56 protein-coding genes (1 of these 56 running past the window's edge) are annotated in these 57671 nt (G+C 47.1%); 31 read left to right on the forward strand and 25 right to left on the reverse strand.

Annotation, left to right across the window (positions count from 1 at the left end; genetic code table 11):
- Window positions 1-352: 352 nt before the first annotated feature.
- From dnaK to HAL07_RS04705, 3 genes are read right to left on the reverse strand one after another with little or no spacing between them, the layout of a single operon-like run.
- Window positions 353-2215, reverse strand: a complete 1863-nt coding sequence (gene dnaK, locus HAL07_RS04700; protein WP_053942003.1) for a molecular chaperone DnaK — start codon at window positions 2213-2215, stop codon at window positions 353-355.
- A 21-nt stretch (window positions 2216-2236) separates the two neighbouring features.
- Window positions 2237-2806 carry a nucleotide exchange factor GrpE gene (gene grpE, locus HAL07_RS07935; protein WP_104741350.1) on the reverse strand — a complete coding sequence of 190 codons (570 nt, stop codon included), beginning with the start codon at window positions 2804-2806 and terminating at the stop codon, window positions 2237-2239.
- 17 nt (window positions 2807-2823) lie between these two features.
- Complete coding sequence (locus HAL07_RS04705) at window positions 2824-3624, reverse strand: HrcA family transcriptional regulator (RefSeq protein ID WP_053942002.1); 801 nt, start codon at window positions 3622-3624, stop codon at window positions 2824-2826.
- 268 nt (window positions 3625-3892) lie between these two features.
- On the opposite strand from HAL07_RS04705, the gene HAL07_RS04710 reads away from it, so the two are divergent.
- Both HAL07_RS04710 and HAL07_RS04715 read left to right on the forward strand, forming a co-directional pair.
- Window positions 3893-4156: a TrbC/VirB2 family protein gene (locus tag HAL07_RS04710; protein WP_053942001.1), complete on the forward strand. Its 264-nt coding sequence runs from the start codon at window positions 3893-3895 to the stop codon at window positions 4154-4156.
- Window positions 4156-4425 carry a hypothetical protein gene (locus HAL07_RS04715; RefSeq protein WP_053942000.1) on the forward strand — a complete coding sequence of 90 codons (270 nt, stop codon included), beginning with the start codon at window positions 4156-4158 and terminating at the stop codon, window positions 4423-4425. The genes HAL07_RS04710 and HAL07_RS04715 overlap by 1 nt, the downstream gene beginning before the upstream one ends.
- On the opposite strand, the gene murG is transcribed toward HAL07_RS04715, so the two are convergent.
- From murG to HAL07_RS04730, 3 genes are read right to left on the reverse strand one after another with little or no spacing between them, the layout of a single operon-like run.
- Entirely contained in the window at window positions 4422-5489 is a 1068-nt protein-coding gene (gene murG, locus HAL07_RS04720; RefSeq protein ID WP_053941999.1) for an undecaprenyldiphospho-muramoylpentapeptide beta-N-acetylglucosaminyltransferase, read from the reverse strand. The two genes, HAL07_RS04715 and murG, sit on opposite strands and share 4 nt — an antisense overlap.
- Before the next feature lie 5 nt (window positions 5490-5494).
- Entirely contained in the window at window positions 5495-5899 is a 405-nt protein-coding gene (gene fliW / locus HAL07_RS04725; protein WP_053941998.1) for a flagellar assembly protein FliW, read from the reverse strand.
- Between the two features lie 48 nt (window positions 5900-5947).
- Window positions 5948-6649 (reverse strand): outer membrane beta-barrel protein, encoded by a 702-nt coding sequence (locus HAL07_RS04730; protein ID WP_104707605.1) that lies wholly within the window; start codon window positions 6647-6649, stop codon window positions 5948-5950.
- Between the two features lie 172 nt (window positions 6650-6821).
- Between HAL07_RS04730 and HAL07_RS04735 the strand changes: the two genes are divergently transcribed.
- The 5 genes from HAL07_RS04735 (at window position 6822) to coaBC (ending at window position 16120) form a co-directional block, all read left to right on the forward strand.
- Window positions 6822-9152, forward strand: coding sequence for a TonB-dependent receptor family protein (locus HAL07_RS04735; protein WP_053945305.1), 2331 nt, complete (start codon window positions 6822-6824; stop codon window positions 9150-9152).
- Between the two features lie 301 nt (window positions 9153-9453).
- A complete protein-coding gene (locus HAL07_RS04745; protein ID WP_053945306.1) occupies window positions 9454-11520 on the forward strand; it encodes a polysaccharide lyase family 8 super-sandwich domain-containing protein in 2067 nt (688 codons plus the stop codon).
- Window positions 11521-11564: 44 nt separating this feature from the next.
- Window positions 11565-13874, forward strand: coding sequence for a VirB4 family type IV secretion/conjugal transfer ATPase (locus tag HAL07_RS04750; RefSeq protein WP_053945353.1), 2310 nt, complete (start codon window positions 11565-11567; stop codon window positions 13872-13874).
- 37 nt (window positions 13875-13911) lie between these two features.
- Window positions 13912-14901 (forward strand): UDP-N-acetylglucosamine 4,6-dehydratase (inverting), encoded by a 990-nt coding sequence (gene pseB, locus HAL07_RS04755; protein ID WP_053945307.1) that lies wholly within the window; start codon window positions 13912-13914, stop codon window positions 14899-14901.
- Window positions 14891-16120, forward strand: a complete 1230-nt coding sequence (gene coaBC / locus HAL07_RS04760; RefSeq protein WP_053945308.1) for a bifunctional phosphopantothenoylcysteine decarboxylase/phosphopantothenate--cysteine ligase CoaBC — start codon at window positions 14891-14893, stop codon at window positions 16118-16120. The genes pseB and coaBC overlap by 11 nt, the downstream gene beginning before the upstream one ends.
- Before the next feature lie 112 nt (window positions 16121-16232).
- Here coaBC and HAL07_RS04765 read toward each other — a convergent pair whose 3' ends face one another.
- Together HAL07_RS04765 and HAL07_RS04770 are read right to left on the reverse strand one after the other, a co-directional pair.
- Window positions 16233-16574 (reverse strand): branched-chain amino acid transporter permease, encoded by a 342-nt coding sequence (locus HAL07_RS04765; protein WP_053945309.1) that lies wholly within the window; start codon window positions 16572-16574, stop codon window positions 16233-16235.
- A complete protein-coding gene (locus HAL07_RS04770; protein ID WP_053945310.1) occupies window positions 16571-17242 on the reverse strand; it encodes an AzlC family ABC transporter permease in 672 nt (223 codons plus the stop codon). The genes HAL07_RS04765 and HAL07_RS04770 overlap by 4 nt, the downstream gene beginning before the upstream one ends.
- Before the next feature lie 286 nt (window positions 17243-17528).
- Here HAL07_RS04770 and HAL07_RS04775 point away from each other — a divergent pair, with 286 nt between their 5' ends.
- On the forward strand, window positions 17529-18134 hold the full coding sequence (locus HAL07_RS04775; RefSeq protein ID WP_053942010.1) for an outer membrane beta-barrel protein: 606 nt from the start codon (window positions 17529-17531) through the stop codon (window positions 18132-18134).
- A 419-nt stretch (window positions 18135-18553) separates the two neighbouring features.
- Here the strand turns inward: HAL07_RS04775 and HAL07_RS04780 are convergent, their stop codons facing one another.
- A complete protein-coding gene (locus tag HAL07_RS04780; protein ID WP_053941989.1) occupies window positions 18554-19384 on the reverse strand; it encodes a hypothetical protein in 831 nt (276 codons plus the stop codon).
- Window positions 19385-19468: 84 nt separating this feature from the next.
- Between HAL07_RS04780 and HAL07_RS04785 the strand changes: the two genes are divergently transcribed.
- From HAL07_RS04785 to mnmE, 12 genes are all read left to right on the forward strand, one after another.
- On the forward strand, window positions 19469-19957 hold the full coding sequence (locus tag HAL07_RS04785) for a peptidylprolyl isomerase (RefSeq protein ID WP_053941988.1): 489 nt from the start codon (window positions 19469-19471) through the stop codon (window positions 19955-19957).
- Window positions 19958-19963: 6 nt separating this feature from the next.
- A complete protein-coding gene (locus HAL07_RS04790; protein ID WP_053941987.1) occupies window positions 19964-20200 on the forward strand; it encodes a carbon storage regulator in 237 nt (78 codons plus the stop codon).
- Window positions 20197-20967: a 4-(cytidine 5'-diphospho)-2-C-methyl-D-erythritol kinase gene (locus tag HAL07_RS04795; protein ID WP_238374490.1), complete on the forward strand. Its 771-nt coding sequence runs from the start codon at window positions 20197-20199 to the stop codon at window positions 20965-20967. The genes HAL07_RS04790 and HAL07_RS04795 overlap by 4 nt, the downstream gene beginning before the upstream one ends.
- Window positions 20964-21416: an SsrA-binding protein gene (gene smpB, locus HAL07_RS04800; RefSeq protein ID WP_053945311.1), complete on the forward strand. Its 453-nt coding sequence runs from the start codon at window positions 20964-20966 to the stop codon at window positions 21414-21416. The genes HAL07_RS04795 and smpB overlap by 4 nt, the downstream gene beginning before the upstream one ends.
- Window position 21417: 1 nt before the next feature.
- A complete protein-coding gene (exbB, locus tag HAL07_RS04805) occupies window positions 21418-21891 on the forward strand; it encodes a TonB-system energizer ExbB (protein WP_053941985.1) in 474 nt (157 codons plus the stop codon).
- A 1-nt stretch (window position 21892) separates the two neighbouring features.
- Window positions 21893-22291 carry an ExbD/TolR family protein gene (locus HAL07_RS04810; protein WP_053945312.1) on the forward strand — a complete coding sequence of 133 codons (399 nt, stop codon included), beginning with the start codon at window positions 21893-21895 and terminating at the stop codon, window positions 22289-22291.
- A 63-nt stretch (window positions 22292-22354) separates the two neighbouring features.
- A complete protein-coding gene (rpmH, locus tag HAL07_RS04815) occupies window positions 22355-22489 on the forward strand; it encodes a 50S ribosomal protein L34 (protein ID WP_053941983.1) in 135 nt (44 codons plus the stop codon).
- Between the two features lie 10 nt (window positions 22490-22499).
- Window positions 22500-22862, forward strand: coding sequence for a ribonuclease P protein component (gene rnpA / locus HAL07_RS04820; RefSeq protein ID WP_053945313.1), 363 nt, complete (start codon window positions 22500-22502; stop codon window positions 22860-22862).
- Window positions 22859-23179 carry a membrane protein insertion efficiency factor YidD gene (gene yidD / locus HAL07_RS04825; protein ID WP_053945314.1) on the forward strand — a complete coding sequence of 107 codons (321 nt, stop codon included), beginning with the start codon at window positions 22859-22861 and terminating at the stop codon, window positions 23177-23179. The genes rnpA and yidD overlap by 4 nt, the downstream gene beginning before the upstream one ends.
- Window positions 23176-24822: a membrane protein insertase YidC gene (gene yidC, locus HAL07_RS04830; RefSeq protein WP_053945315.1), complete on the forward strand. Its 1647-nt coding sequence runs from the start codon at window positions 23176-23178 to the stop codon at window positions 24820-24822. The genes yidD and yidC overlap by 4 nt, the downstream gene beginning before the upstream one ends.
- Before the next feature lies 1 nt (window position 24823).
- Entirely contained in the window at window positions 24824-25537 is a 714-nt protein-coding gene (locus tag HAL07_RS04835; protein ID WP_053945316.1) for a Jag N-terminal domain-containing protein, read from the forward strand.
- Entirely contained in the window at window positions 25530-26888 is a 1359-nt protein-coding gene (gene mnmE, locus HAL07_RS04840) for a tRNA uridine-5-carboxymethylaminomethyl(34) synthesis GTPase MnmE (protein WP_053945317.1), read from the forward strand. Before HAL07_RS04835 ends, mnmE begins: the two co-directional genes overlap by 8 nt.
- Here the strand turns inward: mnmE and HAL07_RS04845 are convergent, their stop codons facing one another.
- A complete protein-coding gene (locus HAL07_RS04845) occupies window positions 26889-28601 on the reverse strand; it encodes a porin family protein (protein WP_156295942.1) in 1713 nt (570 codons plus the stop codon).
- Between the two features lie 165 nt (window positions 28602-28766).
- On the opposite strand from HAL07_RS04845, the gene HAL07_RS04850 reads away from it, so the two are divergent.
- On the forward strand, window positions 28767-29606 hold the full coding sequence (locus HAL07_RS04850; RefSeq protein ID WP_053941976.1) for an ATP-binding cassette domain-containing protein: 840 nt from the start codon (window positions 28767-28769) through the stop codon (window positions 29604-29606).
- The gene (locus HAL07_RS04855; protein WP_202903480.1) at window positions 29603-30241 is read left to right on the forward strand and encodes a class II aldolase and adducin N-terminal domain-containing protein; all 639 of its coding nucleotides are present in this window, start codon (window positions 29603-29605) and stop codon (window positions 30239-30241) included. The genes HAL07_RS04850 and HAL07_RS04855 overlap by 4 nt, the downstream gene beginning before the upstream one ends.
- A gap of 10 nt (window positions 30242-30251) precedes the next feature.
- Here HAL07_RS04855 and HAL07_RS04860 read toward each other — a convergent pair whose 3' ends face one another.
- On the reverse strand, window positions 30252-30848 hold the full coding sequence (locus tag HAL07_RS04860) for a peroxiredoxin (protein WP_053941975.1): 597 nt from the start codon (window positions 30846-30848) through the stop codon (window positions 30252-30254).
- 134 nt (window positions 30849-30982) lie between these two features.
- On the opposite strand from HAL07_RS04860, the gene HAL07_RS04865 reads away from it, so the two are divergent.
- Complete coding sequence (locus HAL07_RS04865) at window positions 30983-32707, forward strand: ABC transporter ATP-binding protein/permease (protein WP_053945319.1); 1725 nt, start codon at window positions 30983-30985, stop codon at window positions 32705-32707.
- On the opposite strand, the gene HAL07_RS04870 is transcribed toward HAL07_RS04865, so the two are convergent.
- The 3 genes from HAL07_RS04870 to HAL07_RS04880 are packed head-to-tail and all read right to left on the reverse strand — an operon-like array spanning window position 32676 to window position 36850.
- Window positions 32676-33347, reverse strand: a complete 672-nt coding sequence (locus HAL07_RS04870; RefSeq protein WP_053945320.1) for an HAD family hydrolase — start codon at window positions 33345-33347, stop codon at window positions 32676-32678. The two genes, HAL07_RS04865 and HAL07_RS04870, sit on opposite strands and share 32 nt — an antisense overlap.
- Before the next feature lie 13 nt (window positions 33348-33360).
- Entirely contained in the window at window positions 33361-34044 is a 684-nt protein-coding gene (locus HAL07_RS04875) for a di-trans,poly-cis-decaprenylcistransferase (protein ID WP_053941972.1), read from the reverse strand.
- The gene (locus tag HAL07_RS04880) at window positions 34034-36850 is read right to left on the reverse strand and encodes an FAD-binding and (Fe-S)-binding domain-containing protein (RefSeq protein WP_053945321.1); all 2817 of its coding nucleotides are present in this window, start codon (window positions 36848-36850) and stop codon (window positions 34034-34036) included. The genes HAL07_RS04875 and HAL07_RS04880 overlap by 11 nt, the downstream gene beginning before the upstream one ends.
- A 511-nt stretch (window positions 36851-37361) precedes the next feature.
- Between HAL07_RS04880 and HAL07_RS07940 the strand changes: the two genes are divergently transcribed.
- The 7 genes from HAL07_RS07940 to HAL07_RS04905 all read left to right on the forward strand — a co-directional run bounded on the left by HAL07_RS07940 (window position 37362) and on the right by HAL07_RS04905 (window position 45233).
- A complete protein-coding gene (locus HAL07_RS07940) occupies window positions 37362-37508 on the forward strand; it encodes a hypothetical protein (protein ID WP_156295943.1) in 147 nt (48 codons plus the stop codon).
- A gap of 6 nt (window positions 37509-37514) precedes the next feature.
- Window positions 37515-38294, forward strand: coding sequence for a hypothetical protein (locus HAL07_RS04885; protein ID WP_053945322.1), 780 nt, complete (start codon window positions 37515-37517; stop codon window positions 38292-38294).
- A gap of 149 nt (window positions 38295-38443) precedes the next feature.
- On the forward strand, window positions 38444-40927 hold the full coding sequence (locus HAL07_RS04890; protein WP_082355867.1) for an SIR2 family protein: 2484 nt from the start codon (window positions 38444-38446) through the stop codon (window positions 40925-40927).
- Window positions 40928-41173: 246 nt separating this feature from the next.
- Window positions 41174-41923 carry a hypothetical protein gene (locus tag HAL07_RS04895; RefSeq protein ID WP_053945323.1) on the forward strand — a complete coding sequence of 250 codons (750 nt, stop codon included), beginning with the start codon at window positions 41174-41176 and terminating at the stop codon, window positions 41921-41923.
- Between the two features lie 10 nt (window positions 41924-41933).
- On the forward strand, window positions 41934-42083 hold the full coding sequence (locus tag HAL07_RS07945) for a hypothetical protein (RefSeq protein WP_156295944.1): 150 nt from the start codon (window positions 41934-41936) through the stop codon (window positions 42081-42083).
- Window positions 42084-42193: 110 nt separating this feature from the next.
- Window positions 42194-43717 carry an AAA family ATPase gene (locus HAL07_RS04900; RefSeq protein ID WP_156295945.1) on the forward strand — a complete coding sequence of 508 codons (1524 nt, stop codon included), beginning with the start codon at window positions 42194-42196 and terminating at the stop codon, window positions 43715-43717.
- A 1-nt stretch (window position 43718) separates the two neighbouring features.
- Complete coding sequence (locus tag HAL07_RS04905; RefSeq protein WP_053945325.1) at window positions 43719-45233, forward strand: TrbL/VirB6 family protein; 1515 nt, start codon at window positions 43719-43721, stop codon at window positions 45231-45233.
- 1022 nt (window positions 45234-46255) lie between these two features.
- On the opposite strand, the gene dcd is transcribed toward HAL07_RS04905, so the two are convergent.
- Complete coding sequence (gene dcd / locus HAL07_RS04915) at window positions 46256-46819, reverse strand: dCTP deaminase (protein WP_053942007.1); 564 nt, start codon at window positions 46817-46819, stop codon at window positions 46256-46258.
- Window positions 46820-46905: 86 nt separating this feature from the next.
- Here dcd and rlmN point away from each other — a divergent pair, with 86 nt between their 5' ends.
- The gene (rlmN, locus tag HAL07_RS04920) at window positions 46906-47994 is read left to right on the forward strand and encodes a dual-specificity RNA methyltransferase RlmN (protein ID WP_202903481.1); all 1089 of its coding nucleotides are present in this window, start codon (window positions 46906-46908) and stop codon (window positions 47992-47994) included.
- Here rlmN and HAL07_RS04925 read toward each other — a convergent pair.
- From HAL07_RS04925 to alaS, 10 genes are all read right to left on the reverse strand, one after another.
- On the reverse strand, window positions 47978-48817 hold the full coding sequence (locus tag HAL07_RS04925) for a hypothetical protein (protein ID WP_156295946.1): 840 nt from the start codon (window positions 48815-48817) through the stop codon (window positions 47978-47980). The genes rlmN and HAL07_RS04925 overlap by 17 nt on opposite strands.
- Window positions 48817-49677: a rod shape-determining protein MreC gene (locus tag HAL07_RS04930; RefSeq protein ID WP_053945329.1), complete on the reverse strand. Its 861-nt coding sequence runs from the start codon at window positions 49675-49677 to the stop codon at window positions 48817-48819. The genes HAL07_RS04925 and HAL07_RS04930 overlap by 1 nt, the downstream gene beginning before the upstream one ends.
- Before the next feature lie 3 nt (window positions 49678-49680).
- Window positions 49681-50718 carry a rod shape-determining protein gene (locus tag HAL07_RS04935; RefSeq protein WP_053829503.1) on the reverse strand — a complete coding sequence of 346 codons (1038 nt, stop codon included), beginning with the start codon at window positions 50716-50718 and terminating at the stop codon, window positions 49681-49683.
- A 19-nt stretch (window positions 50719-50737) separates the two neighbouring features.
- Window positions 50738-52036 carry an ATP-dependent protease ATP-binding subunit ClpX gene (clpX, locus tag HAL07_RS04940; protein ID WP_053945330.1) on the reverse strand — a complete coding sequence of 433 codons (1299 nt, stop codon included), beginning with the start codon at window positions 52034-52036 and terminating at the stop codon, window positions 50738-50740.
- Complete coding sequence (lpxA, locus tag HAL07_RS04945) at window positions 52033-52836, reverse strand: acyl-ACP--UDP-N-acetylglucosamine O-acyltransferase (RefSeq protein WP_053945331.1); 804 nt, start codon at window positions 52834-52836, stop codon at window positions 52033-52035. Before lpxA ends, clpX begins: the two co-directional genes overlap by 4 nt.
- Entirely contained in the window at window positions 52833-53318 is a 486-nt protein-coding gene (fabZ, locus tag HAL07_RS04950; RefSeq protein WP_053941959.1) for a 3-hydroxyacyl-ACP dehydratase FabZ, read from the reverse strand. Before fabZ ends, lpxA begins: the two co-directional genes overlap by 4 nt.
- Before the next feature lie 78 nt (window positions 53319-53396).
- Window positions 53397-53939: a YbhB/YbcL family Raf kinase inhibitor-like protein gene (locus HAL07_RS04955; protein ID WP_053945332.1), complete on the reverse strand. Its 543-nt coding sequence runs from the start codon at window positions 53937-53939 to the stop codon at window positions 53397-53399.
- Between the two features lie 34 nt (window positions 53940-53973).
- A complete protein-coding gene (locus HAL07_RS04960; protein ID WP_053945333.1) occupies window positions 53974-54927 on the reverse strand; it encodes an NAD(P)-binding domain-containing protein in 954 nt (317 codons plus the stop codon).
- Window positions 54920-55132 carry a cbb3-type cytochrome oxidase assembly protein CcoS gene (ccoS, locus tag HAL07_RS04965; protein ID WP_053945334.1) on the reverse strand — a complete coding sequence of 71 codons (213 nt, stop codon included), beginning with the start codon at window positions 55130-55132 and terminating at the stop codon, window positions 54920-54922. The genes HAL07_RS04960 and ccoS overlap by 8 nt, the downstream gene beginning before the upstream one ends.
- Window positions 55132-57671, reverse strand: the 3' portion of a protein-coding gene (gene alaS / locus HAL07_RS04970) for an alanine--tRNA ligase (RefSeq protein ID WP_053945335.1). 52 nt of this gene lie beyond the right edge of the window; only the last 2540 of its 2592 coding nucleotides appear in the window; its start codon lies beyond the right edge, outside the window; the stop codon is at window positions 55132-55134. Before alaS ends, ccoS begins: the two co-directional genes overlap by 1 nt.

The following is a 57671-nucleotide window of genomic DNA, read 5'->3' on the forward strand; positions in this document are numbered from 1 at the left end:
AAATCGCTAAAGGATTGCCTAGGGGGAGTTAGGTACACGATACCCATAAAGTTGCTAGCTTGGCCTACCAAATCCTCAGCATTGTGGGCAACTTCTGCACCATTAGGAAACAATTTTCGCGCCAGCTACCCCAGCCCCTTTGCGCTTTTGTCAAAAACTCTTGGTTGGATTAGAGCACGCCTTTTTGTGTTTCTCTAGCCAAAGGGCTTTGTGGCATTGCATGCCTTCTAAAAATAAAATTAGACTTAGATGAATGTAACGATGGATAAGGATTTTAGCGTGCCCCTCCAAGCACACCAATTCTTTAGAATGCCTCGTAAGTTACGAGGGCAAAAGCCCCCTCTTGTGAGGCCTATTCCACCTCAGCGTCTATCACATCCTCATCCTTTTTAGATGCTTGGGGGTTTTGTCCCTTTTGCATCACCGCCTCTGTGAGCTTTTGAGAAGATTCGGCCAAGGCTTTCATTTTTGCCTCCACTTCCTCTTTGTTCGCGTTCTCGTTTTTGAGCGTGGCTTCCAAGTCGCTCAAAGCCTTTTGGATTTTCTCCACTTCGCTAGGCTCTAAGTTCGCCTTGTGTTCCTCAAGGTTTTTCTTGGTTTGGTGCGCGAGGCTTTCGGCTTGGTTTTTGGCCTCCACAACTGCCTTGCGGCGCGCGTCTTCCTCTTTGTGCAACTCTGCGTCTTTGACCATTTTATCGATCTCGCTATCGCTAAGCCCGCTGGAGCCGGTGATTTTGATCTCTTGGGATTTGCCGGTGTTTTTGTCCTTGGCCGACACGGTCAAAATCCCGTTGGCATCAATGTCAAAGGTCACCTCAATTTGAGGCACGCCTCTGGGGGCTGGGGCAATGCCGGTTAAGTCAAACTTGCCTAGAGATTTGTTGTCCTTGGCAAATTCTCTTTCCCCTTGCAAGACAAGGATAGATACGGCGGGTTGGTTGTCCTCAGCGGTGGAGAACACCTGCGCTTTTTTGGCAGGGATGGTGGTGCCTTTTTCAATGACTTTAGTCATCACCCCGCCTAAAGTTTCAATGCCAAGGCTTAAAGGGATCACATCCAAGAGCAAGACATCTTTGACATCGCCTTTTAACACGCCTGCTTGGATGCTCGCCCCCACAGCCACGACCTCATCGGGATTGACCGACTTATTCAAGTCTTTATTGATAAAGCCCTTGACCCGCTCTTGCACTTTGGGGATACGAGTCGATCCGCCCACCATCACCACTTCGGCAATGTCGTTTCGGCTTAAGCCCGCATCTTGGATCACGCTGTCGATTTTACTGATCGTGTCCTCGATCAAGTCGTCGATCAAGCTTTCAAACTTCGCGCGGGTGAGCTTTTTGACCAAGTGCTTAGGCCCGCTGGCATCGGCGGTGATGAAAGGCAAATTGATTTCGGTTTCCTGCGCCGAACTTAATTCCTTTTTAGCGTTTTCGCTGGCTTCCTTCAAGCGTTGCAACGCCATGATGTCCTTTTTAATGTCAATGCCATTTTCATTTTCAAACTCTTTGGCGATGAAGTCAATGATGCGGTTGTCAAAGTCATCGCCCCCTAGGAAAGCATCCCCCCCTGTGGCTAAAACCTCTACAACATTGTCGCCCGTTTCAAGCACTGTCACATCAAAGGTCCCCCCGCCAAGGTCATAGACCATGATTTTTTCAGACTCTTTTTTATCCAGCCCATAAGCCAAAGCCGCAGAAGTGGGCTCGTTGATGATCCGCAAGACATTTAGCCCAGCGATGGTGCCGGCTTCTTTAGTCGCCTTTCTTTGGCTGTCGTTGAAGTAAGCGGGGACTGTGATCACCGCTTCATTCACGGGTTCGCCCAAATAGCTCTCGGCGTCCTCTTTGAGTTTCATTAAGATTTTGGCGGAGATTTCCTGCGGAGTGTAGATTTTGCCCGCGATTTCTACGGCACAAGCCCCATTGCGATCCACGATTTTATAAGGCAAGCGTTTTTTTGCCTCTTGTGCCTTGTCCTCATTACTCATAAGCCCCATGATGCGTTTAATGGAGTATATGGTTTTTTCGGGGTTGGTCACCGCTTGGCGTTTGGCGCTCTCGCCCACTAAAATTTCGCCCTTGTCGGTGAAAGCCACGATGGAAGGCGTGGTGTTTTTGCCCTCTTTGTTGGCGATGATTTTTGCCTCATTGCCCTCATAAACCGCCATTGCAGAGTTGGTGGTGCCTAAGTCGATTCCGATCACTTTTGCCATTTTGTATCCTTTGTATTGAGATTAATTGTTTTTTGCAATGCTCACCATTGCGGGGCGCAACAAGCGCTCTTTATACTTGTAGCCCTTTTGAAAGACCTCTACGATCTGCCCCTCCTCTTGCCCCTCTGCCTGCACTTGCATGATCGCATTGTGTAGGTTGGGGTCAAAATCTGTATCACACTCCACGCACTCAATGCCGTGTTTGGCGAGCACTTCGTGCATTTTTTGCAGAGTGAGTTCCAAGCCCTGACACACCGCTTCGCTGCCCTCTTGTTTTGCGCTTAAAAGGGCGGCGTGCAAGGTGTCGATCACGGGCAGTAAATCCTGCGCGATTTTCTCATAGGCATACTCTAGCGCCATCGCCTTGTCCTTTTCTAGCCTTTTTTTGACATTTTCAAAATCGGCATGGGTGCGCAGGTATAAGTCCTGCGCCTCCTTAAACTTCGCCTGATAGTCGATCTGTGGTTCTTTAGGCTCGGCTACTTGGCTCGCCTCGCTAGTTGCGCCTACCTCGTTTTGCGGACGCACTGCGTCCTCCCCGACCGCTTCTTGCTCTCTTAGTTTCTCTACTTCTAGTGCTGTGTCTGTCATTTTCACCTCTTTATTCGTCATATGGATAACCCCCCAATCGCGCCATAAAAGCCCTCGAAATCCTGCTCTAATCCTCCCACACAAAGCATGCGAGTTTGCTCGCCCTTCAGCTTAATGGGGCAAAGCACGCCCAAAAATCCCAAGGGCAAGACCTTTTCAAAGTGCAATCCCTGCTCCAAGCCCCTTAGCAAACTCCCCTCCAAGATTTGCCTAAAGAGTTTTTGCGCCCCTCTGCTTTGGACAAGCTGGCCCAGCGCGCACAGCCCAAAATAAAGCTTTTCTAAACAAAGATGGTCGATTTGTTTAGCTAAACTTGTGGCGCACACAGACAAGGCAAGCTGTTGGATCGCCTTGCACTCCAGTCCAATCAAGTCTCTAACAAAACCCTCTAGCTTTTTATTGTAAGGCAACAGGGCTTGAGTGTTGCCAAAGTCTAAGATCAAAAATTGCCGCTCGTGGTTATGCACCGCCTGCAAAACCGCCTTTTGGTAGCGCTCCACCATGCTAAAAATCCCATAGTGCTCGCTTGCCCTTTGCAATTTGTCTAAATCCACTTCTAGGGGGGTACCTAAAGTGAGTTTCGCCCTCCAATAATCTTTGAGGGCTCGGGTCGTGGGGATGCGTCCGCTGCTGCTATGGCTTTGGCAAATCGCCCCCTCGCTGGTGAGCCGCTTAAAATAATTGCGGATGGTGGCTGATGAGATATGCACCGCCTGCCCTTGCAAAGCTAGGCGCAAACTTTCAGAGCCCACGGGCGCATGGCTGTAAAGATAGGTTTTAATAAAGGCATCTAAGAGCCACTCTTTCTTTGAGCCCATGGGTCTCCTTTCTCAAATTTCCCCGAAGTATAGCATAAATTTTGAAAAAATTAGCAATATTTTTACGATAATGCTAAAAATTCCCGCATTTTGGGCGTTTAAAAGGCAAACTTTATATTAGTCATATAAAGTTACATAAGTTATTTTATTAAAAATATTTGCTATGAGTGGCAAGTATTAGAGAGCAAAAAGGGGATGATTAAAGCATTTGGGACGTGTTAAACGAAATGTGCTAAAATACGGCTCATTTTATCTGTAAGGGGGTTTCTTGCGGTGGTTGTGGGTGTTTTTAGCCCTAGATTTCTTGGGTGCGGATGGGGGAGATAATTTTTTTAAAGCCATTGAGGCGCAACTACAAAGCAACACAGCTAGGGGCATTTTAATGTTGATTTTTATCGGCATCGCCTTTTATGTGTGGCGCAACTTAGACCGCTGGCGGGACATTTTATTCACCATTCTAGGCGTAGTGTTGGGGATCATCCTCTTTTTTAAAGCCCCCGCTTTGGCTTCTTGGTTCATGGGGTTGTTTTAATGGATCATCCTTTGTTGGTCGTGTCTGTGCCAAACTTGCAAGAAATCTCCACCAAGGACAAGTTTTTGTGGCTCAACGCCAAGTCGTGGATTGTGTCCATCTTTGTGCCCTTTGTGCTGTGGCCATGGCTTGGCACGCTGTGGGCTTTGGCGCTGTATGGCGGGTTTTTAGCCCTCTTTAGCGTGTTGGAGTTTTTTGATGAGGACATCGCCGACATCATCATCGCCCGCTCTAAGCTAAAAACCTCCGCCACAAGTTTTTACGCTTAAGACTCGATTTGCTCTAAAATCCGATCCACAATTTGGCCAGCCCCGCCACTAGAAACCTTTTGGCGCAGGCCTTGGCTCACGCTTGCAATCTCTAGGCCCTCTTGTTTGGGGGTTTCTAACCACTCGATGAAGTTGAAGAGGTGGTCTGGATGCAGGTGGGTTTGCTCCACGATTTTAGCCAGCCCCTCCTTAGCAAACTCCAAAGCGTTGTAGTACTGGTGGTTCTTAGCAGCAAAGGGGTAGGGCACAAAGAGGGTGGGTAGGTTGTTGGCGCACAGCTCCCACACACTGCTTGCTCCTGCGCGACTCACGCAAATGTCGGCTTGGCGCATTTTTTCCACGAGCTGTAAATCAAAGGCAAAGAGATCGACCTGATCTAAAAGCCCCAAACCCTTATAAACATTGGCGACCCGCTCGTAATTGAGATTGCCACACTGGTGGATCACCTTTAGCCCCTTTTTAAGCAATTTTCTAGCGCACAAAAGCGCAAATTCATTGATCGCCCTAGCTCCCTGCGACCCGCCCAAAAATAAAATTGTCCGCACTTCTGTGCGGATTCTAGCATTCTCAAAAAAGCTGTGGTGGATAGGATAGGGGGTATAAACCCTTTTGGGATCTGGCTCTGTGCTTTTGAAACTGCTAAAAATGCACTTGGCATAAGGGGTGATGAGTCTATTTAAAGCCCCTTGCACGGCGTTTTGCTCGTGGATGTAGAGCGGGATTTTAGAAAGAATGCCCGCAAAAGAGCCCGGCCCTGCGCTAAACCCCCCCACACTGATCAAGGCCTGTATGTGGTGTTTTTTTAGCAAGTTGCGGGCTGTTTGGGTGCAAAGGACTTGTTTGTATAGGGCTTGGATTTTCCTCAAAAAGCTTTTATCCACAACGCCTATGGTGTCCAAGAAAAAGCATTGTTTAAATAGGGGGCTGTTTTCAAACCATGCCTTGTCTTGTCCTGAAGTGCTGCCAATGTAGAGCAAGTCATGCCCTCTGGCTTGCAACTCTTGGGCTAGGGAGCGCACAATGCACAAATGCCCTCCCGTGCCACCCCCAGTGATCGCTAACATGGACTTTAAGAGTTCAGACGAGCACTTTTGGCTTGCACGAAAGATTTAAGTGTGTCCCTAAAGCCAAAGTCGGGATAATCCATGATGGATAGGGCGATTTGGGCGGCGTAGCCATTGTCGGGGTTAAAAACAAGGGGAGCTAAGAAATTCACCATGGAATCTTCTAAGTTTTTCTGCACCACCACCACACAATAAACCTCAACATGGGATTTGGCATTGAGCTCTAAAAGCAATTCAATGTATTTGGGGATGCTAAAGCTGTATTCGCGCAGTTTATAGGGGTTGGCTAAGACCATGCTGATGGTCCCATCGACACTGCTCACACGGCTAAAGAGATCATCAATTTTAGTGAGCTCCACCTCCATGATTTTTTCAAACCCGAGGATGGGGGCTTTTAACGTGTAACGCATGGGCTTCCTTTGGCAAAATATGCCCTGAAACCAGCAAAACTCGTTCCATTAAAACGCATAGGTGTAGTTAAGATACACAGAAAAATCCCTATGCAAGGTTAAAGTGGCGTTGTCTTGGGTGTGGGTTAAGTCTTTATTGTAGTGGGCGTAGGGAGGGTATAAAAGGGGCAACATGAATCCAAAATCCAACCCTTGGTGTTTGGAGAAATTTAAGCGCAGACCCACATTGAGGGGCAACTGGAATTGCACGGAGTGTGTTTGGCGCGCAAAAGTGCCCCCCAAATCCGCCACAAGCTCCCCTTCAAAGACAAGAGCCGCCGCTGTGTGCCAAGTTTCCACTCCAAACATCAATCCCACAAACCCTCCAAAGGTAAAATCCTGCCCTCTCCATTTGACCTCTATAAAATTGAGCAAAGCATCCGCCCCCAAACCATAAACAAACTGCGCCACGCCCGCCCCCCCATTGCCCGCAAAGTTAAAATAATAACGCACCCCAACTTGTTTGCTCTGCCCAAGGAAATGTTTAAACCCCAAGCGCACATTGCCCCCGCCCATTGGGGCTACGCTATCTTCTAATCCCCGCTGGTCTTTAGGCACAATAAAGTTCCCATTCTGCGACACGAGGGCTTCGCTTCTGACCAAGCCAAATTGTGGGCCAAAACTCAAATACCAAGCCTTATTCTCCGCGCACAAGGGCAAGAGCGCAAGCCCTAATAGGCAGACTGGGCACGACACTTTAAACCATTGCATAAAACTCCCCAATGCCAAATGCCCTAGTTTAGCTAAATCCCCTGATTTATCCCTAATTTTTAGCACACCTTAAGGCGTGTTTAAAACCAAAAATGGCACAAACTCATTTTTTATATTTGATGTAATTCTTATAATTACTTTTATAGAATTGCGCTTTTTAAAAAGGATAATGATGAGCAAATGCAGTTTTGTGTTGTGTGCTGGCATATGCGCTTGTGTGCCCTTGTGGGGCATAAAAACCCACCGCTTGCAAAGAGTGGAAACCACCGGCAGAACTTTTAACGAAGAGGCCCCCAAGAGTTGGCGCAGCCCTGAAGTGAAAAATTATTTGGGTAGCCAAACCGTCATTTCACATAAACAGCTCACTCAGCAGGCCAACCAAAGCATTGAAGAAGCCTTGCAAAATGTCCCCGGGGTGCATATTAGAAACGCTACGGGTGTGGGTGCTGTGCCTAGTTTTTCGGTGCGCGGCTTTGGGGGCGGGGGCTCGGGGCACAGCAACACGGGGATGATCTTGGTCAATGGAATCCCCGTGTACGTCGCCCCCTATGTGGATATTGGCATGCCCATTTTCCCCGTAACTTTCCAATCAGTCGATCGCATCAGCGTGATTAAGGGCGGGGAGAGCGTGCAGTATGGGCCTAATGCCTTTGGGGGTGTGATCAACATCATCACCAAGCCCATCCCCTACAAGTGGCAAAATCAAGTGGCAGAGCGCATGACGGCGTGGGGGCGGGCGAGCAATGGCGGCTTTGTGGGGCCTGAGAGTAAGGGACAACCTTTCATCAAAACCCTAGCCAACAACTTTTTATACAACACCTACCTCAAAAGCGGGGGTATGATCAACGAGCATTTTGGCGTGCAGGCACAGGCTAACTACATCACAGGGCAAGGCTTTAGGGCCAATAGCCCCACTAATATCCAAAACTATCTCTTAGATGCGCTTTATCAAATCAACGAAAACCATAAAATCACGGCTTACTACCAGTATTATAAATTTTTCCTCACCGACCCGGGGTCTTTGGGGGTGCAAGCTTACGACACCAACCGCTTCCAAAATAACCGCCCTAACAACGACAAAAGCGGGAAGGCCATGCGTTGGGGGGCAGTTTATCAAACCTTTTTTGGAGACACCTCTAAAGTGGGCGGAGATTTCACCCTCACCTACTATGGGCATGACATGAGTCGGGATTTCCAATTCGACTCGAATTTCTTAAATGTCAACACAAACCCCAACCTAGGCCCCGTTTACACTAACCAAAACTACAAGGGCTTTAACATTGGCGATCACCCCCGCCGCTATCTCATCAACGCTCTAGAACCCAACACCAATATTGTCTTCAACACCAAGTACATGAAACACACTTTAAAAGTGGGCATGCGCTACATGGCAAGCGACATGTGGTTTCGGTTTTTGCAAAACAAATGCCTTTCTGTCAATAATGGTACTTGCCAAATGTCGGGATTTTTATACGATAAGAAGGCCAGCCAAAATTTGGAAATGTTTAACAACTACATTGTGGGTTATGCCAGTTATAAAATGGAATTTTTTAAAGGCAAACTCACTTTAATCCCGGGGTTTCGCTACACTTTCTTGGACTACAAAAAAGTCTTGCCTGAAAATGTTAATCCCAAAACTGGGGATTTTAGCCTCTCTAAGAGCATTAAAAAGACAGACAACCAATACAGCCCTGCTTTCAATTTGGGCTATAAACCCCTAGAAAACTGGGTGATGTATTTTAATTACCGCCGCAGTTTCATCCCACCCCAAGCCAAGTCTGTGAGCATTTTCTCCACCAATTACAACCAAATTTTTAACGAGTTTGAAGTGGGATCGCGTTATTCCTACAAAAATATCCTAAGCTTTAACGTAGATTATTTTGTGATCCTCGCGCACCACTATTACAGCGGGGGGTATGGGAGCAACAGCCTAGACATCAACGCCAAAAGTCAGGGTGTGGAGCTGGAACTCTACTACGCTCCCATTAGAGGGTTACAAATGCACCTTGCCTACACCTACATAGACGCACGCATCACCAACAACGCGCAGGACAACCCCAGCTATTTTGAGGGCATCGTCGATCACCCCTTTAACCTCAAAGGCAAGAGATTGCCCTATGTCAGCCCCAACCAATTCATCTTTGACATGAGCTACACCTATAAACACACCACCTTCGGGCTTTCTAGCTATTTTTACAGCCGGTCTTATTCCTCCATTCTCAACCAGGCTACCCCCAAAACCGTTTGTTTCAACTTTGGCTACAGCATCGACGGGGCCACCTATGGCTGCAATAGCGTGGGGCTCTTGCCATGGTATTGGGTGTGGAATGTCCAGTTAAGTCAAGTATTTTGGCAAAGTGGGCGGCACAAAATCACAGGCAGTTTGCAGGTAAATAACCTCTTTGACATGAAATATTATTTTAGGGGTCTTGGCACCAGCCCTACGGGCAGAGAACCCGGCCCGGGGCGATCGGTGACGGCTTATTTGAGCTATGAGTTTTAAGCGTGTTCTTCAGAGAAGCGCCAACCATTGAGGTTTAAGACATTGCGGTCTGCCTCCTCTAGGGGCTCATAACCATTGTTTAACAGCCCATTGATGTAAATAGGGCACAAAGAAACCAAAAAATAAAGTCGTCCAGCTAAAGCCCACTTTGCAAATCCGACTTTCTCCAGCTCTGTTCCTTAACACCACTTTACCAGCCATAGACGCTCCTTTTCAAAAGATTTGGCATTGCCTGCAGGATGATTAACAACAAAACACCTTTATTTGTTATACTCTAAGCTATTTTTGCTTAAGGGCAGTGATGAAACTAACCCCGCTTCTGCTTTGTTTAGCTTTTTTGCAGGCCACCCCTTTGGATTTTGCTAAATTGCGCGCCAACTACACACAAACTTTACTAGACGGCAGCGCACCTCTTAAAGTTGCGCACTTAAACCCCCTGCCGTTAAAACCCAGCGCTAAGGATTTGCTCTACACTCTTAGAAGCGTTTTAGACTTGTTAAAGGCGCATGCACTCAACAATGCCCCCTTAAACAAAGCAGAGATCATCAACGCTTTGCAAGACTTTAGCCAGTACTACCAAGTTGGCGGCTTTGAGCGGGGGAATTGGTGGCCATGGGAAATTGGCATCCCCAAAGCCCTAAACGCCATTTTAGCTTTAGCTAACTTCCTGCCCCAAAGCTTGCAAACAACGCTTCTGCGAGAACAAGAATACTACCAGCCCAACCCCAAATATTCGGGTTTAAGTGCAGGCGCAAAGACAAGCACCAGCCCAGAAGCTAGGGAAAGTGTGGGGGCTAATCGGGTGGATACGGCTTTTATCAGCCTAGCTAGGGGGATTTTAAAGAAAAACACCGCCGAAGTTTTAGAAGCCATCAGTGCCGTTAAGAGCGCGTCTAAGATTATGAAAAGCGGCGATGGGTTTTATGCCGATGGCTCGTTCATCCAGCACGGGCATGTCCCCTCTAATGGGTCTTATGGCGTGGTGCTTTTAAGGGGCTTGGCGCAATTTAGCACCACTTTAGCCCACACCCCCCTAGCGCAAAATCTCATAGACCCCGCGCTGTACGCCAGCGTGCTCGAGGGTTACCCCTACTTACTCATTCAAGGCGGGCTAAACGCTTCTGTGTGTGGCCGCAGCATCAGTCGGGACAAAGAGAGCGATTTTACGCGGGGCAAAGCGTTGTTAAAGGCTTTGCGCGCTTTTGACAACCCCGCCTTAACGCCCTTGCTAAGTGGCGACACCAAGAATCTAGCCCCCGTACATGTCTTTGGGGCGATGGACAGAGCGGCGCAGGTGGGCGCGCACGGGGGGCGCTTGGTGCTGGCCATGCACTCTAGCCGTATTTTAAACTACGAGACCATGGGAGGGGAGAATTTAAAGGGCTTTGACACCTCCGATGGCATGACCTACATTTATGGCAATCCAAGCGCGTTTGTGGATTTTTGGCCTCTCATTAATCCCACTAAATTGCCCGGCACAACAGAAGTGCAAAACCAAGAAGAGGTGCTTTGGACGAGGGGGTCTTTGGGTCTAAACGATTTTGCAGGAGGGGCTAGCAATGGGCGTTTTGGCTTTGTGGGCTTTGATTTGCAAAAGCCCGGTTTTAGGGCACAAAAATCCTACCTCTTTTTAGGCGATGAGGTGGTGGCTTTAGGCAGCGTGGTTGGCGACAAGCCCACAACCACAATCCTAGATAACCGCAAACTAAGCCCTGCTATCCAAGTGTCGATCAACAATGCCCCTTTTGGCGATCAGGCACAGCTAGGACATCGAGGGGATTTTATTAACTTCACAAACACACAAGCGCACACAAACATAGGTTATATCCTCTTACAAGATGAAAACACCAGCCTTAAACAAGTGGAGCAAAGCGGGAGTTTTGCAGCCATTGGGGGCAAGAGTTATAAAACCCTGCATGCCCGCTTTTTAGAAATGCAAATTTTACACCCCCTAAAAGCTCACTACGCCTATGTGATCTTGCCAAATTTTAGCCCTAAAGAGGTGCAAGACTACCCCCTAGACGACTTGCAAATACTTGCCCAAACCCCCGCCCTGCACGCTATTTTTGTGCCCTCTAAACATCTATTGGCCCTTAATAAATACAGCCCGGGTTGGCTAAAATTTAAGGGGCTAAAACTCAAAGACCCCCTATCGCTTTTGCAAGTGCAAAGCGCCAATGGGCTCGCCCTAAGCGTGGCCGACCCCACGCAACAATTACAGCAAACGACCTTAATCCTTAAGGGGCGCTACAAACTCGCCCGCCCCAACTTTGCCGTCCGCCTCAAACTCAAGGGCAACAACACACATTTAGATTTGAAGCTCCCCGCTCTTGGGGCAACTTTGGCTGTGGATTTGGTTTTGTTGTAGGGTTTGGCTTGAAATTTGGTTGGGATTTTTGGCGCAACAAAGCGATGGATTTTTTGGCTGGGGCGTTGCCAAAAGTCCATTCCATGATCGAAGAAAACAACATTTTAGGGCTTTACAACGAGCGTTTTTTACTCACCAAGAGCGAGCAACTCGTGGGGTTGCTCAACATAGAGGGTTTGAGCGCAAACGCGCTTTTGCAAGAAGATTTACAAAGCCACTTTAGCAGCAAACAAAATGCCCTAGAGCAACTAGAGGGCGTGATTTTACGCATCCACACCAAGCGCGCTAAAATCCAGCTAGAGCCATCCAAGCCCCTTGCAAACCCCCAAGTGCAAGCCTTGTTGGATTTATCCGGGGACAAAACCCTATATGAGAACACTTATACTTTAATCTTTGAAACCGCCCCAAGCCCCCTTAAGAGTTTTTTAGAGCAAAAGAAATTAGAGCTCACCACCAGCATGCAAGCACACCAACACCTAGCCCAGCACTTGAGCGAGAGCATCACCAAAATGGCGCACGCCCTGCATGCCTTTAAACCCACGCCCCTAAGCGCCAAAGAAGCCCTAAACTTTTACGCCACTTTCATCAACGGACACCCCACAAAGTTAAACCCCACGCTGGGCTTTTTAGAAGACAGCTACATCGCCACGAATATACATTTTAAAAAAGATCACTACATCCAAGAACACGCCAGCCACACCACTTACAACCGCATTTTGGGTGTGAAAGCGTATGCGAGCAAGACTCTAAGCTCGCTCGCCCTGCTTTCTCTCTTACACCAAGAAAGGGAGTGTGAAGTCCTTTTAAGCATTGAGCCTTTAAGCACCCAAGCCGCCCTAGCCTTTGTGCAAGAAAAAATCCGCCTAAGTTTGGTGCCCCTCGTGCGCCAAGAGTTGCAAAGCTACTATGAAAAAATCCAAGCCAAGCGCTTGAGTCTGCAAAAAATCGCTTTAAATGTCTTTTTAAAGGCTCCCGATTTAGAGAGCCTAAACGCCGATACCAAAGAAGTTTTAAGCCTGCTTGCCAATGCGCATTTAGTGGGCGTGGTCGAAACTTTGGGGCTAAGACCCGCTTATTTTTCTATGTTCCCCGGGTGCTTACACTTAAACCCTCGCTTGCGTTGCCAAAGTGCGCAAGCTTTGGCCTCTCTGATGCTCTTTGAAAAGCAAAACCGTGGCTTTAAAAGCAACCCTTGGGGCAAGCAACCTTTGAGCGTGTTTAAAAATTTAGATCACTCCCCCTATCTCTTTAATTTTCACAACCAAGAGAGCGACTCCGATCCTAGCAGCCCTAGAGTCAATGGGCACACAATGATCGTCGGGGCTAGTGGAGCGGGCAAGACGACTTTAATGGGCTTTTTAATGGCAAATGCGCTCAAATACGAAAAGTTAAATATTTTAGCTCTCGATCGCGCCTATGGGCTGTTTTCGTGCATCCATTACTTCGGCGGGGTGTATAACTTTGGCAAGGATTTTAAAATCAACCCCCTATCTTTAGACTTGACCCCGAGCAACCAAGACTTTTTACACAGCTTTTACGCTAGATTACTCAATCTCCCCGACAAACTCCAAACCCAAGCCGACATCCAAGCCAGCCACGCCATTTTAAAAGCCCTAAAAAGTCTTTACGCCATTTTGCCCCCCAAAAGCTTTTGTTTGCAAGATTTTAAAGAAACCCTAACTTTCTGCCCAAACTTAAGTCTTAGCCTTGAGCCCTATTTGCAACACCCGCTTTTTAACGCCCTAGAAGACAGCCTAGAGTTTGACACCCCCTTAGCGGCGATCAATATGGACGCGATCAGCGCAAACCCCAAAGATTTAGGGCTTTTGGCTTACTATATTTTTTACAAGATTTTACACAGGGCTTTAGAAAAGCAAGAAGGATTTTTGCTCTTTGTAGATGAATTTAAAAGCTATGCGCTCAATGAAACCTTAAACACGCACATAAACACCTTGATCACGCAGGCTAGAAAGGCCAATGGGGTTGTGGTCTTGGCTTTGCAAGACACGCACCAGCTGGCTACAATCCCCGATGCCGCTAGCTTCGTCAAAAACATGGGGACTTTGATCTTCTATCCCCAAAAGCACATAGACAGCGCACTTTTAAGCAAAGATTTAGGCATCCAGCTAAGTTATATGGAGGCGCATTTTTTAGAAAACACCCCCCTAACCGCCCAACAAGTGTTGGTGAAAAACATGGCAGATGGCAGCTCAAACATCATCCATGTAGGCTTGCAAGATTTGGGGACGCATTTACGCATTTTTAACTCCAACGCCGCGCATGTCAAACGCCTACAAACCCTCATGCAAACCTACCCCACCACTTGGCGGGAAGTCTTGTTGCAAGAGGCCTAAAAGTTGCTAAAATGGGCATTTTTTAAAGGATTTTAGCGTGCAACTTTCAAACAAAAACATTTTAATCACGGGCGGGACGGGCAGTTTTGGCAAAAAATGCGTACAAATCTTGCTCGAGCAACACCAGCCTAAAAAAATCATTGTTTATAGCCGTGATGAGCTCAAGCAATGGGAGATGGCGCAAACTTACAACAGCCCTAACATGCGCTACTTTATCGGGGATGTGCGGGATAAAGAGCGACTCTTTAGTGCCTTGCAAGGGGTGGATATTTGTATCCACGCCGCCGCGCTCAAGCAAGTCCCCACTGCCGAGTACAACCCCTTAGAGTGCATCAAAACCAATATTTTAGGCGCGAGTGCGGTGATCGAGGCGTGCTTGCAAGCACAGGTAAGCCATGTCATTGCCCTGAGCACCGACAAGGCGAGCAATCCGATCAATCTCTATGGGGCGACCAAACTTTGCAGCGATAAGCTTTTCACCAGCGCAAACAACATGAAGGGCAAATCCCCCACGAAATTCAGCGTGGTGCGTTATGGCAATGTGGTGGGCTCTAGGGGCAGTGTCGTGCCTTTCTTTAAAGACCTAGCCGCCAAGAATGCCCCCTTTATCCCCATCACAGACACTAGAATGACGCGCTTTTGGATCACCCTAGAAAAGGGCGTGGCATTTGTATTAAAGAGTTTAAAACGCATGCACGGGGGGGAGATTTTTGTGCCTAAAATTGCGAGCATGGAAATTGTGGATTTAGCCAAAGCCCTAGCCCCGCATATCCCCCTAAAAACGATCGGGATCCGCCCGGGCGAGAAACTCCACGAGGTGATGATCAGTGCCGATGACAAAGCCCTAGAGTTTGAGGATTTTTATATTTTAGAGCCCACAATCACCTTCCAAACCCCCATCAACTACACGCAAACCTTGCTAGGCGAGCGCGGCACGCCCACGCCAGAGGGCTTTAGCTACAACAGCAAGGACAACCCCCAAAGGCTCACCCCCCAAGAACTCTTAAAGATGGCCCATGCTCTCTAGCCTGACTCAAATCCCCTTGTTAGAGGGTAAAAATGTCTTGCTCTTGGTGAGTGGCTCGATCGCCGCCTACAAAGCCTTAGAGTTGGTGCGTCTTTTTAAAAAAATGGGAGCAAGCGTTAGGGTGGTGATGAGTGAGGGGGCGTGCCAATTCGTGCAGCCTTTGAGCTTTGAGGCCTTGAGCCATTTTCAAGTGCTGACAGACACCAATGAAAAATGGGCGTTGCGCGAGGGAGATTGTGCCAACCACATTAGCTATGCCCAAAGCGCGGACATTGTGATCGTTGCCCCAGCAAGTGCCAACACCCTAGCCAAATTAGCGCAAGGACTCGCCGACAATGCCTTAAGCGCGACCTTTTTAGCCAGCCATGCCCCCAAAGTGTTAGCCCCCGCTATGAACACGCAAATGTTTTTAGCCAAGCAAACCCAGCACAATTTAAAACGCTTAAGGGCATTAGGCTGTGAGGTTGTCGCCCCCCAAAGTGGACTTTTGGCGTGTAACACCACAGGCGTGGGGGCGATGGCAGACATTACAGAGATTGCCAGCTCTTGCGCGCGCAAACTTTTAGCTAACGATTTTTGGCACAATAAAAAAGTGGTGGTTACAGGAGGGGGGAGCATAGAGGCAGTAGACTCGGTGCGCTGCATTTCTAATTTTTCTAGTGGCTTGCAGGCGCATTTTTTAGCCTTAGCTCTGTGGTTTAAGGGGGCGCAAGTGGTCTTGATCTCTAGCAAAAACGCTTTAGAGCTGCCTAGTGGCATTGAGCGTGTCAAGGTGCAAAGCGCAAACGACTACCTAGAGGCTTTAAAAACGCATGAAAACCCCAGCAACCCCCCCTTTTTATTCATGCTCGCCGCCATTAGCGACTATAAACCCAAAAACCGTCACCAAGGCAAGCTCAAAAAGCAGGATTTGGGGCCCTTTTGGGATTTAGAGTGCGTGCAAAATATAGACATTTTGCAGTCTGTCAGCGGATTTCACAAAGTGGGCTTTAAAGCCGAGAGCGACCCTATCCACGCCCTAGCAAACGCCCAAAAACTCTTAGACCCCCCTCCACAGGGCAAGGGCTGCAAATTTGTGTGCCTGAATGACACAAGCACTCTAGGGCAAGACACCAACCAAATCACCCTCCTAACCCCCCACACCACCTACACCACCCACAAGGGGCATAAACTCCAAGTGAGCTTTGAGGTTTTAGACTTTATAGAAAAAATGGCGTAGCCGTTTTTTGATATAGCCTTTTTTAATGGCATAGTTCCTTTAGCGGGTCAGTCTGAAGTTTTCAAGCGATTTTGGCGGACATCAAAACATCTATTTTAGTGATTTATAAATTCTAAAAAATCCCCACCAGCACTTTACTTTGCACCAGCCACATGTAAATGGCACTCCCTGCTAATACACTCAGCACAAAGATTTTTAAATACCATTGTAAAAGGGCGACACTGACAATCGCTAGAATTTCATTGAGCCCATAGGGCGGAGCATTAAAAGAGGTGTCCTTGATTCCATAGACAATCAACATACCCACTACCCCAAGACTAAGCACCCGCCCTAAGTAAGTCAATACCTTAGGGACAGGGTGTTTAGCATTAAAAATCAAGAAAGGGAAGACACGGATGGCATAGGTCGTAGCAGCAGCAATAAGTAGGGCAGACACAACATAGGAGTCGCTCATTCCAATCTCCTTTTAAAGAGGATAAAGACCACAACCATGATGGCCAAAGTCGGTAAGAGAAAATAAGTTTTACCAAAAAGTGCCAAACACCCAGCCGCGCTCAACAACCCCACTAGAGCTGGAGCGTGCCGATTGGTAGAACGCCACTGCTCCACAAAAATCACGACAAATACCCCCACAACTATGAAAGAAATCCCTTGGATATTCAAACTGAATTGATTTGCCAAGACCACCCCCAAAGCAGTGCCCAATACCCAATAGATGTGGTGCAAACAAGCGATAGACAACATGAAATCTTGCGGGGCGCTTTCTTTAGGTTTGACAAAATTTAAAAGCATAAAAGTCTCATCGGACAGGGTATGTGCCATGTAAAACACCCGTTTTCCCATGCCTGAAAAAGGTTCTAGCATTGAAACCGCATAGCAGATTTGGCGGACATTAAGCAAAACAACTAATAAAAAGACATTTAGCAAACTCACATGTGCTGCCAATAACCCCACCACCAAAAACTGCACGGCTCCAGCATAAATAAACACACTCATATACAATGCAAACCACACGCTATGCCCCTCCTGTTGCACCAACACTCCAAAAGTTGCTCCAATCAGCACATAGCCTACAAGTAGTGGAATTGTGTGGGGGAAGGCCTCTACAATTGCTTTAAACATCTTTTTCCTAAGAAAAGTTTTATGTCTCTAAAAAACCATAGCCATGCCAAGATTTCTACAAAAATTATACTCAAATTAAACTGGCGCGCACAGCAAATGCTCTGTTCCGATCTGATCACTTTTTATCGATTTTTGCAGATTTAGCACCCTTTTGGCAAGCGTGCGTGGTGGCCTTGTTATGCTAGTGTTTTTGGGCTTTGAGGACTCTGGGGTTTAGGTGCAACAAGGGTTAAAATGCTATCATTAGGTTTGATTCTAATTTAAGGGGGTTTGTGTGGTTTTTAGGATGAAAGCAAGGGTTTTAGTGCTTTCAGCACTGATGGTGATGGGTGCAACTCAGATGACTCAGGCCACAGAGAGGAATGGCTTTTTTATAGGCCTTGGGTACCAACAGGGTAAAGGTGGGGGAGGAGAATACAAGAAAGCCTTGTCGAGCGGATTTCCTCTTTATGGTCTAAGTGCGCAGGTGGGAGGCATTGGGTTTGCCAACAAATGGTTTGGCGGGCAGGTTTATGGCTTCTTTGATTGGAACAACAGCGGTTTCTTTGATAATTTGCGCTTTTGGGAAAACTTTGGGAAACCCACTGAAGGTAAATGGGATGTCTATACCTATGGTGGGGCTGCGGATGCGATTGTAAATCTCATCGCAACTGACCCCTTTGCCTTTGGCTTAGTGGGAGGCATTCAGCTAGCAGGCAACACATGGAGTTACAGTGACTTTTCTCACACCGGTTTTCAGTTCCTTTTTAATGCGGGCGGACGCATTAGACTAGGCACGCACTCGGCGATACAAGCGGGAATCAAATTCCCCATGATCCCCCAAAAGCTCACGGCCACAATAAAGGACATCAGACGCTATGTTTGGTATGTCAGCCTTGATTACACTTTCTAGGGTGATGAATCGCCTTTGAATTCTTGGGGGCTAGTGTTTTGCTTGTGCTAAGGACCTGCCCGCTCATTTAAGTTTTACAGATCAACGAATTAAGGTAAAAGCCTTGCTAGTTATTGGGTGGTTCTCTGTCTATCCTTGCTCCCATATATTCTAAATTGACTGGGTCTAAATCTTTCTTTTAAAGACCATGTTTTAAGTGGTGTTTCTGTCGCTTTAGTTATTGCTTAAAACAAAAGGGTCATTTGTGTGGCCTACAATCCCCTTCTTGCTCGCCATGCCCTGCAGGCCAAGAGCGGCGCATCGACTTAAGGGAGCAGATCTTAGTCAATGGACTGCCCTTTGTGTGGGAGTGAGGGGTTATGAAAACCGATTGAAAAACAACCTCTCCCCCCTTGTTAAAATTTTTGCTTGAGCCATCCCTAAAACAAATGCCTATGCCTGAGATCGCGCAAGAAATCGTAAATGGTGCCACTAGGGACAAAAGTGCGGGGGTTTTTAGTGCTATTGACTGCCATGCCCAAAAACACCCCTGCGCTGTTAAAAAAGGGTTGTCCGTCCATAACTTCGTTTCCTTTGGGTAGGAGATGCTCTAGGGTTTGGCGTGCATTTTCCACCACAAAAGCATTTGTGTCGCTCACTGTGGGGTAGTAAAGGGGACTCCCCGGGAGTGTAGGGGAGTTCTTAGCGTGCAAGAGATTTTGGGCGTATTTTTTGTAAATGCGGGCGTGGTAAAAACTCTCAGGGCGGGTTTGGCAGAAGTCATTTGTGAAAGCGTGGGTGTTTAAGAGAGCCAACCCCCGATTGCGATCAATCGCTTTAATGCGTAACCGAGCCACGCAAATGAGCACGGGCGCGCTGTCATCTTGCATTTTTGCCATAAAGGTTGTGGCATACATGCCCTTATCGTATGCAAGTTCTGAAGAAGTGAGTACATGCCCTCTTGGCAACAAAAGCCCATAGCCTTGTTTGTAATGGCCATCTCCAAAGTAGGCGGTTAAAAACATGGTGCTGTAAATCCACGGGTGTAAGTAAGTGTGCGTGGCGCGCTTAGATGTATGCGTGTCGTTTTGCAAAAAAACGCGCTTCGTGTGCTGCAAGGTGGCGTGTGGCGTTGGGGCTTTGGGTTGTGTGGGGCGGTGTTGGGGGGTTTGGTGGTTGTGGTGGATCAAAGAAGTGTCTAGGGCATCTTCAGCCAGCAAAAATCCTCCATTAAGCAAGAGAGAGGCCACAAACACACCCACACACTGCATAAACACCCCATAACATAAATTAAGGGTGAAATCGGTAAAATGCGCCGGTTATTTTAATCTTTTCAATTTTGATCAAGGAAAACAATGAAACCCCTAAAGGTTTTTGAGACAAGCCCAGAAGCTTTAAAGAGCTACCACACCGCCACGATCCAAACGAGCAAAGGAGCGATCAAGGTGCATTTATTCGGCGAAGATGCGCCCCAAGCTGTTACAAATTTTGCAACTTTGGCTAAGGAGGGTTTTTACAATGGCTTGAATTTTCATCGAGTCATTGCTGGCTTTGTAGCGCAAGGGGGGTGTCCGCTAGGCACAGGCATGGGTGGCCCAGAGTACCGCATCAAATGCGAAGTGGCAAACAACCCCCACAAGCACGAAAGGGGGGCGATGAGCATGGCACACGCCGGACGCGACACGGGGGGCAGTCAATTTTTCTTGTGTTTTACGCCCCAACCGCATTTAGACGGCGAGCACACGGTTTTTGGGCAGATTGAAGATGAAGCTAGCCTACAAGTCCTAGATAGTCTCAAGCAGGGCGATAAGATTGAAAGCATCCAAATTTCGGCGCAATCTTGATCGTCTATGCTGATTTTATCGCGCAAGTTAGGGGAGGGGGTTGTTATTGGCGACTCGGTTTATGTGCGGGTCATCTCCATTGACAAGGGGAGTGTGAAGCTGGGCTTTGAAGCCCCCTCACACACTTTAATTTTGCGCTCGGAGCTTAAAGAGGCGGTGGCTTTGGAGAATAAAAAAGCGTCTAAAGATGTGAGCGACTCTCTTTTGGCAGGCATTGGTAAAGAGCTGGGTAAAATCGATTGAATTTGTTTTCTTGTCTTGTTTATCCAAAGATCAATGTCTTTTTAAAGATTGTCGGCAAAAGCGGGGGCTATCATTTACTCAACTCCCGCCTGTGCTTGGTGCGAGGCTTGCACGATGTGCTCTGTGTTAAAAGCGCCCCCAAATTTAGCCTAAAGGGCGATTTTGATTGCCCTTTAGCGCAAAACACCCTTTACAAGGCGTGGTGGCTTTTAAAAGAGAGACTAAAACCTGCTTTGCGCTCGCGTGTTGAGGGCTTACAAATAGAGGTGCAAAAACAAATCCCCGCAGGTGGGGGGCTTGGGGGGGGGAGTGCCGATGCGGGAGTGTTTTTAAGAGAGGTCAATAGACATTTAGATTTGGGTTTGGATTTAGAGCAATTGTATCAAATTGGCGCGCAGGTGGGGGCGGATGTGAATTTTTTTATCTCGGGTTTTTCTAGCGCAAATGTGAGCCATTTTGGGCAGATTGTGCAAGATTTTAAAGAAGAACCTTTAGAGGTGAAACTTAGCACCCCTCCTTTAAAGTGCGTGACGGCTAAAGTTTATCAAGCGTTTAAAACCCCCACAGCGTTTAACCCTGCTTGGGCTTCAAAGACAAGCCCAGAGCTTCTAAAGGCCTACACAGCACAAGAGTTAAACGACCTTTACGCCCCGGCTTTGTCGCTTTATCCTGCCCTCAAAGAACACGCTAAATCTCTAGATCAAAATTATTTGTGGTTTTTTAGCGGGAGCGGGAGCAGCTTTTTTGGGCTCAAGGGGGGCGCATGAAAGAAATTGCCCGCAATAAAAAGGCCTTTTTTGATTACGAGATTTTAGAGAGCCTAGAGGCGGGGGTGGTGCTGGCAGGCTCTGAAGTCAAGGCTATTCGAGCGGGGCGTGTCAATTTAAAGGATAATTTTGTTAAGATCATTAGAGGCGAAGCCTTTTTATTTGGCGTGCATGTTTCGCACTTGCAAACGGCAAGTGCCCACTACACGCCCGATGAGAGACGGGTGCGTAAGCTGTTGTTTCACAAAAAGCAACTTGCTAAGTGGTCCGCCCAAGTGGGGCAACAACGCCTAAGCATTGTTGCCTTGAAATTGTATTTTAACGCTAGAAATCGGGTAAAATTGCAAGTCGCCCTCGTGCGGGGCAAGAAACTTTACGATAAGAGAGAAAGCATGAGACAAAGGGTTTTAGACATGGAAGCTAAGAGCCAATTAAAGCACAGAGGCTAGTATGGGTGATTTTAACTTAAAAGAAATGGTGGATTATGGGATTTTGGGCTTTTTGGGCTTTTTATCCGTGATTGTGATTGCCATAGGCATTGAGCGGGTGTGGTTTTACGCCACCGTGCGAGTCGATGACTACACCGATAAACGCAAGCTCGAACTAGACTTGCACCGCCGCTTGACCCTAGTCGCCACGATCGGTTCGAATGCGCCCTATGTGGGCTTGCTTGGCACCGTAACGGGCATTATGATCACCTTTATTGAGCTGGGCAACACCACAGGAGTGGATACAAAGGCGATCATGGTCGGTTTGGCTTTGGCGTTGAAATCTACGGGCATGGGGCTGATTGTGGCGATTCCTTCAGTGGTGATTTACAACATGCTTGTGCGAAAAAGCGAGATCATCGCCACAAAGTGGGACATTTACCACCACCCCGCCACGGCCGACACAAATTACAACCGCCTAGACACGGACCTTTAGCATGAAAAAAATCGACTCAATGAATGTTGTTCCATTCATTGATATCATGCTTGTGCTCTTGGTGATTGTGCTCACCACCGCTTCTTTTGTATCCACTTCTAAATTGCCTATCAACATTCCCAAAGTGGATCAAAGCTCTAACAAGGCCGAAGATGTCCTCAATAAAAAGCAGGTGAGCATCGCCATCTCGCATAAGGGCGAATTTTACCTAGATAAAAAGAAAGTGAGTTTTGAGGCGTTGAGGCAGGCGGTGGCGCGGTATGCTAAAGACACACCCATCATTTTGCAAGGCGATAAAAACAGCAACTTAGATAGTTTTGTTAAGGTTGTGGATTTGCTCCAAACCCACAACCTTAACCAGCTGTATATTTTAGTTGAAGATAAAAACAGCACCCGCTGAATTTAGATAGCTTTTAGCCAAGTTTGGCTAGAATGGCCCTTTTGAAAATTTTAAAGGAACAAAATGAAACGCACTTACCAACCCCACAACACGCCCAAAAAGCGCACGCACGGCTTCCTTGTGAGGATGAGAACCAAGAACGGGAGAAAAGTCATTAAAGCCCGCCGTGCCAAAGGAAGGAAGCAATTAGCCGTTTGATTCTTGCGGCGTGCAATCCCTAAAAACCACCAAGCAGTTTTCTTACACCTATAAAAAAGGCATGCGGACACAGGGGGCTTTTTTTGCCATTTACAGCTTGCCTTTGGAGGGTTTGCCCCCTTTTTTTGGCCGCCCCCAAACTTCTTTACTCGGTCTTAGCGTGTCTAAGAAAGTGGGTAAAGCGGTGCAGAGAAATTTACTCAAAAGGCGGGTGCGTTCCATTTTCACAAACGCCCGTCTAGAGAAAAAACAAGTGGTGGTGTTTGTCGCTAAAACAGGGATTGCCAGTTTAAGCTACCTAGAATTGAAGCAGCAGATTTTGGCGTGCTTGAAGCGCAAGAGCCCTAGCAAACCCGCCTTGAGGCGTGCATGAATTTTGCCCTAGCCTTGTTGCGCTTTTACCGCGCCTACTTGTCCCCGCTAAAGCCCGCCACTTGCCGTTTTTACCCGAGTTGCTCCACTTATGCGCTGTGGCTCTTGCCCCGCGAATCTTTGCCTAAAGCCCTTTTAAAAATCGCTCGTCGTTTGCTCTCTTGCCACCCCTTTCATCCCGGCGGGATTGATTACCCCACCACGAGCAAGCCCCTATGCCCCAAACACGCCGCCCCCAGTGCGTTTAAACTCAGCTACTACCTCGTGCCCTTAAGCCCCAACTCTAAAACTTACTATATCCTCAAGGTCCGCCCGTGAATGAAAACAATTCCAAATTCATTTTAGCCATCACCCTGTCCTTTGTCTTTTTGATCGCTTACAGCTACTTTTTCCAGCCCAAGCCAGAGAACAAGGCGCAACAAATCACCCAAAACGCCCCAAGCGCGCAAGGACAAGCCACAGGCTTGTCCTCCCACACCGCTCCAAGCACCCTAGAGCAAGCCTTGCAACCCACACAAAACACTCCCATCATCGCTTCTGTGCGCTCCAAGGGGGTAGAAATTGAGATCGACTCGCTGGGACGCATCGCACAGGTGTATTTAAAAGATAAGAAATTCACGGCGCACCGCCAAGAGGGCTTTTTAGAGCATGTCAAAGAGCTTTTAGGGTGGGCCAAAGCTAAACCTCCCCTAGAAAAGTTGCCCTTATTGGGCGCGGATTCTTTAAAGCCTTTGGAATTGCGCTTTCTTGACAATGGCTTAAATGTAGAGGCCTTTAAGACCCCCTACACCGCTTCGGCTAAAGAAATTAGCTTAAGCAACACCCCCCAAAGTTTGGTACTGACCCAAGAGTTAAACAACCTCACTTTAACCAAAACCCTAACCTTTTACCCCAATCTCACCTACGATTTAAAAATCCACATCCAGCCCAAAGGGGCGCTAAACACCGCTTATGTCTTGTCTAATGGCGCAAGGCCCGTGGCCGATGCCGATGGCTACGCTTTCCATGGCGTGCTTTTAGGTACACAAGACCATAAATTAGAAAAAATTGAGGACGGCAAGGCAAAAGAGACCCAAACTTTTAAAGCCACGACCTTTATCGCCAGCGTGGATCGCTACTACACTTCTTTATTTTTTGCCAACACTCCCCTAGATGCGATCGTGGATACGCAACCAAGCAAAGACCCCCTGCCCTTTGTGTCCTTAAAGGGCGATGCCAGCTTGCACGGCTACATAGGGCCAAAAGATCACCGCCTACTGGCCCAAATCTCCCCCGCTCTTACCGATGTGATTGAATACGGCATCATCACCTTTTTTGCCCGCCCCGTGTTTCTCTTGCTCGACTTTTTACACAACTACACCCACAACTGGGGCTGGGCGATCATTTTATTGACTCTCATTGTGCGCATCATTCTCTACCCCTTGAGCTATAAGGGCATGGTGAGCATGCAAAAAATCAAAGACCTCGCCCCCAAAATGAAAGAGTTGCAAGAGAAATACAAGAGCGACCCGCAAAAACTCCAAATGCACATGATGCAACTTTATAAAAAACACGGCGCAAATCCTTTGGGCGGGTGCTTGCCACTGCTCTTGCAAATCCCCGTTTTCTTTGCCATTTATCGGGTGCTTTACAACGCCGTAGAGCTTAAAAGCGCGGGCTGGATGCTGTGGATTCACGACCTATCTTTCATGGACCCCTATTTTATCCTGCCCCTTTTAATGGGCGTTTCGATGTACGCCCAACAAGCCCTAACGCCTAGCACCATCACCGACCCCACGCAGGCAAAAATCTTTAAAATGCTGCCCTTATTTTTTACAGTTTTCTTGATCACTTTTCCTGCGGGGTTAGTCCTTTATTGGACAACAAATAATATTTTTTCTATCATCCAGCAGTGGGTGATCAACCAAATGCTTGACAAGAAAAAGGCTAGAGAAATCGCCGAGCACAAACACAGGAGCTGACATGCAAACCATTAACGCCCCGAGCCTAGAAGAGGCGATCATCAAGGCTTCTGCTGTGCTGGGCTGTTCGGTCGTGGATTTGGAATATGAAGTGATCCAAGCCCCTAGCAAGGGCTTTTTAGGCTTGGGCAAAAAAGAAGCCGTTATACAAGTGCAAAAAAAGCCCCAACAAGCCCAGCTCGCTCAAAACCTAGAAGAGCAAGGTGAAAGCGTTAAACAAACCGATAGCTCTAAGCAAACCGTTGGTTTGCTTTCCCAAAGCCTGCAAGACACGAAATTACAAGAAATCCAAACCGAGTTGGAGAGTCTGTTTAGCCACTTGCCCTACGACATAGACCAGATCGCCGTGAGCTTTTATAACCCCCAAACCCTTTTGATTGAAATCAATGGCCCAGATTCGGCGCTCATCATAGGCGAAAAGGGCTATCGCTATAACGCCCTATCTTACTTGCTCTTTAACTGGATACACCACAAATATAACTACAATATCCGCCTAGAAGTCGCCAGCTTTTTAAAAGACCAAGAGGAGATCATGGAGGTGTATTTGCAGGGCGTGGTGATGGCCGTGCACGAAGTTGGCAAGGCGCAAACCAAACCTTTAGACGGCATGTTATTACACATTGCGTTAAAACGGCTCAGAGAAACTTTTCCGCATAAACATGTCGGCATAGAGCAAAACAGCCAAAACGAATCGGTTGTCGTGGTGAATGACTGACACCATCGCCGCCATCGCCACTGCCCCCGCTCAGGGCGCAATTGCCATTATTAAACTCAGCGGCACGGACAGCCTAAAGATTTTACAAACCCTAACACACCGGCAACACTTCCCCCCTAGAAGGGCTATTTTAGTCGATTGCTTTGAGCCTAGCGGGGATTTATTAGATCAAGCCATTGCCCTTTACTTTAAAGCCCCGCACAGCTACACGGGCGAGGATGTCGTTGAAATCCAGTGCCACGGGGGGGTTGTGGTGGCGCGACTCATCTTGCAAGCTTGTTTGCAAGCGGGGGCAAAACTGGCGATGGGAGGAGAGTTTAGCAAACGGGCGTTTCTGAATAACCGCATGGATTTATCCCAAGTGCAGGCCGTGCAACAACTCATAGAAACGCAAAACGCTTCTATGGCAAAGGTGATGGCAAAACAACTTAAAGGGAGGCTCAAAGACTTCGTGCAATCTGTGCGAGAGGCACTTTTAAAGTTGCTTGCCAGTGCTGAGGTGCTGATTGATTACGCCGATGAAGACTTACCTGAGAACTTGCCCGAGGTTATGCGGGCTAGGATGCAACCCACCTTAGACAAACTAAAACAGGTTTTAGAAACCTCAAGGGCAAGGCAAGCCCAGCTTGAGGGCTACACCTTAAGCATCGTGGGTAAGCCCAATGTGGGTAAAAGCTCGCTTTTAAACGCCCTTTTGGCGCAAGAGCGTGCGATTGTAAGCCCCTTGGCGGGCACCACTAGAGACACAATAGAAGAGGTGATTTATCTTAACGGGAGTTGTGTGCGCCTCGTGGATACAGCTGGCATTAGAGAGGGGGCGGATGTGATCGAGCGCTTAGGCATTGCCAGAAGCAAAGCGCGCATGCAAGAGAGCCAAATCATTTTGGCTTTGTTTGACTTGAGTCAAGAGCTAGACAAGCAAGACATCCAAATTTTAGACCTGCTTAAAACCCAAGCGCATAAAAGCATCCTTGTGGTGTTTAACAAGAGCGATTGTGCTAAAAAGCTGGACACCCGCGCCCTTTTAGAGCAACTCCCCTTTTTAAAAGCCCCCCCACTCTTTTTGAGCGCCAAAGAAAGCCCTTGTTTGCCCTTGATCCAAGAAGCCCTAGCCCCTTTCATGCAAACCGACCTGCCCGATGTACTGCTTCCTGCACTCACGCAACAAGAGGCGTTGCAAGAAACGATAGAGCACTTACAGAGCGCACAAAAGCCCCTAGCAAGCCTAGAGCTAGAGCTCTTTGCCTACCACATCAAAGATGCCTTGCAAAGTTTAGGGCAAATCAGCCACCCCTACAACACAGAGGAAATGTTAGGGGTCATGTTTTCGCAATTTTGCTTAGGTAAGTAGCTAAAACACCCAGCCATAGTTAAAGAACACATTAAAGTGGCGCACGCCCTCTTTGATGGTGAGCGTCCCCACGAGTTCATCGGTGTTGATTTTGGCGCGGACATTTTGTTGGGCTAAGGGCAGGGCGATGCCGATGCTGTATTTGGAGTGTTTGTAGCGGTAATTAAAACCTGTGGTTAAGTCGATGTTGCCGCTATTGACAAAGCCCACCCCTTGTAAGCCATAGCCCTTCCACAACGCCCGAAAGCCTACGAACATGCCATAAGAGCTTTTAAATTTACGCAAACCCCCCCTTTTGTTTCTAAGGCGGTAGGTGCTGTAATTTGTCTTAAAGTCAATGAGCGCATTCATACCCACGCCAAAAGCCACTTGGTTAATCGTATGCACAAAGCCCATTTTTTTAGCATAGTTGTATTTTAAAATCCCATAGTAGGACAGCCCGAAGTAGTCGTTGAAGTATTGTTGGTAGCCGCCCATGACATTAAAGCCCACCATCGCCGAGGCGCTAGAGTTGTTGGTGGAGAGGACATTTTGCAAGGCGCGCATAAAAGCCGTGGGGTAAATGGGCGCGCTTTGGCTGGCTAGCTGGTTGTAATTTATGGGCAAATCCCCCGCCTTGCCCAAGGCCGTCCATACATCCACACCAATGCCGCCCATGCCCGCTTGGACATACTTGCTATCGATTTTATAGTACGGAGCATACGCATTCCAATTTTTTAGTTTGGGGCCTCCTATGGAGTCATACCAACCATTTTGGTAGGTCATGTTGCCATTGTGGCTGTAATCATTGACATGCCCAAATTCGTGCATCACCGTGATGATAGGCCATGTGTCGCCGTTGATATTGTTTGTGGCTAAAATTTTAGAATCTTTGAAGTTGATGAGGTAGGGCGAGATTCCAAAAACCCCGGGACCGCCTAGACCATCTAAACCAGTTGCGACAGCTTTTGGCGTTAGGGTGTCGATCACAATGGTTTTTTGACCCGTGTATTTGTCATAAACTTCTTGCTTGTTTAAGACATATTGATCGCAAGCGGTGTTGCTGCCACACTGCCCTTGCGCATTGGGGACGACATTAGGCTTAAAATTCCCGGGGCCATTGACGAGCTCAAAGTGGGCGTTTAAAACCGCTTGTTTAAATTCAGGGGAGCTTAACATGGCAGTGAGGTTTAAGAAGGTTTCTACCAGTCTCTCAGCATTTTGGGTACTCATATAAGCTGTCCACGAAAGGTTTGTTGGATCTGGATCTTTAAGTGTGCCCTCAATGTCAACGGTGATTTTGTTAAGATTGTTTAACACTTGTGTAGTGGTGGGGTCAGAGGTGCTTGAGGGCTCTAGGCTAAAAGTGGAGTTGGCGCTGCCCCCGGCTTTGGCGATGGCGGGGAGCAAATCCTCAGCCACCACGCTTTGAGTGAATTGGGGGATGTCTTTAAACATGCCCACCTTGACCTCTTGTCCGTTGGCATTTTTCATGTAAAGGTCTACATTGTGTAAGTTGTAGGGTAAAAAACTTTCAATGTGTAGCTTTCCATTTTCCAGTTGCATTTTGACCGGGTGGGTGGTGTAAAAAGTGATCGGGTTTTTACGGTTATCTAAGGCCGCTTGTGTGAAAGTGGGCGCAGCATTTAGCATGTAAGTGGACTCACAAATCACGCCCAGCGGGCAGGGGGGTTTTTTTTCAATGTCTTCTTTGGTTTCTAATAAGCCCGTCATTAACCCGCCTTCTACAAAAAAACCATCCTTGGGGTGCGCTGTCAAAAGAGCGGAACCGGTAACCACGAGGGAGAAAAGCCATTTGTGCATGCAAACACCTATGCTAATATAGTCATAAAGCTTCATTGTAACATTTTAAAACTTTAGACTTGTTGAGATCAAAACATGTTAGAAATTTTTATCAAAAAGTGTTTAAAAGGCACACAGGGGGACTTTTGCTTACAAGTGGATCTTTGCTTAAAATCCACGCAGACCATCGCCCTTATGGGGTCTTCTGGCGTGGGTAAAAGCACGCTATTACGCACCCTTGCTGGGCTAGAAACCCCAGATAGTGGCCGCATTGTCTTTAAGGGGCAGGTGTGGTGCGACACCAAAAAACAGATCAACCTAAGCTCTCAAGCGCGCAAAGTGGGTTTTGTGTTTCAAGATTATGGGCTTTTCCCCCATTTAAACACACAGCAAAATATCGCCTTTGCTAACCCCAAACACCCAAAAATTGCCGAGATCATCGCCCTCATGGAGCTAGAGGGGCTTTTAAAACGCCCGATCGCTACACTTTCAGGCGGACAGATGCAAAGGGTCGCTCTAGCGCGCGCGATTTTGCGCGCCCTTGATGGTGGGTCGTTGCTGTGTTTAGATGAGGGTTTGAGTGCGCTAGATGGGCGCATACGCTCCAAGTTGCAAGAGCAAATCAAGTTTTTAAGCGCGCATTTTAAACTCACCACTTTACTCATCACCCACGATCTATTAGAAGCCTACAAAATGGCAGACACTTTAATCTATTTACAAGCGCAGGGACAAACCCACAGCGCAAAAATCCAAAGCCTCAACCTCCCCTCGCAAAGTTTACAAGCCAAAGTACTTCAATGCCAAGATGCGCAAGCAACTTTGGCTCTAGAGCCACAAATTTTGCGCCTGCCTTGCGCTAAAGAGCTTAAAGAGGGTGCATGTGTGGTGCTCGAGTCTGACAATCTCACAATAAATGTGTTAGAATCCCCACTATGAATAACGTCTATGTACGCGAAGTGGATCAAAGGTTCTTGGAGCAACTGCGGAAGGTGTCGTTGTCGATGTTTCGCAAGGGGTTTTTTAGCATTTTTAGAGGCTCAATCTCGGCACGCATGGGAGCGACTCGCTTTCTCATCAACAAAAACAGCGCCGTTTTTGACAACTTGGACGAAGAGTCTTTCATTGTCTTGCAAGATAAATTAGATTATCGCTGGCGGGAGGCGAGCATGGACATTGGCATCCATGCAAGCATTTACCGCCACTTTACAGAAGCGCGCTTCATTGCCTATGGCCGCCCGCCACACGCCATCGCCTACTCCCTAACCCACGAATATTTAACCCCCAAAGATTACTTGGGTTGCACGCTTTTAGGGCAGAAGATCGAAATTTACGATCCCAAGAGCTATAGAGATTGGCAAGATCGATCCCCTGTGGATATTTTACACTATCTACAAGCGAGCAAAAGGCGGTTTATTTTTATTAAGGGTTGCGGAATTGTGGTCTATCACAGAGAGCTACAAGGCTTACTAAAGATCTTTGATTTGATCGAGGGGAGTTGCCAAATCCTGCAAATTGCCAACTTAGACCCGAGCCTAGCAAACCAAATAAGCTTGCTAAACCCACAGGCTTAAAGACGCAAGGTTACAGCCTGCTAGCGTGTTCTTTAAGGTATTCGGCCACGCCCTCATGGCTAGCTTTCATGCCTGCATCGCCTTTTTGCCAGCCGGCGGGGCACACTTCGCCATGTTCTTCAAAGAAAATCAAGGCATCGACCATGCGCAGCATTTCATCGACATTGCGCCCTAGGGGGAAGTCGTTGATCACCGCGTGACGGATTTTTTGGTGTTTGTCGATCAAGAAAGACCCCCTTAGAGCAATGGCGTTTTCAAAGAGCACATCATAAGCCCTAGAAATGTCCTTGGTGACATCTGCAATCAGGGGAAAAGTAACTTGGCCAATCCCGCCTCTTTCTACGGGGGTGTTTTTCCAAGCGTAATGCACCACTTCAGTGTCGGTAGAAACCCCGATCACATTAAAGCCCTTTTCGTTAAATTCTTTGACGCGGTGGTCAAAAGCGATGATTTCAGAGGGGCAAACAAAGGTAAAATCCTTAGGCCAAAAGAACAACACGACCCCATTGCGGCCCAAGTTTTTAGACAATTCAAAATGCTCATCCACCTGATTGTTGGGCAAAACAGCGGTGGCCTTAAAATCGGGAGCGACTTTGGTGACTAACATAAAATCTCCTTATAAACATTACTGGTTTTGTTAGCAAAGCTAACGGGCGCATTGTAGCCAAATCTCCATTAACAATCAAGGCGGGGTTTTAGGTATAATCCACTATTCTTAAGACTGCATTTTAAGGATTTTACTTGGCTTCAAAGAAGCGTTTTAGCCCCTCTAAAAATTTTTTGCGCGCGCTTGTCCAAATCTTTGCCCTGATCAACAAAAGGGATAAAAAAATCTTAGTTGTCTTGGTGTTGATGTCTATTTTTATGTCCTTGCTTGAAGTCTCTTCAATCAGTATGATCATGCCCTTCATCACTTTAGCCAGCTCGCCGGATTTGGTTTTATCCAACCCCTACGCCCGCGCGATTTACGACACACTGCATTTTAAAACCCCCCTGCACTTTGCCTACTTTTTTAGTTTTGCGCTCGTGGGGCTGTATGTGTTTCGCATGGGCTATGGTATCCTCTTTACCTACGCCAATAGCCGTTTTGCAAGCCAAAAGGCGCACGCGCTTGCCCAAAGGCTGTTCATGCACCACCTAAAAAGCTCTTACTTAGAGCACATCAACCTTAATCTAGACAAAATCCGCCACACCATTATGGAAAAAAGCGGGGGGGTTTTGATGGGCTTAAACGCCCTTTTAGGTCTGCTTTCAGAACTCAGCGTGATGCTTTTTTTGTACGGACTCTTGATCTACACCAACTGGAAAATGACCTTCATTTTGACTTTTATCCTTGTCTTGCAGGTGTTTTTCATCACAAAGTACATGTCTAAGCTCATACAAAAAAAAGGGCACATCTCTAACAGCACACAAACACAATCTTTTAAAATCCTTTCTAAATTCTTTGGCAATTTCAAGCTCACTAAGCTCAAAGACAACCACGAAGAAGCCTACCAAACCTTTAGCCAAAATAGCCTAAACAACGCCAAGGCCAACACCACCTACCGCACTTTGCAGGCGATCCCCAGCCGTTTTTTAGAAACCGTGGGCTTTAGCTTGCTGATTTTATCGGTCGCCTATGTGTTACACAAATACGGGGAGGCTAAAATGGTCTTGCCCATCATCTCCATGTATGCCCTCGCACTTTATCGCATGCTGCCCTCGCTCAACCGCATTTTAGAGCAATACAACACCATTTGTTACCAACAACAGGCCATCAACAGCGTTTATAAAGATTTGAGTCGCTTTATCCAAGAAGAGGGGGATTTAGCTTTGCCCTTTAAAGAGCGCATCCGCTTAAGAAAAGTCAGCTTTGCCTACAAGCGCACCCACCCCATTTTACAAGGCGTGGATTTAGAGATCAAGCGGGGGCAAAAAGTCGCTTTCATCGGCCCTAGTGGGTGTGGTAAAAGCACTTTAGTGGATATCATTATGGGCGTGCTCTATCCAAACGAGGGACAAATTCTCATCGACAACACCCCCTTAACCCTCCAAAATATCCGCACATGGCGGCAAAAAATCGGCTACATCCCGCAACACATCTATTTATTTGACGGCAGCGCGGCCGAAAATGTCGCCTGCGGAAGCCCCTTAGATGAAAATAGAGTCATAGAAGTTTGTAAAATGGCGCATATCTACGATTTTTTATGCCAGCATAGAGGGATTGACACCATCATAGGCGAGGGAGGGATCAATTTAAGCGGGGGGCAAAAGCAACGCTTGGGCATCGCGCGCGCTCTCTATGACAACCCCGAGATTTTAGTGCTAGATGAGGCCACCTCAGCCCTAGACACCCCCACAGAAACCAAAATCATGGAAGAGATTTACAGCGTGGCTCAGGGTAAAACCTTGCTTGTCATCGCCCACCGCCTCAGCACCATTGAGCGCTGCGATGTCAAAATTGATCTAAGCAAGCCTGTCGTGTGAGTGCGTCCAAATCCAGTCTAGCAAAGTGGTTGATGTAAGCCTTTGGCAAGAGGTTTTGCAAAACGGGGTTGTTGTAGCCTAGAAAGGGGATTTTATTTGCCTGCGCGCTTTCATGATCGCTTCTGCTATCTCCAATCAAAACCATTTCGCTGGGCGCATAGCCGTAGTTGGCGCACATATTCGCTAAAATTTTGGCCTTAGCCGGGGGTGCGCCCTTAATGCTTTTAAAGTAGGGCAAGAGTCCTAAAAACTCACACAACACCTGCAACTCGCTATGCAAAGCCGCCGAAGCGATGTGGAAAATATATTTCTTATGGTTTGCTTTGATGAAGTCCAAAACTTCAGCATTTAAATGCTCTCTTGAAAAAAGGTCCTTAGCGATGATTTGCCCAAATTCCTCCACCAAAGCGTTGATTGTGTCCGCCTCGATGCTTTTTTTTAAAATCTTTGTGTAAAAGTGGGCGATTTTATCAAATCTGCTCACCCCGCCGTTGGCATAATGGTAGTCCTCAAAGGCTTTCAATGCCCTTTCATCTGCCTTTGTGTGGCGTTGAAACAACACCTTAAAGCCCTCACCTTTTAAGTGCATGCTGTCAAACACCACCCCATCAAAATCCCACACCACAATTTTTAATGCCATGCAAACCCTTTTTTCATACCCTACCAAATTTGCGTTGTCTTTGGTTAAACAACGCGATGATTTCGGCCAAATGCGTGGGCGTGAAGTCTGGCCAAAGCACGGGGCTAAAAAACAACTCGGCATAACTAGATTGCCACAATAAAAAATTAGAAAGGCGCATCTCGCCGCCCGTGCGCACCAACAAATCCACATCGGGCAGCCCCGCCGTGTCTAAATGCGCACCGATCAGCTCTTGCAAATTCCCCTTTAAGCCCAACTCAAGTACACGCCCACAGGCCCTAGCGATCTCATCGCGCCCGCCGTAATTTAAGGCTAAAACTTGCGTCAAGGCGGTGTGCTCGGCGGTTTCTTGCTCTAAACTTAAAATGGTTTTTTGTAAGGCAGGATTGAATCTCTTTAAATTGCCAATGGCCTTAAAGCGGATTTTATGCTCTAAATAAGTGGGGCGTTCTTGAATTAAATATTTCTTCAGCATGCGCATCAAAAAATCCACTTCCGTTTGAGGGCGACTCCAATTCTCGGTAGAAAAGGCGTAAAGCGTGAGGTAGGCGATGCGCTCTTTGGCGCACCAAATGGTGATGTTTCTTAGGGCGTTGATCCCCTGCTGGTGTCCATGTGTGCGCGGCTTGCCCTGCAATTTCGCCCACCGCCCATTGCCATCCATGATGATTGCTAAATGCACTAAATCATTCATCACTGCATAGATCGACCAAGTAGGCAATGTGTTGGAAGGGGATTTTAGAATGCTGACTCAAGCCCACTTCGCAAGTGCTGGAGCTGCAAAAGCCCTTTTTGAGGTTTTTATCGCGATAAAAGTCAGCAAAATCTAGCAAAGCGTGATCGTTTAATTCGGGTGTTAAAAAGCCCTTATTGCCCGCAAAGCCACAACAACCCGTGTCTATGTGCTCGACAATCTCCCCGCGCACGCACGCTTGAGCCAAATGGCGCATATTTTCAGAATAGCCCAAGCGTTTTGCCGCACACATGGTGTAAAGAGCGATATTTTCTTCTAAAGGCTCGATTTTTAAATGCTCCAATAAATGCTCTTGTATAAAAATGGGCATGTCATAAATTTGCAGCCCTGCATTTTCTAACTGCTCGATTAAATACGCGCTGCATGCGCTGTGATCCAACACAATGGGGATCGACCCATTTTGTGAGAGGTTTTTTAAAAGTTGGGCGTTTTTTTGTGTGTTTTGCGCGCTTAAATCCTTGTAATCGATAAATGCCTTGCCACAACAAAATTTAGGCAGCTCTGGCGGATAAAGCACCCCAAAGCCCGCTTTTTTACACAGCGACTCGAAGACCTCCTGCAAACTGCGCTGATCGGGCATCAATTTAGAGGGGGCAAAAGCCCGATTGATGCAGGTAGAAAAATACAGCACATTTTTCGTGGCCGGCTTGCTGCTTAGTTTGTAGTTGTTTTTTCTAGGCATGTAATTTGAAACAACGGGCGTGCCTAGTTTGGCGTGCAGTTTTTGGCTGCACTTGTGGATCAAATGAGTCCCCAAAGCCACCTGCCCCATTTGCACCACACCTAAGCCTGCCTTAAGCGCGCCCACCGTTGTGTCCATGTGCTTTAAAATCTCTTTGGCTAAAAAGGGAGCTTTTTCTTTGGTGCGGGTTTTAAGCGCAATGGATGCGCTGTCAATCCCTAAGGGGCAAAGCGTGGAGCACATATGACACGCCGCACAGGTTTCATCACTTAAATATTTATAGCCCTCTAAAAGCTCTTCCAGCAAAGCTCGATCTGTGGCTAGCCCTTGCGCTGCTCTCTTGCTCAAATAGGCGATCTCTCTTTGCAACCCTATGCGCTGGCGGGGGGTGAGCGATAGATAGCGGCTAGGGCAAATGCGCTCACAAAAGCCACACTCCATGCAAGGCTCTAACTCGGGAGCAATCGGCACGCTCTCTTTTAAATTTTTGGTGTGGATTTGTGGGTCGTTGGAGAGAATCACATCGGGATTTAGTAGGTGATCGGGGTCAAACAGGGCTTTAATGCGCTTGCAAAGATCGTAAGCCTTTGTGCCCCATTCCAACTCCACAAAGGGAGCGACCATGCGCCCCGTGCCATGCTCGGCTTTGATCGAGCCTTGCAAAGAGGCCACCATGTGGGCTAAATCCTCCATGAGCGCGCTAAATTGCGCCCGCTCTTTGGGGTTTTCTAAAAGTGGGGTGATTAAAAAGTGCAAGTTGCCACTCAAAGCGTGCCCAAAAATCACGCTGTGCTCTTTAAAGCCGTGCTTGTCTAACAACTCTTGTAGCTTGGCAATCCCCTCTTGTAAATGCTCCATGTCAAAGCACAAATCCTCTGTGATCACACTTGTGCCCGTGCGCCGTCTGCCCGCCACAATGGGGAAAAGCCCTTTTCTAATTTTCCACCATGCGTTGTAGGTGTTGGGGTCTGTGCTTTGGGCAAGGGGCAAGATCGTGGGGATGGCCTGCAACTTTTCAAGCACAAAGGCACGATTGGCCTCAAGGGTGTTTAAATCTGTGGCTTCTAATTGTGCCAAAATGCAAGCATAGCCGGATTTCACCTCATTTAACACACTAGGCATCCCCTCCACGCCCTGCATGCTGGCTAAACAAGCGCCATCCATCAGCTCGGCCGCGCTGATTTTATCTGCATTTTGGGCCAAAACTTGCACCCCTTTTAAGCCCTCCGTTAAACTCTCATAAAAGAGTAAAAAACAAGCCTTGTAGGGCAAGTCTGGCACGCAATGAAGCTCACAGCTGGAGATAAAACCAAGCGTGCCCTCCGAGCCAATGAATAAATGGCTTAAAATCTCTATAGGGTCGTCAAAGTCTATCAAGGCGTTTAGGCTATAACCTGTGGTGTTTTTAATTTTGTATTTCTTTTCAATGAGGGCGTGCAATTGATGATCGGCCAACACCTCTTGGCGCAGGGTTAAAAGCCCCTCTAATAGCTGGGCGTGGCTTTGTCTAAAGGATTCAACGCTCTCTTTTTTGCTCGTGTCTAAGAGGGTGCCATCTGCTAAAACCACACGGATGGATTTTAGGGTTTTGTAGCTGTTTTGCGCCACCCCACAACACATGCCACTGGCGTTGTTGCCTAAAATCCCTCCCACCATGGCCGTGGCGATGGTGGCCGGATCTGGGCCGATTTTTCGCTGGTAGGGCTTTAGGGCGTTGTTTGCCTGCGCGCCGATGACCCCACAGCCTAGACGCACGCTTTGCCCCCCATTTTGCGCTTTGATCTCTTGCCACCCTAAATTAGCCATAACCAGCACCCCACTGCCACACGCCTGCCCTGAAAGGGAGCTGCCCGCTGCCCTAAAGGTTAGGGGCGTGTTGTGCTTTTTGGCTAGAGCGCAAAGGCGCATGACCTCGCTCTCGTGGCGGACTTTAACGACCAATTCGGGGATATAGCGATAACAAGACGCGTCGATTCCATAGACCACGCGGCGCAAATAATCCTTATAAATCCTCTCGCCCAAAAACTCTTGGGCTTCTTGGTAAAAGGCGATGTAATTTTGTGACATGGATAAACCTTATTCAAGCTTTTTAAAAACCCAAAGAACATTTTACCACCACCTCATAAAATTCTCAAAAAACCATGGAAACTTTCACCAAAACCTCTTAAGTTGGTGGCAGATCGCATCACTAAAGTGTTTGCCCATGGTGCATTTACAAAGGGCTTACACAATTTGATATTTGATGAAGGATATGGGATGATAGACGGCAATATTGTGATCATCAATGAAGCAGAGGATGGCTTAAACCTCTCTACACAAAAGGTGGGGCATCACGTTTGTTGTTAGTGCCTACTCGCTCAAAAGGTGTGGATAATCATCCAAACTTTGATGTTTAAAAAATCATGTAGCAAGAAGAATATCGCACTAGAATAACTATAAAAACAGAAAAAAGAGTCAAGGCATTAGTGTGTAATGCTTAACAAAATAAATGACAAATGACATGACAGGCTGTCTGAAATAAAAAATTCTACTGGTATGCTATCATGTCAGCATACCGCTATGCTACTGAGAGGATCATATGAAACTGGCTAAATTTGCCTTAACTTGCGATGGGGAGAAGATCGCCAGCTTAGAGCAGCTCAAAGAACATTTTAACCTCTTAGATGTGTTGGAACATTACAAAACTAACGCCCTATGGCATTGGCTTAGATCAAGGGGTTATTAAAATGAGTTGGCGGGTATAGGAGCGATCACAGCTACACAAGATACGGAGATTTTAAAAGCCTTGTGTCAGGTTTTTGGGATAGAGGCGGATCAACGGATGATCCAAGAGGTGCTAGAGGATCGCAAGCACATGGAGGAAAAGGAGGCACTGCAAACAAAACTTAAAGAGTATAAGAAGCAAATACAGGTTTTAAAAACCACACCCCCAGCCCCTACACAACACACCCAAAGCCCTGAAGAGAGAACAAAGACTTACAGCACGCTCAAAGAACAACTCATTAATGCCCAAGACGTAGAGAGTGGCGAAACAGTTTTGAAAGAGGTGCTCAAAGATTACACTGATTTGCTAGCGTTAGATAAGCTCAATGTGGTGGATTCTTTATATAACAAAGATGGAGTTAAGTGGTCTGTGTGTAACAAGGAATTCAAGGTCAATCGTATTCTCTTATTTCTCCTCCTGGCTAGCCATGTTTTTAAAGCAGGAGAAATACGCAATGAATGGCAGCACGAGGAACTATGCTTCAAGGGGCGTTATGGCGAGTTTCTGATGCCACTTGCTGCACTCTTGGGTAGGAGGGTGTGCCATCTTGCTCTGGAAGCGAAACCAAAGGAGACCCATAATTTTGGCAAACTGGTCTGTTATGAGGATAGAAGAGGTTTCAGCGCAGACGATCTAAAACGCATTGGTGGACTTTTCGTTGCTAGCACTTTCAAATTTAGGGAGAGTCTGGGTAATAGTAGTATATACAACGGCTATAGTGTAGGATATTTTGAACTCGATCTCTAAGGACCCCCCCCATGCCAACCTCTCTAACCTACCAATTCATACAGCTCATAGACATACACCTCTATTCTTTGTATGCCTTGCCAAGATTGGGGACGCGCTTGATTAAGGGGATTATGTCAGAATGGAAAGTGTGCTGGGAAGGAGCTTAAATGACACGCGATCAACATAGACACTTTATCGAAACATCTCTAGAGAATATCAAAAAAGCGCACAATGAAAATTATTTAAGTATTTTTGCGGGGGCTAGAATCAGTGCTTTTTCTGGTTTGCCAAGGTGGGACGAATTGATGGATATCCTTAGAGAAAAACTTTATGGCAAAGTAGAAAGAAATGAGGACTATCGTGTGCGTGCCGAGAAGTTTCTTGAACAACATAGCACTCCATCACAGAAAGAATCAGTAGACTTTATAAAGGAGATTGAAGAGAAACTTAAAGAAGAACTTTATAATGAGATCAAAAGCAGTAGGGATTATCCTATCTTGGCTGAAAAGTTTTTTAATCATTTTGGACATAATTTTTATTATCAAACACTAGGAGGGCTGATTCCTAGCCATGCCCAACCAAATGACCTGCATTTAGAGATTGTTAAACTCAATCTCAAGAATCTCATCACAACAAATTGGGATAATTTATTTGAAAAAGCTATTTATAAAACAGGCATGTTTTTTGACATTATAAAAACCGACTCGGATGTGGGAAAATCTATGGGTTTTTCTAAACTCATTAAGATGCATGGAAGTTTAGATAAAAGAAATATTGTTTTTCGAGAAAAAGATTATTTGGAATATAGCCAAAATTTCCCTCTCATTGAAAACTATATTAAAGGGGTCTTCTCGACCGATCTTGTCGTTTTAGTGGGTTATTCTCTAGGCGATCCCAATGTCAAACAAATTATCTCTTGGGTGAATTTCCACTCAAAGAATTTAAAACCAATTTTCTTTATCAAGACAAATGATCCATTTGAAAAAAATGAATTTGAATTTTATAAAAACAAAAATATCCATGTCCTGTATCTTAGTGAGCTCTTTGCGAAAAGACTAAAAGATGGGGAGCAAGAGTGTAAGGAGCAAAAGTGTAAAAGAGAACTAGAATACCTCTTTACAAAAATCAAAGCAAAATATGACGCAACACCAGTTCTAAGCAATGAAGAAACAGAGGAACTGAAGCGTACCCTCATATATTTTGATTTTGGCACTTTAGAGAAATTAGCAAAGTCTAAAAAAATATCACTGAAAGATAAGCTTTTAAGATGTTTTCTGTTTTTTGAAAACTGCGCTATTGATGATAAGGGCATAGAAACAATCTATCGACAATGCAACAAGGTATCAGAAGAAGCTTTTAGAAAGAGAGAATTTAAAATACGGTTTTTAAGTGAGTTGAACAGATGTTGGGGCTTTTACACCGGAGAATATGATGAATTAAATCGCGGTGAACGAGAAAAGTCTTTGTCAACATTGATGTTAAGCGAAAGAGGTAAGTTAGAACATATTGTTCGGCTTGAGAATTACTTTGAACAACGAGTTACAACAGTTCGTTCGTGCTGGGAAGATAGGAGATTTTTTTGTGATGGCGGTAATAGCTTCCAAGAAGTGTTAGAGAAACTTCGAGAGTTTGATCGGATGAGAATTGGCAATTGTCTCATTATCCCAAGGTATGAAAGCCATAGAATGGCCTACACAAGAGCACTTGAATGTTGCTGGTATGAAATGGGTTGTGCTCTGAGAACAAAGAGGGACATCTTGTTTCTGTTGCTAGTGGATCAAGAAATTTTTAGCCATAGCATTAGGTATTTTCACACTAAAGAATTGGAGGATATTTTTCAAACATACTTTTCTGATGTGATATTTTGCATTGAAATTAAATCAAATGAAACAGAATTTTTAGAGAAAATTTTTACAAATATTTGTCTTAGATTCAAGAAACCTAAAGATTTTGAGGCTATGGGAAGACAGTTGTTTAATAATTTTATACTCTTAGCATCCTATTGTTCACTCGCACAAAGCACTTTTGATGAGATTTTAGAAGAATTTAACGATAAAATTAAAGAGAGAGTGATAAGCCTTAATAATGGATATAGACAACTTGAGGAGTTGATAGTTAGACAATCCAAACATCATGGAGATAGCACACTTAATTTTAAAAAATGTCAAGATTTGGTGTTGACTTTTCTTCGGCTTTTTATCAAGGGTAAGGCTGATAATAGAGAGAATGGAGCACAATCAGTTTTTTTAACGATTGTAGAAAAAATACGAGAAATTAATGGGCAATGGGTTGATGAGAAACATAAAAATCTGATTACCAAATTTTTAGAAATAATCCATGAAAAACCGCCAAGGTATACTCGTGTGATTGATGATAATAAGTCTGGTTTTGCTTGCTCGACTCGCTTTCCTCACAAGATTGATTCAAACAAAGAACTATTAACGACACTAAGCGTTGATGAGTTCCAATATTACCGAACTTTCCTTCCCTTCATCGAAGCTCTTTATCAATCTAGCAACGAGGATGTCAAAAAGGGCATAAAAAGAAAGTTGCGGGGTATTCTAAAGCATAAAGATCAATACGAACAAACTAACAGGAGCGCAAAGTATTGTGAATGGCTTAAGGAGCTGATTGAGAATTTGGATAGTTAGTTAGCTTCCATGTAATTTGCACACCTTAAGTCTTTTATGCAGATTGAAAGACAAAAGTCCTACAATAGGGGCTTATTTTTTAAGGAGGATTACATGAAACTAGCTAAATTTGCCTTAACTTGCGATGGGGAGAAGATCGCCAGCTTAGAGCAGCTCAAAGAACATTTTAACCTCTTAGATGTGTTGGAACATTACAAAACTAACGCCCTATAGCGTTGACTTAGATCAAGGGGTTATTAAAATGAGTTGGCGGGTATAGGAGCGATCACAGCTACACAGGATACGGAGATTTTAAAAGCTTTGTGTGAGGTTTTTGGGATAGACGCGGATTTGCAGATGATCCAAGAGGTGTTGGAGGATCGCAAACGCATGGAAGAGCAAGAAAAATCACAAACAGAACTTGAAACCCAGAAACAAACCTTGATCGTTGGAAAAAGATTGAAAAGTTACACTGCACTTAAGAACAAATTCTTTAATGCCCAAGATTTAGAAAGTGGCATAGCGATCCTAAAAGAGTTACACGTTGATTATTTTGAACTATTAGAGCCAGATAAATTCGCCATCTTAGATTATATACAAGCGGACATGGATAATTACAAAAAAAACGATCCTACGAGGCATGTCAAGGTAGTCCTCTTGCTTCATTTTTATTTCAGTCCTGTATTTGGACATACTGAACCATCCAGTTCCATGTGTTATTACTTTTCAATTTTTGACAACTTGAATCAATTGGCCGAACTTCTAGGCAGAAAAGTTCACACAATCGTTTTAGATTTTGACGACTTAAAAATTAAACCCCATGATTTTGGTAAGATTGTTTGTTTTGAAAGTGAACTATGGAATAAATTTGATGATGAGTGTTTCACAAATGGAGATGACGAGCCACTTAGATGCACCGGCAATAACCTTTTCTTCACACGCACCCTAAAGATTGCAGCAAGTGGCGACCAACTTAATGGCAAACACACTCTAAGATATGTTAAATTTGGCCTATAAAGGAACTCCCATGCCCACTTCTCTAACCCACCAACTCCAACAACTCATAGACACCCATGCGCCTATTCTTTATATGCCCTGCCAAGATAAAGATGCGCTCGATAGCCTAATCGCACAAGTCAGAGGGGACAGAGAGTGCCTAGAATTTGACAACGCTTAGGCGCGCTAGATTTTCAAAGCAAACGCCCCCTAGATTTAGAGCACCCCCAAGATTTAGCAAGCTTTTTAAAAACCCACTACGACCGCCCCTTTGAGGAGGAGCTGTTTTTGGTGCTTAAAGACATAGAAAGCCAGCTAGAGCAAAGCCCTAGCGCCATAGCGCTCTTGCAACGCATGGCGCGTTTGATTTTAAACAACGCCGATTACAACGCCACGATTTTTATTTTCTCCAGCCATTTAGGCACGCCTTCTATTCCCAAAGAGCTAGAGATTTACACCCGCATTTTTGACATCCCCCTGCCCGATAAAACCCAAATCCTAGCCACCCTTAAGAAGTTTGCCAAAGCCAACCAAATCCTGCTAGAGGAGCAAGTGGCAAAGGAGCTTGCCCTAGATTGCAAGGGCTTAAGGGAGGTGCAAATCGAGCAGATTTTACGCCTCGCCTACTACGAAAGGGGGGGCATCAACGCCCAAAGCCGCGACTTTGTGATCCAAGAGAAAGAACAGCGCATCAAAAAAACCAATCTCTTAGAAATGGTGCGCCCCAAAGAGGGCGAGGACTTAGCCCACATGGGCGGGCTAGAAAAGCTCAAACACTGGCTACAAGCGCAAGCGCACATCATCGCTAACCTAGATTTAGCCAGCCAAAAGGGCGTGGATATGCCTAAGGGCGTGTTGGTCGTGGGCGTGCCCGGGTGTGGGAAGTCTTTAAGCGCGAAGGCGTGTGCGGGGCTCTTTAAACTGCCTTTAGTGCGCCTAGATGTGGGGCGGTTGTTTGGCAAATTCATAGGCCAGAGCGAGGAGAACATGCGCGCGGCTTTGCAATTAGCCGAGGCGATCAGCCCCTGTGTGCTGTGGATTGATGAGATTGAAAAAGCCTTTAGTGGTATGGGGGCTAATGAGGGCGCGCACGAGGTGAGTAGGCGTTTATTTGGGCATTTCTTAACTTGGATGGAGGAGAAGACTAGCATGGTGTTTATCGTAGCCACAGCCAATGACATCACCCGCTTTCCCCCTGAGTTTTTAAGAAAGGGGCGTTTTGACGAGCTCTTTTTTGTGGATTTGCCCGGCGCAAAAGAGCGAGAGCAGATTTTAAAAATCCACCTACAAAAACGCCAGCAAAACCCAGAGTCCCTAGACTTAGCAAGCCTTGCTAAAGAGTGCGAGGGCTTTAGCGGGGCGGATTTAGAAAATCTTGTCAAATTAGCGGTGCAAGAGAGCTTTATTGAAAAGCAGAGCTTGAGCCACGACTTGCTAAGAAAAGCCCTACACGCCACCACGCCCATCACCAAGACCATGCACGCCAAAATCCACGCCATTCGGGTGCAAGCACAAAAATTACACCTAAAAAACGCCGGCGAAGCTGTGGCTTATGAGGAGGCAATCCGCGAGGGCAGGGATTGCCATTACAGCAGTCAATTACGCGAGAAAATCCGCTTGAATGTGCGTAATAAATTAGTGGGGGCTTTGGTGCGTTTAGACAAACACGCGGGCAGTGAATACGATGCCGGGGAGCTTAGCGATATATCCACCATGCTTAATCTCGTGCAATCCATTGACAGCTTTTATATCACGGGCAAAGAAAAGCCAATTTGCACACCACCCAAAACCCTTAACTACGACAACAAGGACTAGCATGCAACTTACAATTTTTAACCCCACGCCCCTGCCTAGCCTTTTGCCCACCTTCACCCCCGAGCAAGCTCACGCCTTTAGTGCAATTTTAGGGCGGTTTTTAGAGGCAGAGGCAAAGGGGGGAGCTCAAGGGATTGAAAAACAATTAGCACAAGAATTGCCCGGATGCGATGCGAAAGAGATTCGAGCCGAGATTGAGGCAGAGCTCAAAATTTACGAGCAAAAGCAAGAATCTTTAGAAAAAGCCCTAGCCAATGGACGCACCAAAGAGCAGTGGCTGGCTAGCGAGTTTCATAAAGCCAGCCAAAACCTAGCCACGCAAGAGGTCCTGCCCTATTTAAACAACCTAGACCATGCCCTAAAAGAGGCAAATTACAAAATACAAGAGGCATTACTTACTAATGAGGGGCTCATTAACCAAAACCCCCATTTAGACGGCTTTATCGCCGAACAACAGCATGCCAATAGCTTTAATCTCAACGCTACCGCCAAAGACTCGCCATATCGGGCGGAGGTGCTGACCCCTGAAGGGCAATATTCTAAAAATGGTGTGGATCTTGTGATTAAGGACGCAGAGGGCAAGGTAGTTAAGCGTTACCAATCCAAATACACCCAAGACGCGCCAAGCACACAAAAAGCCTTTGAAAAGGGCGACTACCGGGGGCAACAAAAATTAGTCCCCAGCGACCAAAAAGCGCAACTGCAGGAGCAGGGCTTAAAAGTTACCGACAAGCTAGAAGCCCCCGATGGCACGACCAGCACGCCTTTAAGCAAGCAAGAAGTCAAAGAGCTGCAGAGCAAAGCCCAACAAGAGGGCAAACTCCCCCAAAACACCTACAACGATTATCAAGCTAGGGATTTGGCTTTAGGCATTGGTAAAGAGGGGATTAAGGCAGGGCTCATTAGTGCGGGGATTTCTTTAGCAATCGATGGCGTTTCACTCATGTGCTCTAAAGAAAAACTAGACAAAAGCAAGGCACAAGAGATGGCTAAAAGGGCGATCAGCACAGGCGCAGACACAAGTGCCAAGACCGCCATGGCTGCTACCATTAAAGTCGCTGCTGAAAAAGGGATTTTGCCTAAAGTGTGTGGGGCTAAAAATGTCTTTGTGGCGCTAGGCACGCTTGCCATAGACCATGCTAAAGTGCTTTATAAATGGGGTAAGGGAGAAATCACGGGCGAGCAGGCGATCGAACAACTCCATATAAACTCCCTATCCACCCTTGCGGGTGTTGTTAGTGCCGCTGCAGGGGAGGGGCTGTTTATGGCTATCGGCTCAATCTTTGGACCTGTGGGGGCGGCTGTGGGCGGATTTGTGGGGGCGACTTTAGGCTACATAGCTGGCTCAAGCGTGGGGCAGAAAATCGCTTCAGGCTCTAAGTCCTTTGCCACTAGCGTGGCAAATGGCCTAAAATCGGCTTGTCAAGCTGTAGGCAGTGCCATTAAATCTGTGGCGAGCTCTGTGGCTAGCGGGGTTAAATCTGTTTGCCAAACCGTAGCGGGGTGGTTTAGCTAAGGCTCGATTAAGAGTGCGAGTAGGGATGAAAAGTCCGCACGCAAAGCTATCAATTTGGCAAAATCAGCTTTAAACTGCTCGATTACTCAGTAATTTCTGTCTCTGTCTTGCTCTTTAGAGCTAGAGCGTAAATGCCTCTAAATCGCTCGGCCAGCACATTCAAAGCTTGGCCCACGCCCAGGCTGTCATAACCCGGGGCTAAAAAGAATTTGGGGCGGATTTTGTGCTCTTGCTCGACTTGTTTAAGGGCTAGAAAGAGAGGGGCGCTCTAATTTGGGGATGTTGCATAGTGGGGACATACACGGGTTTATACACGCGCATACAGCCGCAAAAAAAGGCTAAAAGCGCGGTATCGAAAGACATTTTCAAGAAAAAACGGGGTAAAACGAAAAGCCCCCTTTTGGGGGGTAAGCTAAACACAAGAGGGCAGACCATGTCAAACAATGGTAAAAGCCCTTGCGCGCATTTTGCCTAAAAATTTCTATTTTTGGGAGAAACGCAAAGCGTTTCATAAAAATCTGCTTGAAATTCAAGCGGTAGCGCGTAGGGGCCCCGCCTTCGGGCGGGCGGCTCTTGAGTGTTAGCGTCAAACTATTTTCAAACAATCCCTTTTTCACTCCCTCCACAAAACCCTCATAAATAGGCACTTCTTAGCAGTTTTAAAAAAGGGTGTTCCCCGTAAGCGTTAAAGCCCAAGCTTAAATTTTGCCATCAAATAGCAAGCCCTAAGGTTTAGCAAATTTCGCAATTTAGCAAATCCAAATTTGACTTAGCAAGAGCTCCTTTAAACGCGCAACACAGCTCCGTTAAGCCTTAAGGCGCATTTGAGAAAAACCTAGAGAAATGGCGAGGGCAAATCCCCAAGGGGGTATTTTGATGCCAAAAAGAAGAGGTATCAAAAATCCAAATATTTGGAAGCCAAAGCATTGGCCCAACTCAAACAGAGCGATTGGCTCAAAGCCGACATTGAAAAGCGCAATGAGGGCATCTACCAAACCCTAAGAAATTTTTTCTTAGAAAATTTATAGCTCCACTCTAGGCAAAGTGATGCCTTGTTGCCCTTGGTATTTGCCTTGTTTGTCCTTATAGCTGGTGGCACAGACGCTATCACCCTGTAAAAACACCACTTGGGCGATCCCCTCATTGGCATAGACTTTTGCGGGTAGGGAAGTCGTGTTAGAAATCTCAATGGTGATGTGCCCCTCAAATTCGGGCTCAAAGGGGGTAACATTGACAATGATCCCACAGCGCGCATAGGTGCTTTTGCCTAGACAAATGGCAAGGACATCCTTAGGCATTTTAATGTACTCAATGCTGTGGGCTAGGGCAAAGGCATTTGGGGGGATGGTGATAAAATCTTGCGTGTAAATGGTTTCTACAAGAGCGGGGTTAAAGTCCTTGGGATCGACCACGCCCGTGTCCATGGATTTAAACAGCTTAAACTCTGTGCCGACTCGAATATCATAGCCATAGCTACTTAGGCCGTAACTAATTGTCCCCTTATTGATTTGTTTTTCACAAAAGGGGGCGATCATGGCGTGTTGTTCGCTCATCTCTTTGATCCAAGTGTCCGCTTTTAAGCCCATAACAACCTCCAAAAGCCTCCATTATAGCACAGCCTTTTAAGCTTGTTTAAGCTTTGCCTTGTTAAGAATAGATAAAAAGGCTTTTAATGCGCTCTCTCTATGACCTTTCTTTAAAAGACTTGCAAGATTACGCCCTCTCTCAGGGCTTTAAACCCTTTGTCGCCAAACAACTCTTTAGCTGGCTTTATCACCGCTACGCCACCTCAACCACTGGGATGCATAATTTATCCAAGGCGTTTCGGGCGTGTTTAGATAGGGATTTTTGCGTGCAAACTCTAAGCGTTGGGGCTAAAGAATGCAGCACGGATAAGAGCGAAAAGTATTTGTTTATCACGCCCGATCGCCATAGCTTTGAAAGCGTGTTTATGGTGATGAAACCCACGCAATTAGACGCAGACGGGCAAATTGTGGCGCAAGAAAAGCTGACTTTTTGTTTGAGCTCACAAATTGGGTGCAAGGTGGGGTGTGTGTTTTGTGCCACAGCTAGGGGGGGCTTTGTCAGGGATTTAAAGGCGGGAGAGATCGTGGAGCAAGTGGTAACACTCAAAAGAGAGCATAATCTAGAGCCCACAAAGGGCATCAATTTAGTCTTCATGGGCATGGGCGAGCCCTTGCATAATTTTAATGAAGTGGTCAAAGCGATTGGGATTTTAAGCGATCCACATGGGCTTAATATCTCCACAAGGCGGATCACCATTTCCACAAGTGGGGTTGTGCCCGTGATCGACGCTTTGGGAGCTTTGGATTTGGGCGTGCAACTGGCGATCTCCCTGCACGCCGTGAATGACGCTCTGCGATCCAAACTCATGCCCATCAACAAAACCTACAACCTAGAAGCCTTGATCCAAGCGATTAAACGCTTCCCCATAGACACCCGTAAAAGGGTCATGTTTGAATATCTAGTGATTAAGGATTGCAACGATGGGCTAGAGCACGCTAAGGCGTTGTTAAGGCTTTTAAATGGGCTAAAGGCAAAGGTGAATTTAATCCCCTACAACCCCAACCCGAGTTTAAAATTTGAGCGCCCCGACTTGGATAAGGTCGCACAATTTGCCGACTTTCTTAACCAAAAGGGCTTGCTCTGCACTTTACGCATTTCTAAGGGGCTAGACATCAGTGCGGCGTGCGGACAACTGCGCGAGAAGAAACAGGGGCTGGCTATTTCAGCTGTATGAAGTATTGGCAGCGGTAAAACTTTTCGCCAAGTTTGGGGTCTTCTAATAAGGCGTGGAGTTTGTCGCCATTGAGGGGCTTGGCGTGGGTGAAGTGGCGCAGCAAGTAGCGATCTTTGGGGCTGGTGATGTCGGGTTTTAAACGGGCAAAAAACGCGCTTTGCAAAATCCTTTGGTGGTCTATTTGGGTGTCGCAACCCACGATGATGTCGTGCAAGGCGACTTTGGCTTGGTTGATGGGCTCTATTTGGCTGTAATGCTGGCTTAACACCACAAAGTAGGCTTTTTGCATGCGTGCACACTGCTTGGTTTCGCTTGCCCTGATGATTAAATGCGCCCCTAGCTCGTTAAACAGGGCGTTTTTGGCGCAGTAGTTTAATAGGGTATGGTAGGACTCTTGAGTCTTTTTGGGCTCTTTGGCGTAGGCTTCTTGGGTGTTTTTGAGCTCATCCATCACCTGTGTGCGTTTGATCTCAATCCCATTTGGCATGGGTGTGCCTTGGATGTCTTGTGAGCTCAACCCCGCACTCTCTGTAACTGCAGGTTTTTTAGGCTCTTTCACCTTGCCCCCTAATTGCTTTTCCAGGTTTTCTTGCTCTTTTTGGGCTTGCTCCTCTGGGGTGTCTAGCATGACGGGGTCTAAACGGGTGTAATACACAGGCGGGCCATCGTCGTCATCGTCATCAAACAAGCCTTGGTGGGTTTGTTTTAAATTGTCTTCATTGTCGCTAGACAAGCCAGACATGGCAGGCATCATCATAAAGGGCATCATCCCCATACAGCCTAAGAATAAAGAGGCGAGCAAGCTAAAAAGTAGTGGGCGCATTAGGGGACAGCCACAACAATCGCTTCAAAGAGCATGTTTTGGGGGTGCTGGATTTTAAGCAGAGCTTTTTTATAGACATAGTGATCTTGGACGCTGGCGATTGTACCAACATAGATATTGGGACTAAAAATGTGGTCTAGTCCGCTTGTAAAAACAGGATCACCTGCTTTTAGCGTGGCGTAGGCGGGTAAGAAATCCACATAAGTTTTAAAGTTTTCGTTGGTGACAAAGCCGTAATAAATTTGCCCCCCGCTTTTGACCACCACGCTGTAACTCATTTGCTTATCGCCGTGCAAGAGCCCCACAAAGCGTCCATTTTCTTGGATCACGGTGCCGAACACTTGGTTAAAGGCAACCATCCCCAAGATTTTATCCGGGGGGTAAGATTTTTTAATGTCTAAGAGCACCCGATAAGGGTTGTCCATAGACGCAAAGCCATAAATGCGCGTGAGGGTGAAGGTGGGGGCGGGTAAAAGGTGGGCAGGATCGATCAGCTGGGCATTGGGGGCGCAATCTTTGGGCGTGTAAGGGGGGGTTAGAGGCGAAGCGCGCAACGCCTCTTGGTCGATTTGCTCTAGCTTTTGCAAGTCATCCAGCTCTAGGGCTAGGGCTTGGTTGCGGGCGTTTAAGTTGGCGTAGGCGAGTTTTAAATTCTCATAGGCCTTTAGTTGTCTGCGGTCTTCTTCAAGCAGGCGAGCTTGGTTAAAGTGTTTTTGGTAGGCAAAAACTAAATTGTCCTTGGTGTTTAAGACAAAGATGCGGATTTTGTCGCTAATAAAACTGCTCGAGCCCTTGATGTTGAGCCAGTAAAGCACCCCAAAAATAGCAATCAAGACTAAAAGGGTGCGCCGGCTAATCAAAAATTAAATGTCCCCCAGTGAGCTTAATAAATCTAAATCCTCAATCGCCTTGCTCGTGCCCCTTGCCACGGCAAGCAGGGGCTCTTCACCCACAAACACGGGGAGTTTAACGATGTTGCTTAGGTATTTGTCTAGCCCTCGAATGAGCGCGCCCCCGCCGGTCAGCACCACGCCATTTTCCACTAAATCCCGCGCTAAGTCGGGCTTGACCTCTTCGAGCACAGATTTTAAGGCGTTGCTGATTTCTCTAATTTGCTCTTTAATGGCTTCGCGCACATCCTCGCTGTTAAGCTCAATGGTGTTTAAAATCCCACTCACCTGATCGCGCCCGCTCACCTCCATCGTCAAGGGGGGGTTTAGCTCAATGGCAGAACCAATCGCAATTTTAATTTCCTCGCCCGTGCGCTCGCCAATTTGTAGGTTATAGGTCTTGCGGACATAATCCACGATGCTCGCGTCTAGTTTATTGCCCGCCACGCGGATGCTCTTACTCACCACAAGCCCGCCAAGGCTGATCACGCCAATTTCAGTCGTGCCCCCGCCAATATCCACAATCAAACTGCCCTGTGGGTCTTTCACGGGTAGTCCCGCCCCAATGGCTGCTGCCATGGGCTCTTCGATCAAAAAAACCTCTCTAGCCCCCGCGCTCATCGCACTCTCTTTCACCGCCTTGCGCTCCACGCTGGTTAAGCCATAGGGCACGCAAACCATGATGCGTGGGCGGATCAAGGACTTGCGTTTGTGCGCCTTTTCAATGAAGTAGCGGATCATTTTTTCCGTGATGTTAAAATCCGCAATCACGCCATCTTTCATGGGGCGGATGGCCTGCACTCCCGCTGGGGTCTTGCCGATCATCTCTTTAGCCTCTGTGCCTACGGCTAGGATTTCCTCCATGCGATCGTATTTGTTGAGCTTGACTGCCACAATGGAGGGCTCGTTGATGATGATGCCCTGCCCTTTGACAGACACCACCGTGTTAGCCGTGCCTAAGTCAATGGCAACATCGTGGGAGAACACGCCGATTAATTTATCTAAGATCATGGGACTCTTTCATGTGGATTTAAGAAGGCATTAAAAGGGGTTTGTTTTTTTTGATATAAAGGGGTTTTTCATGTTTTGCCACGCACTCTTTGGTGATGATGACTTGGTAATCTCTTAGGGCGGGCAAGTCAAACATCACATCTAGGCTAAAGCTCTCGATGATCGCCCTTAAGCCCCGCGCGCCCACTTTGCGCTTGATCGCCAAATCAGCGATCGCCTCGATCGCCTCGTCCTCAAAGACCAACTCCACGCCATCCATTTTAAAGAGCTCTTGGTACTGCTTGGTTAAAGCGTTTTTGGGCTTTTGCAAGATGTCGATCATCGCCTCTTTAGAAATGGGCTTTAAAGTAGAGATCACCGGCAAACGCCCGATGAGCTCGGGGATCAGGCCATAAGAGATCAAGTCTTCAGGCTCGACTAAATGCAAAATATTTTCTAGTTGTTCTTTAGTCTTTTTCTCATTGCCAAAGCCTAGCACGTTGCTATGAATCCGGCGTTTAATGATGTCAATGATCCCATCAAAAGCCCCGCCACAGATGAATAAAATATTCGTGGTGTCGATCTGCACAAAGTTTTCATTAGGGTGTTTGCGCCCGCCTTTGGGGCTCACATTCACCACGCTCCCCTCAATGATTTTCAAGAGCGCTTGTTGTACGCCCTCGCCCGAGACATCGCGTGTGATGGAGCGGTTTTCTGAAAGCCGCGCGATTTTATCGATCTCATCGATGAAGACAATCCCCCTTTGCGCCCTAGCAACATCGCCATCGCTAGCCTGCAGCAAGCGGGTTAGGATATTTTCCACATCCTCGCCCACATACCCTGCCTCTGTTAAACTCGTGGCATCGCTGATGGCAATGGGGACATTTAAAAAGCGCGCCAAAGTTTGCGCCATTAAAGTTTTACCGCTGCCCGTGGGGCCGACTAATAAGATATTGGATTTAGAAATCTCCACCTCTTGGCCCAAAGAATCGCGGTTTTCTTGGTAGTTTAGGCGTTTGTAGTGATTATAGACCGCCACGCTTAAAACCCTTTTGGCTTCCTCTTGGCCCACGACATACTGATCGAGCGCTTCTTTTAAGAGTTTGGGCGAAGTTAGGGGCGTGGGGGCTGGGCTTAAATGGGCTTCTTCGGGCGTGGGCCGTGGCACATTTAAAAGAGCCCCGGGCAACTTGGCGTGGAGTTCTTGATACATCACCTCCACGCAATATTCGCAAATGTGTATGTCTTTGCCGGATTTTTTAGATGAAAACACCAAACGGCGGTGGTGGGGCAAGGTGTTTTCGGGTTTGCTGCAAAAACTACAATAACGGGTGTTCACACTTCCTCCTGATCTTTAAAATACCCCGCCTTAATGGCGATGCCCCGCTCGGTTTCTAGCACAAACTCGCAAATCTCCTTAGCGTGGGGGTTGTTGGGGTATTCCTCTAAAATCCTTTGGGCGTTGTCCCTAATAGTCGTGGTCTCTAGATCAAAGAGCTTTTTATAAAGCCCGTTGATAAAATCGATCTCTGCACTTTGCAAGAGCTTGCGCATGCGATGCCTGTTAAGCCCTCTAATAAACGCCCGATTGCCCTCCACATTGCAATAAGGGGGGACATCTTTACCTAAAGCGCTTGCCCCCGCGACCATGCAACCCTTGGCGATGCGGGTGAATTGGTGGATGGCCGTGAGCCCGCCTATATTGACATAATCAGCGATCTCAATGTGTCCGGCCAAAGTCACGCCGTTGGCCAAAATACAATGGTTGCCTATTTTGCAATCGTGCGCCACATGCACATACGCCATCAAGAGATTGTCGTTGCCAATGAGTGTTTTATGCCCCCCGCCTTTGGTGCCCGGGTTGATCATACAATGTTCGCGGATCAAATTGCGCTCCCCCACGATCAAATAAGACTCCTCGCCCTCGTATTTCAAGTCTTGGGGGATGGTGCCTAGCACCGCGTAGGGGAAAATAGTGCTGTCTTTGCCGATCGTGGTGTGTCCTAGTAGCGTGACATTGTTATAAAGTTTCACCCCCGCCTCTAAGACCACATTGGGCCCAATCACGCAAAAATGCCCGACCTCAACGCTAGGATCGATCTTGGCCCCGGCTTCTATGATGGCGGTGGGGGCGATCATTTCTGGTCCTTGCGATCCACAATCATCGCCTTGAGCTCGGCTTCAGCCACGACTTTATCGCCCACTTTAGCCACGCCCCCCACTTGCCAAATCATGCCCTTGTGCTTTTGTTCGCTCAAGTGGTAATGGAGTTGATCGCCCGGGATCACGGGGTTTCTAAACTTCACCCGATCGATCGTCATGAAATACACGATTTTAGTCGCCGCTATCTCTGGATCTGCCCCAAACAAACTCACAAAAGCGAGCAACCCCCCCGCTTGCGCCATGCCCTCCACGATCAACACTCCCGGGTAAATGGGTTTGCCCGGGAAGTGCCCCGTAAAAACCTCTTCATTGTAGGTGATGTTTTTATACGCATGTACCTCTTTATAAGGCTCCAAGCGCAACACCCGATCCACTAATAAAAAGGGGTAGCGGTGGGGCAAAATTGCGCTGATCATGTGGATGTCTAAATCCAAATACAATCCTTCTTGCTCAGACATTTCTAACCTCTAATTTTATTGAAACCCCCACCCATAATAAAAAAGCGCCATTTTAACACGCCTAAGTTTAAAGCTGTATTAGCGCATTTTGGGGTACTTAAATTCCACCCGCCCCATGCCTAAGATGTGCCCACGCATTCCATCGTGCAAATCCCCTAAAAAGAAAGGTTTTTTTAGGTCTAAATGCGCCACATCTAAGGCATAGACTTGGATCAAATAGTGGTGATCGGCATTGGGGGGCATGGGCCCTATGTAGGTGCTGTTTTCGATATTGGATTTTTCTTGTTGCTCTGGGCTTAAATTGGAGCGTAAGTAGCCCTCTGTCATTGAATTGACCCCCTGCGCGATCTCTTGATTCTCTAGCGAAGCGTTTTCTTTAAGCTCTGTGCCCTTGATATTGCCCACCACCCAGTGGATGAAAGTTTTACCGCAAACCCTTGCAGCATCGTGGTCGATGATCTCTAAGGCATAGCTCTTGGCTCCGCTCACTGCCTCCCAAGAAATCTCGGGTGAAAGTTTGGGCAGCCCGTGCGTTAAAAACTCTTTAGAGGCGTTGCCCCCAAATTTTAAATCTAAAAACCCTTGTGAGTCCGTATGGATAAAAACCTTAAAAAATTGCATTTCAACTCCCTGTGTTAAAGTGAAGAATAGACAACTAAGCCAAACGGCTTTTAAGCACTTGTGCCACATCAAAGCCCCCATTTAGGCCAATGCCAATGCTTGCCCCCGACTTGTAGAGGATGTCTCCCACGATGAAAAGGTTTTTAATATCGCTCTCTTGTTCTTGGCTCACCACCGGTAGGTTATTCTCTAACTGGACTTGGCATCTTTTTAAGAAGTCTAAGGGGGTCGCCCCGCCTATGGCGTATAAAACCCTGTCATAAACTTCGCAACTTTCATCGGCAAAATTCACTTGAATGCGCCCCTCTAAGCTTTCTAAGCCCAAAATATCCACCCCTAACTTGCTCTTTAAATTGCGTGAAAACGCCTCTTCAAGGGCTTTTAAATTCTCTTCATTGACGCGGCTAAAGGTGCTTTGGCGGTAGTTTAAAGTCGTGGTGTTTGTGGAGGCTAGAGCAATGGCGTACTCCACTGCTGAATTGCCCCCGCCCACAACCAAAACCTCCTCTTTTTCTTTGCAGTCGTTGATCGTATAAACCACTTGGCGCATGATTTCTACGGGGATGGGGTAGCTTGGGCGGTTGGGCTGGCCCATTTTGCCAATGGCGATCACCACAGAGCGCGCCTTAAAAACCTCATTAGACGAGCTAGCAGCCTCAAAGACCTCTCCCTTTTTTACCACGCTCTCAATATTTGTTTTGTAGCGCACGGGGGTTTTGTGCGCAGCTAGGGCTTTTTCAAAGACCTCTAGGGCCCCCTCTTTGTCGGTGTCGCTAAAGGGGATATGCCCCTTAATATCCACGACCTGTTTGCGGTAATCCTTATCCACCCGTTTATGCGCCTTGTAATATTTGCGCAACATCCCACAGCATGCCTCTTCTTTTTCACACAGCAAGACTTTAGAAATCCCATTGATTTGGCACTCAATGGCCGCGGCAACCCCGCTAGGCCCCGCCCCCACCACCAAAACATCAAACACTTCACCCATGCGCATCCTTTCTCTTAAATTTTTGCGCCTCCTCCTCTTGTTTGGCGATGGCTAAATCCTGCGGGCTGTCATAGAGCAAGCACTCGAGCATTTTTTTCTCATCGTTAAATTGCTTGCCCTTCAAGCCCCATAAAAAGATGAGCAACCCCACAAGCCCCAGCACCAAAGAAACAAAGAGCATTAAAAAAAGGGTGTTTGTGTGCATTAAGGTTTTAAAACCTCCAGTGCCTTTAAATGCAAGGCTTCTTGAATATGTTGCAAGTCTTGGGCGCTAAAATCCCCCCCACAAGACAGCACTAAGGACGCATGGTCTGCCCGTCCGCCGCCCTTGCTGGTGTAGCCTAGACTTTGGCTATGCGCTTTTAGAGCCTCTAAAAGGGGGCGCACATCGTGCCCGCCCACAGACTTTAAGACCACTTCCACGCAATTTTTTTGTAAATTGTGGTATTGAAACAGCGCAATGACGGGCTCTTGGCGGCTCTTGTAGTTTTCCACAAAAGCTAAAAAGTGGTTCAAGTGCTCTTTAAGCCCGCTTAAAGCCGCTAGGTTAAACGCCTGCCCCTCAATGGGTGTGAGTGTGGGCTCTTTAGGCGGAGTGCTTTTGGGGGTTTGTCCTTTGTGTTTGAGGGCTCTTAATAAATCTTGGGTTTTTAACTCAGCGCGGGCTTGTTTGAGGATGCGCCGCTCGCTCGCGATAAAGTCGTAATACGCCCTGCCACACACCGCCTCAATGCGCCGAACGCCCGCGCTCACCCCCGCGCTTTTGGTGATCGCAAAGCCCCCGATATTTGCGCTGTTTGGCACATGCACGCCCCCGCACGCCTCCAAAGAGCCCGCAATATCCACGAGGCGCACTTCCTCTAAATATTTGTCCTCAAAGAGCATCACCGCCCCGCTCTCTCTTGCCTCGCTTGCCCCCACACTTTTAACACAAGTGGCCGCCCCAGCGCTGATTTTTTCATTGACAAAGCTTTCTATTTGCTCTAATTCCTCATCGCTTAGATTGCGATAAAAACTAAAATCAAAGCGCAAGCGGTGGGGCTCAATGTGGCTGCCCTTTTGCTGGATTTGGGCGTTCTTGTTTTCTTTTTTGGCGGCTTCGCCTAAGATGGTGCGCAAGGCTAAATGCAATAAATGCGTGGCGCTGTGGTGTTTGGCAATCTCAGCTCGCCCACTCACTTGAGCCACCACCTCATCGCCCTCTTTGATATTTGCGTCCCGCTCTAGCTCGATGAGGCTTGCGTTGATCCCACCCAGCTTTTGCGTGTCTAGCACTTTGGCTAAAAGCACATGGCCAGAATCCAACAACACGCCTTTATCGCCGATGGGCCCGCCCCCCTGTGGGTAAAAAGGGGTTTCTTTAAGCACAATATAGGCTTGGTTGTCCTCTTGGGGGTAAAGGGCCAAGACTTTAGTTTGTAAATGCTCGCTTGTGTAGCCGGCAAAGTGGTTGGGCTCTAAATGGCTTAAATCCAGTGCCTTTAAGCCGTCCTTGGCACTGCTCTGTTTAAAGCTATGCGCCGAGCGTTGTTTTTGCTCTTGCATGCAGGCTTGGTACTCTTGCATATCCACCTGTAAATTTAGCCCGCGCAGCATGTCAGCGGTCAAATCTAGGGGGAAGCCGTAGGTGTCGTAAAGCTTAAACGCCACAGCCCCGCTAAACTTTTGCCCTTGGCACTCAGCAAGGGCCCTTTCAAATAAGTGCATGCCCTTATCTAAGGTGGCTAAAAACAATTCTTCCTCTGCTCTGCACTCAAGCTTAATGCTCTCTTGGTGTTCTTTTAAAAGGGGGTAGTCGGGCATCAAGTCGCAAAAACGCCCTAAAATCTCATAGAAGAAGGGGCTTTCTAAGCTCTTGCCCTGTGCTTGTTGCAACAAATAGCCATGCCTTAGCGCCCGCCTTAAAATGCGCCTAAGCACATAGCCGCGCCCCGTGTTTTCAAAATAAACCCCCATGCCTAGCAAAAACGCCACACTGCGGGCGTGATCGGCCAACACCCTAAAGGATTCCTTATGCTTGGCGTACTCTAGCCCAAAGCTCTTTTCAATGCACGCCATTAGGGGCTTAAATAAAGAGCTGTCAAAGTTGTTTTGCACCCCCTCTAAGAGCGCTTGCACTCGCTCTAAGCCCATCCCTGTATCGATGCAGGGCTTTTCAAGGGGGGTGAGCACGCCCTCTTTGGAGCGGTCGTATTGCATAAAGACTAGATTCCAAATCTCCAAAAAGCGATCCCCCTCGCCTCCGAAGTAATCCTCGCTGGAGTGAAAATATTTCTCCCCTTGATCTATGTAAATCTCACTGCAATACCCGCAAGGTCCGGTGTCTGCCATTTGCCAAAAATTGTCCTTATCCCCCATGGTCTTAATGCGCTCAGTGGGGATAAACTTTTGCCAAAGTTTATAAGCCTCTTGATCTTTTTCATGCACGCTGATGTAAATGTGCTCTTTATCAAAGCCCAAATGCTTATGCACGAATTCAAAGGCGTAGGCGATGGCCTCTTCCTTGAAGTAGTCAAAAAAGGAGAAATTACCCAGCATTTCAAATAGGGTGTGGTGGCGGTTGGTGTAGCCGACATTTTCTAAGTCGTTGTGCTTACCCCCGGCGCGCATACACAGCTGGGCGCTCGTGGCGCGGTTGGCAAAGGGCTTGGTTTTGCCTAAGAAAATATCCTTAAACTGCACCATCCCCGCGTTGGTAAAAAGCAAAGAAGAATCTTGGGGCACTAGACTAGAGCTTGGCACCT

Origin of the sequence: Helicobacter ailurogastricus (assembly GCF_001282945.1) — a bacterium.
GTDB lineage: Bacteria > Campylobacterota > Campylobacteria > Campylobacterales > Helicobacteraceae > Helicobacter > Helicobacter ailurogastricus.

Coding starts and splice junctions, on each gene's coding strand:
- dnaK (WP_053942003.1), bottom strand. CDS start 2,215: ATGGCAAAAGTGATCGGAATCGACTTAGGCACCACCAACTCTGCAATG.
- grpE (WP_104741350.1), bottom strand. CDS start 2,806: ATGACAGACACAGCACTAGAAGTAGAGAAACTAAGAGAGCAAGAAGCG.
- HAL07_RS04705 (WP_053942002.1), bottom strand. CDS start 3,624: ATGGGCTCAAAGAAAGAGTGGCTCTTAGATGCCTTTATTAAAACCTAT.
- HAL07_RS04715 (WP_053942000.1), top strand. CDS start 4,156: ATGGATCATCCTTTGTTGGTCGTGTCTGTGCCAAACTTGCAAGAAATC.
- murG (WP_053941999.1), bottom strand. CDS start 5,489: ATGTTAGCGATCACTGGGGGTGGCACGGGAGGGCATTTGTGCATTGTG.
- fliW (WP_053941998.1), bottom strand. CDS start 5,899: ATGCGTTACACGTTAAAAGCCCCCATCCTCGGGTTTGAAAAAATCATG.
- HAL07_RS04730 (WP_104707605.1), bottom strand. CDS start 6,649: ATGCAATGGTTTAAAGTGTCGTGCCCAGTCTGCCTATTAGGGCTTGCG.
- HAL07_RS04735 (WP_053945305.1), top strand. CDS start 6,822: ATGAGCAAATGCAGTTTTGTGTTGTGTGCTGGCATATGCGCTTGTGTG.
- HAL07_RS04745 (WP_053945306.1), top strand. CDS start 9,454: ATGAAACTAACCCCGCTTCTGCTTTGTTTAGCTTTTTTGCAGGCCACC.
- HAL07_RS04750 (WP_053945353.1), top strand. CDS start 11,565: ATGGATTTTTTGGCTGGGGCGTTGCCAAAAGTCCATTCCATGATCGAA.
- coaBC (WP_053945308.1), top strand. CDS start 14,891: ATGCTCTCTAGCCTGACTCAAATCCCCTTGTTAGAGGGTAAAAATGTC.
- HAL07_RS04765 (WP_053945309.1), bottom strand. CDS start 16,574: ATGAGCGACTCCTATGTTGTGTCTGCCCTACTTATTGCTGCTGCTACG.
- HAL07_RS04770 (WP_053945310.1), bottom strand. CDS start 17,242: ATGTTTAAAGCAATTGTAGAGGCCTTCCCCCACACAATTCCACTACTT.
- HAL07_RS04775 (WP_053942010.1), top strand. CDS start 17,529: ATGAAAGCAAGGGTTTTAGTGCTTTCAGCACTGATGGTGATGGGTGCA.
- HAL07_RS04780 (WP_053941989.1), bottom strand. CDS start 19,384: ATGCAGTGTGTGGGTGTGTTTGTGGCCTCTCTCTTGCTTAATGGAGGA.
- HAL07_RS04785 (WP_053941988.1), top strand. CDS start 19,469: ATGAAACCCCTAAAGGTTTTTGAGACAAGCCCAGAAGCTTTAAAGAGC.
- HAL07_RS04790 (WP_053941987.1), top strand. CDS start 19,964: ATGCTGATTTTATCGCGCAAGTTAGGGGAGGGGGTTGTTATTGGCGAC.
- smpB (WP_053945311.1), top strand. CDS start 20,964: ATGAAAGAAATTGCCCGCAATAAAAAGGCCTTTTTTGATTACGAGATT.
- exbB (WP_053941985.1), top strand. CDS start 21,418: ATGGGTGATTTTAACTTAAAAGAAATGGTGGATTATGGGATTTTGGGC.
- HAL07_RS04810 (WP_053945312.1), top strand. CDS start 21,893: ATGAAAAAAATCGACTCAATGAATGTTGTTCCATTCATTGATATCATG.
- rpmH (WP_053941983.1), top strand. CDS start 22,355: ATGAAACGCACTTACCAACCCCACAACACGCCCAAAAAGCGCACGCAC.
- yidD (WP_053945314.1), top strand. CDS start 22,859: ATGAATTTTGCCCTAGCCTTGTTGCGCTTTTACCGCGCCTACTTGTCC.
- HAL07_RS04835 (WP_053945316.1), top strand. CDS start 24,824: ATGCAAACCATTAACGCCCCGAGCCTAGAAGAGGCGATCATCAAGGCT.
- mnmE (WP_053945317.1), top strand. CDS start 25,530: ATGACTGACACCATCGCCGCCATCGCCACTGCCCCCGCTCAGGGCGCA.
- HAL07_RS04845 (WP_156295942.1), bottom strand. CDS start 28,601: ATGACGGGCTTATTAGAAACCAAAGAAGACATTGAAAAAAAACCCCCC.
- HAL07_RS04850 (WP_053941976.1), top strand. CDS start 28,767: ATGTTAGAAATTTTTATCAAAAAGTGTTTAAAAGGCACACAGGGGGAC.
- HAL07_RS04855 (WP_202903480.1), top strand. CDS start 29,603: ATGAATAACGTCTATGTACGCGAAGTGGATCAAAGGTTCTTGGAGCAA.
- HAL07_RS04860 (WP_053941975.1), bottom strand. CDS start 30,848: ATGTTAGTCACCAAAGTCGCTCCCGATTTTAAGGCCACCGCTGTTTTG.
- HAL07_RS04870 (WP_053945320.1), bottom strand. CDS start 33,347: ATGGCATTAAAAATTGTGGTGTGGGATTTTGATGGGGTGGTGTTTGAC.
- HAL07_RS04880 (WP_053945321.1), bottom strand. CDS start 36,850: ATGTCACAAAATTACATCGCCTTTTACCAAGAAGCCCAAGAGTTTTTG.
- HAL07_RS07940 (WP_156295943.1), top strand. CDS start 37,362: ATGAAACTGGCTAAATTTGCCTTAACTTGCGATGGGGAGAAGATCGCC.
- HAL07_RS04890 (WP_082355867.1), top strand. CDS start 38,444: ATGACACGCGATCAACATAGACACTTTATCGAAACATCTCTAGAGAAT.
- HAL07_RS07945 (WP_156295944.1), top strand. CDS start 41,934: ATGCCCACTTCTCTAACCCACCAACTCCAACAACTCATAGACACCCAT.
- HAL07_RS04905 (WP_053945325.1), top strand. CDS start 43,719: ATGCAACTTACAATTTTTAACCCCACGCCCCTGCCTAGCCTTTTGCCC.
- dcd (WP_053942007.1), bottom strand. CDS start 46,819: ATGGGCTTAAAAGCGGACACTTGGATCAAAGAGATGAGCGAACAACAC.
- rlmN (WP_202903481.1), top strand. CDS start 46,906: ATGCGCTCTCTCTATGACCTTTCTTTAAAAGACTTGCAAGATTACGCC.
- HAL07_RS04925 (WP_156295946.1), bottom strand. CDS start 48,817: ATGCGCCCACTACTTTTTAGCTTGCTCGCCTCTTTATTCTTAGGCTGT.
- HAL07_RS04935 (WP_053829503.1), bottom strand. CDS start 50,718: ATGATCTTAGATAAATTAATCGGCGTGTTCTCCCACGATGTTGCCATT.
- lpxA (WP_053945331.1), bottom strand. CDS start 52,836: ATGATCGCCCCCACCGCCATCATAGAAGCCGGGGCCAAGATCGATCCT.
- fabZ (WP_053941959.1), bottom strand. CDS start 53,318: ATGTCTGAGCAAGAAGGATTGTATTTGGATTTAGACATCCACATGATC.
- HAL07_RS04955 (WP_053945332.1), bottom strand. CDS start 53,939: ATGCAATTTTTTAAGGTTTTTATCCATACGGACTCACAAGGGTTTTTA.
- HAL07_RS04960 (WP_053945333.1), bottom strand. CDS start 54,927: ATGGGTGAAGTGTTTGATGTTTTGGTGGTGGGGGCGGGGCCTAGCGGG.
- ccoS (WP_053945334.1), bottom strand. CDS start 55,132: ATGCACACAAACACCCTTTTTTTAATGCTCTTTGTTTCTTTGGTGCTG.